The organism is Pseudomonas sp. URIL14HWK12:I12 (assembly GCF_003097135.1).
Lineage (GTDB): Bacteria > Pseudomonadota > Gammaproteobacteria > Pseudomonadales > Pseudomonadaceae > Aquipseudomonas.
In genome coordinates, this window is sequence record NZ_QEQL01000005.1 from 1 (window position 1) to 56556 (window position 56556).

The 56556-nt window shown below is 63.4% G+C and carries 49 protein-coding genes, 4 tRNA genes and 2 pseudogenes; 24 read left to right on the forward strand and 31 right to left on the reverse strand.

The window, feature by feature from the left end:
* Both F474_RS15185 and F474_RS15190 read right to left on the reverse strand, forming a co-directional pair.
* A pseudogene (locus tag F474_RS15185) lies at positions 1-456 on the reverse strand (transposase); the annotation flags it as partial.
* 893 nt (positions 457-1349) lie between these two features.
* Positions 1350-2267, reverse strand: a complete 918-nt coding sequence (locus tag F474_RS15190; RefSeq protein ID WP_097089495.1) for a LysR substrate-binding domain-containing protein — start codon at positions 2265-2267, stop codon at positions 1350-1352.
* Positions 2268-2461: 194 nt separating this feature from the next.
* Between F474_RS15190 and F474_RS15195 the strand changes: the two genes are divergently transcribed.
* The 4 genes from F474_RS15195 to F474_RS15210 all read left to right on the forward strand — a co-directional run bounded on the left by F474_RS15195 (position 2462) and on the right by F474_RS15210 (position 6483).
* The gene (locus tag F474_RS15195; RefSeq protein WP_097089493.1) at positions 2462-3211 is read left to right on the forward strand and encodes an SDR family NAD(P)-dependent oxidoreductase; all 750 of its coding nucleotides are present in this window, start codon (positions 2462-2464) and stop codon (positions 3209-3211) included.
* A gap of 102 nt (positions 3212-3313) precedes the next feature.
* Complete coding sequence (locus F474_RS15200) at positions 3314-4612, forward strand: MFS transporter (RefSeq protein ID WP_097089491.1); 1299 nt, start codon at positions 3314-3316, stop codon at positions 4610-4612.
* Between the two features lie 18 nt (positions 4613-4630).
* Positions 4631-5479, forward strand: coding sequence for a transketolase (locus F474_RS15205; RefSeq protein WP_097089487.1), 849 nt, complete (start codon positions 4631-4633; stop codon positions 5477-5479).
* Complete coding sequence (locus tag F474_RS15210) at positions 5476-6483, forward strand: transketolase family protein (protein ID WP_097089484.1); 1008 nt, start codon at positions 5476-5478, stop codon at positions 6481-6483. Before F474_RS15205 ends, F474_RS15210 begins: the two co-directional genes overlap by 4 nt.
* Before the next feature lie 190 nt (positions 6484-6673).
* Here F474_RS15210 and F474_RS15215 read toward each other — a convergent pair whose 3' ends face one another.
* Positions 6674-7453, reverse strand: coding sequence for a response regulator transcription factor (locus F474_RS15215; RefSeq protein ID WP_097089482.1), 780 nt, complete (start codon positions 7451-7453; stop codon positions 6674-6676).
* Positions 7454-7637: 184 nt separating this feature from the next.
* Between F474_RS15215 and F474_RS15220 the strand changes: the two genes are divergently transcribed.
* The 3 genes from F474_RS15220 to F474_RS15230 all read left to right on the forward strand — a co-directional run bounded on the left by F474_RS15220 (position 7638) and on the right by F474_RS15230 (position 11156).
* Positions 7638-8462, forward strand: a complete 825-nt coding sequence (locus F474_RS15220) for a carbon-nitrogen hydrolase family protein (RefSeq protein ID WP_097089479.1) — start codon at positions 7638-7640, stop codon at positions 8460-8462.
* 93 nt (positions 8463-8555) lie between these two features.
* The gene (locus tag F474_RS15225) at positions 8556-9878 is read left to right on the forward strand and encodes an APC family permease (protein WP_097089477.1); all 1323 of its coding nucleotides are present in this window, start codon (positions 8556-8558) and stop codon (positions 9876-9878) included.
* Positions 9879-10259: 381 nt separating this feature from the next.
* Complete coding sequence (locus F474_RS15230) at positions 10260-11156, forward strand: hypothetical protein (RefSeq protein ID WP_256577859.1); 897 nt, start codon at positions 10260-10262, stop codon at positions 11154-11156.
* Positions 11157-11308: 152 nt separating this feature from the next.
* Here the strand turns inward: F474_RS15230 and F474_RS15235 are convergent, their stop codons facing one another.
* Positions 11309-12190 carry a LysR family transcriptional regulator gene (locus F474_RS15235; RefSeq protein WP_097089474.1) on the reverse strand — a complete coding sequence of 294 codons (882 nt, stop codon included), beginning with the start codon at positions 12188-12190 and terminating at the stop codon, positions 11309-11311.
* A 354-nt stretch (positions 12191-12544) separates the two neighbouring features.
* Between F474_RS15235 and F474_RS23300 the strand changes: the two are divergent.
* Positions 12545-13513: pseudogene (locus F474_RS23300) on the forward strand (methyl-accepting chemotaxis protein); the annotation flags it as partial.
* Between the two features lie 144 nt (positions 13514-13657).
* The gene (locus F474_RS23305) at positions 13658-14371 is read left to right on the forward strand and encodes a methyl-accepting chemotaxis protein (protein ID WP_371919432.1); all 714 of its coding nucleotides are present in this window, start codon (positions 13658-13660) and stop codon (positions 14369-14371) included.
* Between the two features lie 67 nt (positions 14372-14438).
* Here F474_RS23305 and F474_RS15245 read toward each other — a convergent pair whose 3' ends face one another.
* Entirely contained in the window at positions 14439-15311 is an 873-nt protein-coding gene (locus F474_RS15245) for a LysR family transcriptional regulator (protein ID WP_097089471.1), read from the reverse strand.
* A gap of 102 nt (positions 15312-15413) precedes the next feature.
* On the opposite strand from F474_RS15245, the gene F474_RS15250 reads away from it, so the two are divergent.
* The 3 genes from F474_RS15250 to F474_RS15260 are packed head-to-tail and all read left to right on the forward strand — an operon-like array spanning position 15414 to position 18366.
* On the forward strand, positions 15414-16703 hold the full coding sequence (locus F474_RS15250) for a CitMHS family transporter (RefSeq protein ID WP_097089469.1): 1290 nt from the start codon (positions 15414-15416) through the stop codon (positions 16701-16703).
* Positions 16704-16705: 2 nt separating this feature from the next.
* Positions 16706-18052 (forward strand): acyclic terpene utilization AtuA family protein, encoded by a 1347-nt coding sequence (locus F474_RS15255; protein WP_097089466.1) that lies wholly within the window; start codon positions 16706-16708, stop codon positions 18050-18052.
* Positions 18049-18366 carry a hypothetical protein gene (locus tag F474_RS15260; RefSeq protein ID WP_097089464.1) on the forward strand — a complete coding sequence of 106 codons (318 nt, stop codon included), beginning with the start codon at positions 18049-18051 and terminating at the stop codon, positions 18364-18366. Before F474_RS15255 ends, F474_RS15260 begins: the two co-directional genes overlap by 4 nt.
* 22 nt (positions 18367-18388) lie before the next feature.
* Here the strand turns inward: F474_RS15260 and F474_RS15265 are convergent, their stop codons facing one another.
* Complete coding sequence (locus F474_RS15265; RefSeq protein WP_256577858.1) at positions 18389-19297, reverse strand: LysR substrate-binding domain-containing protein; 909 nt, start codon at positions 19295-19297, stop codon at positions 18389-18391.
* 127 nt (positions 19298-19424) lie between these two features.
* Between F474_RS15265 and F474_RS15270 the strand changes: the two genes are divergently transcribed.
* The 4 genes from F474_RS15270 (at position 19425) to F474_RS15285 (ending at position 23575) form a co-directional block, all read left to right on the forward strand.
* Positions 19425-20300 carry a transketolase gene (locus tag F474_RS15270; RefSeq protein WP_097089462.1) on the forward strand — a complete coding sequence of 292 codons (876 nt, stop codon included), beginning with the start codon at positions 19425-19427 and terminating at the stop codon, positions 20298-20300.
* A 1-nt stretch (position 20301) separates the two neighbouring features.
* The gene (locus F474_RS15275; protein WP_097089460.1) at positions 20302-21303 is read left to right on the forward strand and encodes a transketolase family protein; all 1002 of its coding nucleotides are present in this window, start codon (positions 20302-20304) and stop codon (positions 21301-21303) included.
* A gap of 11 nt (positions 21304-21314) precedes the next feature.
* Positions 21315-22172, forward strand: coding sequence for an NAD(P)-dependent oxidoreductase (locus tag F474_RS15280; protein WP_097089458.1), 858 nt, complete (start codon positions 21315-21317; stop codon positions 22170-22172).
* A 65-nt stretch (positions 22173-22237) separates the two neighbouring features.
* Positions 22238-23575, forward strand: a complete 1338-nt coding sequence (locus F474_RS15285; RefSeq protein ID WP_097089456.1) for an MFS transporter — start codon at positions 22238-22240, stop codon at positions 23573-23575.
* 159 nt (positions 23576-23734) lie between these two features.
* Here the strand turns inward: F474_RS15285 and F474_RS15290 are convergent, their stop codons facing one another.
* Positions 23735-24868: a cysteine desulfurase family protein gene (locus tag F474_RS15290; protein WP_097089454.1), complete on the reverse strand. Its 1134-nt coding sequence runs from the start codon at positions 24866-24868 to the stop codon at positions 23735-23737.
* Between the two features lie 305 nt (positions 24869-25173).
* On the opposite strand from F474_RS15290, the gene F474_RS15295 reads away from it, so the two are divergent.
* Entirely contained in the window at positions 25174-28563 is a 3390-nt protein-coding gene (locus F474_RS15295; RefSeq protein ID WP_097089451.1) for a type III effector HrpK domain-containing protein, read from the forward strand.
* A gap of 146 nt (positions 28564-28709) precedes the next feature.
* Here F474_RS15295 and F474_RS15300 read toward each other — a convergent pair.
* The 15 genes from F474_RS15300 to F474_RS15370 all read right to left on the reverse strand — a co-directional run bounded on the left by F474_RS15300 (position 28710) and on the right by F474_RS15370 (position 39730).
* Positions 28710-28786, reverse strand: a tRNA-Asp gene (locus tag F474_RS15300).
* A gap of 85 nt (positions 28787-28871) precedes the next feature.
* Positions 28872-28948, reverse strand: a tRNA-Asp gene (locus F474_RS15305).
* Between the two features lie 43 nt (positions 28949-28991).
* Positions 28992-29067 (reverse strand) — tRNA-Val (locus tag F474_RS15310).
* Positions 29068-29192: 125 nt separating this feature from the next.
* Entirely contained in the window at positions 29193-30269 is a 1077-nt protein-coding gene (locus F474_RS15315) for a polyamine ABC transporter substrate-binding protein (RefSeq protein WP_097089449.1), read from the reverse strand.
* Positions 30270-30308: 39 nt separating this feature from the next.
* Entirely contained in the window at positions 30309-30650 is a 342-nt protein-coding gene (locus F474_RS15320) for a cupin domain-containing protein (protein WP_097089447.1), read from the reverse strand.
* The gene (locus F474_RS15325) at positions 30647-32071 is read right to left on the reverse strand and encodes an FAD-binding oxidoreductase (protein WP_097089444.1); all 1425 of its coding nucleotides are present in this window, start codon (positions 32069-32071) and stop codon (positions 30647-30649) included. Before F474_RS15325 ends, F474_RS15320 begins: the two co-directional genes overlap by 4 nt.
* A 60-nt stretch (positions 32072-32131) precedes the next feature.
* Positions 32132-32932 carry an AraC family transcriptional regulator gene (locus F474_RS15330; RefSeq protein WP_097089441.1) on the reverse strand — a complete coding sequence of 267 codons (801 nt, stop codon included), beginning with the start codon at positions 32930-32932 and terminating at the stop codon, positions 32132-32134.
* An 8-nt stretch (positions 32933-32940) separates the two neighbouring features.
* The gene (murB, locus tag F474_RS15335) at positions 32941-33948 is read right to left on the reverse strand and encodes a UDP-N-acetylmuramate dehydrogenase (RefSeq protein WP_097089439.1); all 1008 of its coding nucleotides are present in this window, start codon (positions 33946-33948) and stop codon (positions 32941-32943) included.
* A complete protein-coding gene (locus tag F474_RS15340; RefSeq protein WP_097089436.1) occupies positions 33945-34409 on the reverse strand; it encodes a low molecular weight protein-tyrosine-phosphatase in 465 nt (154 codons plus the stop codon). The genes murB and F474_RS15340 overlap by 4 nt, the downstream gene beginning before the upstream one ends.
* A complete protein-coding gene (kdsB, locus tag F474_RS15345; protein ID WP_097089434.1) occupies positions 34409-35173 on the reverse strand; it encodes a 3-deoxy-manno-octulosonate cytidylyltransferase in 765 nt (254 codons plus the stop codon). Before kdsB ends, F474_RS15340 begins: the two co-directional genes overlap by 1 nt.
* Positions 35170-35355 carry a Trm112 family protein gene (locus F474_RS15350; protein WP_097089432.1) on the reverse strand — a complete coding sequence of 62 codons (186 nt, stop codon included), beginning with the start codon at positions 35353-35355 and terminating at the stop codon, positions 35170-35172. Before F474_RS15350 ends, kdsB begins: the two co-directional genes overlap by 4 nt.
* Before the next feature lie 26 nt (positions 35356-35381).
* A complete protein-coding gene (gene lpxK, locus F474_RS15355; protein WP_097089429.1) occupies positions 35382-36389 on the reverse strand; it encodes a tetraacyldisaccharide 4'-kinase in 1008 nt (335 codons plus the stop codon).
* Positions 36389-36814, reverse strand: a complete 426-nt coding sequence (locus F474_RS15360; protein WP_097089425.1) for a biopolymer transporter ExbD — start codon at positions 36812-36814, stop codon at positions 36389-36391. Before F474_RS15360 ends, lpxK begins: the two co-directional genes overlap by 1 nt.
* The gene (locus F474_RS15365) at positions 36811-37446 is read right to left on the reverse strand and encodes a MotA/TolQ/ExbB proton channel family protein (protein ID WP_097089424.1); all 636 of its coding nucleotides are present in this window, start codon (positions 37444-37446) and stop codon (positions 36811-36813) included. The genes F474_RS15360 and F474_RS15365 overlap by 4 nt, the downstream gene beginning before the upstream one ends.
* A 76-nt stretch (positions 37447-37522) precedes the next feature.
* Entirely contained in the window at positions 37523-39730 is a 2208-nt protein-coding gene (locus F474_RS15370; protein WP_097089422.1) for a DNA internalization-related competence protein ComEC/Rec2, read from the reverse strand.
* A gap of 156 nt (positions 39731-39886) precedes the next feature.
* Here F474_RS15370 and F474_RS15375 point away from each other — a divergent pair, with 156 nt between their 5' ends.
* Positions 39887-40396 (forward strand): DUF2062 domain-containing protein, encoded by a 510-nt coding sequence (locus tag F474_RS15375; RefSeq protein ID WP_097089420.1) that lies wholly within the window; start codon positions 39887-39889, stop codon positions 40394-40396.
* A 16-nt stretch (positions 40397-40412) separates the two neighbouring features.
* Here F474_RS15375 and F474_RS15380 read toward each other — a convergent pair whose 3' ends face one another.
* The 3 genes from F474_RS15380 to F474_RS15390 form a co-directional block, all read right to left on the reverse strand.
* On the reverse strand, positions 40413-41189 hold the full coding sequence (locus F474_RS15380; protein ID WP_097089418.1) for an ABC transporter permease: 777 nt from the start codon (positions 41187-41189) through the stop codon (positions 40413-40415).
* Positions 41186-42118: an ABC transporter ATP-binding protein gene (locus tag F474_RS15385; protein ID WP_097089416.1), complete on the reverse strand. Its 933-nt coding sequence runs from the start codon at positions 42116-42118 to the stop codon at positions 41186-41188. Before F474_RS15385 ends, F474_RS15380 begins: the two co-directional genes overlap by 4 nt.
* 125 nt (positions 42119-42243) lie before the next feature.
* Complete coding sequence (locus F474_RS15390) at positions 42244-42867, reverse strand: glutathione S-transferase (protein ID WP_097089415.1); 624 nt, start codon at positions 42865-42867, stop codon at positions 42244-42246.
* 165 nt (positions 42868-43032) lie between these two features.
* Between F474_RS15390 and F474_RS15395 the strand changes: the two genes are divergently transcribed.
* Positions 43033-45468, forward strand: coding sequence for an acyl-CoA dehydrogenase (locus F474_RS15395; RefSeq protein WP_097089413.1), 2436 nt, complete (start codon positions 43033-43035; stop codon positions 45466-45468).
* 63 nt (positions 45469-45531) lie between these two features.
* Positions 45532-45945 carry a PA2817 family protein gene (locus tag F474_RS15400; RefSeq protein WP_097089411.1) on the forward strand — a complete coding sequence of 138 codons (414 nt, stop codon included), beginning with the start codon at positions 45532-45534 and terminating at the stop codon, positions 45943-45945.
* A 53-nt stretch (positions 45946-45998) separates the two neighbouring features.
* Here F474_RS15400 and F474_RS15405 read toward each other — a convergent pair whose 3' ends face one another.
* The 3 genes from F474_RS15405 to F474_RS15415 form a co-directional block, all read right to left on the reverse strand.
* Entirely contained in the window at positions 45999-46763 is a 765-nt protein-coding gene (locus tag F474_RS15405; RefSeq protein ID WP_097089408.1) for a hypothetical protein, read from the reverse strand.
* An 83-nt stretch (positions 46764-46846) separates the two neighbouring features.
* On the reverse strand, positions 46847-47176 hold the full coding sequence (locus tag F474_RS15410) for a DUF6482 family protein (protein WP_097089406.1): 330 nt from the start codon (positions 47174-47176) through the stop codon (positions 46847-46849).
* Between the two features lie 55 nt (positions 47177-47231).
* Entirely contained in the window at positions 47232-48023 is a 792-nt protein-coding gene (locus F474_RS15415) for an AraC family transcriptional regulator (protein WP_097089404.1), read from the reverse strand.
* 220 nt (positions 48024-48243) lie between these two features.
* Here F474_RS15415 and F474_RS15420 point away from each other — a divergent pair, with 220 nt between their 5' ends.
* The 4 genes from F474_RS15420 to F474_RS15435 all read left to right on the forward strand — a co-directional run bounded on the left by F474_RS15420 (position 48244) and on the right by F474_RS15435 (position 53110).
* Positions 48244-49860 (forward strand): APC family permease, encoded by a 1617-nt coding sequence (locus tag F474_RS15420; RefSeq protein ID WP_176510739.1) that lies wholly within the window; start codon positions 48244-48246, stop codon positions 49858-49860.
* Between the two features lie 10 nt (positions 49861-49870).
* Positions 49871-50809, forward strand: coding sequence for a 4-hydroxyproline epimerase (locus F474_RS15425; RefSeq protein ID WP_097089400.1), 939 nt, complete (start codon positions 49871-49873; stop codon positions 50807-50809).
* Between the two features lie 32 nt (positions 50810-50841).
* A complete protein-coding gene (locus F474_RS15430) occupies positions 50842-51789 on the forward strand; it encodes a dihydrodipicolinate synthase family protein (protein WP_097089398.1) in 948 nt (315 codons plus the stop codon).
* Between the two features lie 85 nt (positions 51790-51874).
* Positions 51875-53110, forward strand: a complete 1236-nt coding sequence (locus tag F474_RS15435; RefSeq protein ID WP_097089396.1) for an FAD-binding oxidoreductase — start codon at positions 51875-51877, stop codon at positions 53108-53110.
* On the opposite strand, the gene F474_RS15440 is transcribed toward F474_RS15435, so the two are convergent.
* From F474_RS15440 to F474_RS15450, 3 genes are all read right to left on the reverse strand, one after another.
* The gene (locus F474_RS15440; protein ID WP_097089394.1) at positions 53091-54464 is read right to left on the reverse strand and encodes an amino acid permease; all 1374 of its coding nucleotides are present in this window, start codon (positions 54462-54464) and stop codon (positions 53091-53093) included. The two genes, F474_RS15435 and F474_RS15440, sit on opposite strands and share 20 nt — an antisense overlap.
* Before the next feature lie 71 nt (positions 54465-54535).
* On the reverse strand, positions 54536-56068 hold the full coding sequence (gene hutH, locus F474_RS15445) for a histidine ammonia-lyase (protein WP_097089392.1): 1533 nt from the start codon (positions 56066-56068) through the stop codon (positions 54536-54538).
* Positions 56069-56476: 408 nt separating this feature from the next.
* A tRNA-Gly gene (locus F474_RS15450) sits at positions 56477-56552 on the reverse strand.
* Positions 56553-56556: the final 4 nt, after the last annotated feature.

Below are 56556 nucleotides of genomic sequence, written 5' to 3' on the forward strand. Positions count from 1 at the left end.
ACATCTCCGCTTTCTAGCCAGGCGTGTTTGATCAAGCCAAGCAGACGTTGATCTTCTTTTGCTCGGGCAGATTGAGGCTCGGGCAGCCAGGCGTAGTAGCCGATAGGGTGCACCTTGAGGGTTTGGCAAAGGCGCCGAACCGGGTAATCAGTCGAGTGCTTCTTGATGAAGGCGTACTTCAGCCGCACTCCTTGGCAAAGTACGCGGCGGCCTTTTCAAGATGTCTCGCTCTTCCGTCACGCGCTTGAGCTCAGCGCGCAGCTTGCGCAGTTCGGCCTGCTGATCGCCGTCTTGCTGACGCTGCTCTTGGGGCTTGCTGTAGACCTTGATCCAGGCGTAAAGGCTGTGCACGGACATGCCCAGGCGCTGGGCGACATCGGCGACGGGTTTGCCTTTTTCGGTCACTTGCTTGACCGCTTCGATCTTGAATTCTTCGGGGTAACGCTGACGACTCATGGCACCTCTTATTTGGGCCTCATTATGAGGCTTGGAGGTGTCTATGAAACCAGGGGCGATTCATGGTGCCAAACGTTCTTCGAGAGTGTTGATATCCATTTTATTACTTCCTAGTCCATGAGGTCGGCTAGAGTACGCTGAGGGCAAACTTGCTTATGCGGCAGTGAGACCAAAGCCGCTGGGAGGGGCTCACGCTACCACAGATTCAGACGCCATTTGTAGCCATTGGCCATCTCCTGATCGCGCTGCTTCCGTGCCCCTGCCAGCTCTGATTTGGGGGGACAATTTACATCGAATTCTCCGGTTGGAGACGCCGAGCAAAAACCGCGACAGGAGCTGCGGATCGAACAGACCTGGGCGATGGTTGCGCTGCAATTCGCTCCGGGGATACTGTGGTATGAGGGTGCACCGTGGTGCACGGTGGAAAAAACGGCTATACCCCATGGAAAGGGGGCTCAGAGACGAGCCGATCACTACACGGATACACGCTTTGAGCCGAAAATGTCCAATAAGGGTTCGATTCCCTCTACCCGCTCCATCTTTCAGCCCGTGGTTTCGCGGCCCAAGCACGGTTTAACAAAACCTGAAGCGCCCTCGAAGTGCCCCCACCCCCAGCTTCCAGATTCTTAGCACCCAACGATCGAACGGCCTACGTTTCTTCAGCGTATTCACGGTATCGCACCCGCTGATCACCGGCAGGCTGCCCGGTGCACTGGTGGATTACATCGCGCCGGTCGCGGGTTGCTGGATATCAAGTATCGCTGTGTGCCTTCTGGGTGCTAGCCGCCATAGGGTTGTGTGGGAATCACCTGGAAGTTAGTAGAAGCCTCCACTTCTGGAAAGAGGAGGCCAGGAGAAACGCGACCACCGATTCTTGCGCAATGGCCATGAGGTCAAAAGGCAAAGCCGTGGCCAAGCTCACCCTCCATCCATTCCAGAAAGCGGCGCACTCGGGGAAAGCTTGAGTGGGCGCGCGGAAAGACTAGGTGATGTGCGGCCACCGGTACACGCAAGGTATCTGGCGCCACTTCAATGAGCGTTCCAGACGCTAGGTATTTATGCGCAAGGATCGAGCTTTCGAGCGCAAACCCCAGGCCGTGACTCGCTGCTTCCAGCGTCATGTATGATCGATCGAAGCTTAGCGCATAAGGCTTCTCTGGGCGCTCCAAGCCGTGCTGGGCGAACCATTGGGGCCATTTGAGCAGCGTCGCTTCCGACAGGATCAGATCTTCTCTCAACAGGTCTCTGGGCTCGGCGACTGGCCGCTTCGCCACCAGATTGGGAGAGGCCAACACCGTGAACGTCTCATCACGAATGGTACGGACTTCATAACTCGGCCAATTCGGCATTCCATGACGGATGTCGACATCAATCTTGTCTCGGCTGAAGTGCAGGGACTCGTACGAACAGGACAAATTGATCTGGATATCGGGATGTGCCAAGCGGAATGCCTCCAGCCTCGGCATGAGCCACAGAAGCCCAAAACTGGGAGACGAGTGCAGGCGTAGGCAGTCAAGGCTGACGTCACTGGCCGCTCGCTCGGTTGCAATGGCCAAGCTATGAAGCAGCCCAGATATCTCCTTCAGATACTGCTCTCCCACTGGAGTGAGCCTTACCCCACGCGCCTCTCGTATAAAGAGTTGGCGACCGATCATTGCTTCAAGGTTGGCCAGTTGGTGGCTTACCGCTGAGGGCGTCAGCTCGAGTGTCTCAGCCGCCCTGGCAACGTTGCCGAAGCGCGCTGTTTGTTCGAAGCACTGAATTGCCCTCAAGGGTGGAACGACGGGGACGGCATCGGCAGTGACTTTCATGGATCAGTCTCGGTTCTGTTCATAGGGCCTGCGCGGCATGTGTATTCAACCACCGACCACTAAGCAGTGCGAGCCGTGAATTTTTCTCAGCAAGAAATGACTTTTACGTTATTGCTCGGCTAATTGCCTGGGAACAAGCTTCACCCACTGATTCATCTGATTCGACCCAAGAACAATAATCCGAGGTTTCGCTCATGCTTCTTCAAGGCAAAGTCGCAGTTATCACAGGCGCCGCATCTGCTCGCGGTATTGGCCGTGCAACCGCCTCCACATTCGCCCAACATGGCGCGACCGTTATTATCGTGGACCTGGACGAGTCTGCCGCTCGCGATGCAGCGACAGCGCTAGGTGAGGGGCATCTTGGGCTCGCGGCCAATGTTGCCGATGAAGCTCAAGTCTCCAAGGCCGTCGCTAAGGTCATTGAGCACTACGGTCGTATTGACGTTCTCGTCAACAACGCCGGGATTACCCAACCCCTGAAAATCATGGATATCAAGCACAGCGACTACGACAAAGTGCTGGACGTTAGCCTGCGCGGTACGTTGCTGATGTCCCAGGCAGTCATTCCGCACATGCGCAAGCAGGCGTCAGGCAGCATAGTCTGCATGTCGTCCGTGTCTGCACAACGCGGTGGTGGCATTTTTGGTGGCCCTCACTACAGCGCAGCCAAGGCCGGTGTTCTCGGGCTTGGTAAAGCCATGGCCCGCGAACTCGGCCCAGACAACGTCAGGGTCAACTCGATTGCCCCAGGCCTGATCCACACAGACATCACCGGCGGCTTGATGCAGGACGAGCGCCGCCACGCGATCATCGAGGGTATCCCGCTGGGCCGTTTGGGTGAGGCGCAGGACGTCGCCAATGCTGCGCTGTTCCTGGCTAGCGATCTGTCGTCTTACCTCACCGGGATCACCCTGGATGTAAATGGCGGCATGCTTATTCACTGATGCCCCATGCCTGATGTCACTGCGCCAGTCTTGATAATGGCGTTGTTCTGAATCGACTTAGCAGCAAGTGGCTGCCAATAAAAACAACGAGATCAGACCACCATGACAACTCTATCCTTGGATGCGGTAGTGACTACCCGCGCCAACGCTTACCGCAAAACCGCCTGGCGCCTCATGCCATTCCTGATGCTGTGCTACCTGTGCGCCTATCTGGATCGCGTCAACGTCGGTTTTGCCAAACTACAAATGATGAACGACCTGGCTCTGAGTGAAACGGTCTACGGCCTCGGGGCGGGAGTGTTTTTCCTAGGTTATTTTCTCTGTGAAGTGCCCAGCAACCTGATTCTCCATCGGGTCGGTGCCCGGCGCTGGATCGCAAGGATCATGATTTCGTGGGGCATCATCTCTGCCCTCTTCGCCTTTGTAGAGACCGCTTGGCAGTTCTACGCATTGCGCTTTTTGCTGGGGATTGCTGAGGCAGGGCTCGCTCCGGGTCTGCTGCTCTACCTTACCTTCTGGTTTCCATCTTACCGCCGCGCAAAGATGACGGTGCTCTGGTTCGTGGCCATCCCGCTATCGGGAATGATTGGCGGCCCTCTATCCGGTTGGATCATGGCGAGCTTTGCAGGCTGGCACGGCTGGGCCGGGTGGCAGTGGATGTTCGTGCTGGAGGCCATCCCCACCGTCATTGTCGGTTTAATGGTGTTGGCATACCTGAAAGATGGAGTGCATCAGGCAACTTGGCTGACTGATGAAGAGAAAGAGCTGATTGGCAAAGAACTCCAAGAAGACGACAGCCGCAAGGTCACCCACGCGTCTGCCCGGGAGTTCATCGGTGATCACAGGCTATGGCTGCTGGCGGGCATCTACTTCTGTGTCGTGATGGGCCAGTACGCAATTACGTTCTGGCTGCCGACTATGATTCGCAATGCGGGTGTATCTGAGCCGCTGCACATTGGTTTACTCACCAGCCTGCCCTACATGTGCGCAATTGGTGCCATGTTGGCGATGGGGCGAAGCGGGGATAAACACCGCGAACGGCGCTGGCACTTGGTAGGCCCGATGATCGCCGGTGCAATTGGCCTGGCCGGCGCTGCGTTCATGGGCGGCAACCTCCTACTGTCGATATTGAGCCTGTGCTTGGCGGCGGCAGGCGTGCTATCGGCCTCTTCACTGTTCTGGATGCTTCCTACCACCCTATTGGGCGGTGTATCAGCGGCGGCGGGCATCGCTGGTATCAATAGCTTTGCCAACCTTGCGGGCTTCTGCTCCCCGTACTTGATCGGTTGGATCACCACCACTACCGGATCTAACTCGATCGGCATGTACCTCATCACCGGCGTGCTGCTGTTCGGCGCAACGTTGGTATTGCGCATACCCGCCGCTTCGGTAAATCGCTGAGTTAATGGAGCTTTGAAAATGACGGTTCATACCTTAAACAGCGCGCAGCCTTCGCTGGCAGAACGGGCCTACAACATTCGACGCCATGCATTGCGCATGGGCCAGGTGCAAGGCCAAGGTTATGTTGGCCAAGCGCTCGGCGCCGCTGACTTGTTGGCAGTGGCGTACTTCCACTCGATGCACTATCAGCCAGAAAACCCAAAATGGGAGCAACGCGATCGCTTCTACCTGTCCATTGGTCATTACGCGATCGCACTGTACGCGGCATTGATCGAAGCCGGGGTGATCCCGCTCAACGAGCTTGAAACGTACGGGGCCGATGACAGCCGCCTTCCAATGTCCGGCATGGCTGCCTATACGCCAGGCATGGAAATTACCGGCGGGTCTCTGGGCCATGGGCTAGGAATTGCCGTGGGCGCTTGCCTTGGTCTCAAACGCAAGAAGTCTGGCGCTTTCATCTTCAACCTCTTGTCCGATGGCGAGCTGAATGAAGGGTCGACTTGGGAAGCAGCAATGTCTGCCTCGCACTGGAGGCTCGACAACCTGATCGCGATCATCGACGTCAACAACCAACAAGCGGATGGCCACTCCAGCGAAGTGTTAGCGTTCGAGCCGATCGTCGATCGCTGGCAAGCATTCGGCTGGTTCACTCAACGGGTGGACGGCAACGATATCGATGCATTGGTCAAAGCGTTCGATGCAGCACGCGACCACACCGGTGACCAACCTCGCGTAATCATTTGCGATACCAAAATGGGCAAAGGTGTGGACTTCCTTGAGACCCGTGAAAAAACCCACTTCATCCGTGTCGACGAAAACGAGTGGGATCTGGCACTGGAAAACCTTCAAGGCGGGAGCAGCAAATGAGCGGTGTAAACTCTTCAGCAAGCGGCAAGAAACGTCTCACAACATCGGCCATGATCGCGTCCATCGCCGCCGAAGGACAGGCCACCCGCCCTGCCCCGTTTGGCCATGCGTTGGCAGCATTGGCAGAGCAACGCCAGGACATCGTTGGGCTTTCTGCAGATCTTTCCAAATACACCGACCTGCATATCTTCGCCAAGGCCCACCCCGACCGTTTCTATCAAATGGGCATGGCCGAACAGTTATTGATGAGTGCCGCAGCCGGGATGGCCCGAGAGGGCTTCACTCCCTTTGCGACCACCTATGCAGTGTTTGCCTCTCGACGGGCTTATGACTTCATCTGCATGGCAATCGCTGAGGAAAACCTCAACGTTAAAATTGTTTGCGGCTTGCCTGGGCTGACCACCGGGTACGGCCCAAGCCATCAGGCGACCGACGACTTGGCGATTTTCCGTGCTATGCCCAACCTCATGATCGTAGACCCATGCGACGCACTGGAGATCGAACAGGCAGTACCGGCAATCGCAGCGCATCAGGGCCCAGTGTATATGCGCTTGCTGCGCGGAAACGTGCCGCTTGTACTCGATGAGTACGGCTACAAATTCGAGATCGGCAAAGCCAAGACACTGCGCACCGGCAACGATGTGCTGATCATCTCCACTGGGCTTATGACGATGCGTGCACTGGAAGTAGCTGAAAAGTTGAGGGCCGACGGTGTCGATGTGGCGGTACTGCATGTCCCAACAGTCAAACCGCTAGACGAACAAACAATTCTTGCCGAAGCCCGAAAGCCTGGCCGCCTGGTGGTCACGGCTGAAAACGCTTCAATCATAGGAGGGCTTGGAGAGGCAGTAGCCGGGTTGTTGATGCGCAACGGCGTTACACCAACGTTCCGGCAGATTGCACTGCCCGATGCCTTTCTGGATGCCGGTGCATTGCCGACCCTGCATGACCGCTATGGCATCTCTACTGCCGCAGTCAGCGATCAAATCAAGGCGTGGCTCTGATATCTCTTACAGATAGAGCTGCACGGTCGAAATCCAAAACCCAAAGCCGAGGCCTTCGAAGCCTCGGTTTTTTGCTTCTGCCGCACAAGCAATTGATCTTGTAGCCAAGTAAATTTCCAGCCGGCCCCGCCCGCCCTCGCAGCCCCTAACCCCCTGCATCAACCACAATCCGCCTGAACCACCCTGCGCCTCAATCCTGCGCCCTCAAAAACAGCGCAAACAGCTCAGACTGCGACTTGATATTCAGCTTGCTGTAGATGTGCTTGCGATGAACCCTGACGGTTTCAGAAGAGATGGCCAGCTTCCTGGCTATCTCCTTGCTCGAGTAACCGCTGAGCAGCATCCGCCCGACCTCCAGCTCACGCGCCGTGAGCGGCGTTTCGAGCTTTTCCACCGCTTCTTCCAAGCGGTTTTGCCATTTCGGTTCCGGCACGGCCTGGTCGGTGATGCTTTCGAAGTTCAGGCGCTGGCGCATGACAGCGGTCACCCAGGGCTGTACGAGTTCCAAAAGCGCTATCTGAGTGACGCTGTAGCGCGTGCGGCACCCCAGGGAAAGGCACAGGGTGCGCTCGGCATCCAGCTGGACGTTGTACTGGATCTCGTCGGCGACGACGTTGAGGCGAAAATAGCGCCGGTAGTAGTCGGTCTGCTCGAAGCACTCGGGCGCTACGAATGCCAGCTGCTGGAGCCCGGTAGCAGGGGCCTCGCGGCTGGCGATGTAAAAAGGATCGAGCAGGTACAACCCTTTGAGGTAGTCCTCGAACAGCGGGTCTGGGCCGCCGTCCTCACCGGGGCTCGCTGCGAACACCTGTGGGCGGCCGTTGCTGAAGAGCAGCGCAACCCAGCTGTCGAACTCGACGTACTGCTCAAGCAAGCGGACCAGGCGAAGCCAGAAGTGGGGTTGGTCGAGCGTTTCGATCAGCTGCCCGACCGACCGATGCCAAGCGAGATCCTGCAACGTTAGGTTCATGTCTACCCCATTTGGGTTACCTCAAGGGCGTGATTACCCCCGCCCTTACAGCAACGGCATACTCGCAAGCGCCTGGTCGAGCCGCCCTGTATCTTGGCGAGTTTACCTCACATGGCCACATGATCTTTCGCTAGACCTCATCGTTGTCAGGCGTTCGGCCATCGCCGCGTCGTCAGGAGCCTAAATGAAAGTAGAACTGATCCAACTGGCCGGTCGCGATGGTGACACAGCCTATAACCTCGAGCGCACCCTCGAGGCGATTCACACCTGTGCACCTGATGCTGACCTGATGGTGTTTCCCGAAACGCAATTGATGGGGTTCCCGACAGAGCAAAACATCTCGCGCCTGGCTGAACCGCTTGATGGCCCTACCCTCACCGCCGTAGCCCAAGCCGCCAAAGCGAAGGGCCTGGGTGTGGTCGTTGGCCTGGCGGAAGCCGGCGACGATGGGCGGTTCTACAACACAACCGTGCTGGTCACGCCCGAGGGCATCGCCCTGAAGTACCGCAAAACCCACCTGTGGTCATCCGACAAGGGCATCTTTACCCCCGGTGATCGATACGCGACAGCGCTTTTCAAAGGCGTGCGAATTGGTCTCTTGATCTGTTTCGATATCGAATTTCCGGAAACCGCGCGGGCGTTGGGCCAATTGGGCGTGGACCTGATTCTGGTCACCAACGGCAACATGGACCCCTACGGGCCCACGCACCGAACGGCGATCAGCGGGCGGGCGATGGAAAACCAGGCTTATGCGGTGATGGTCAATCGCGTCGGTGCCGGCGATGGGGACCTGGTATTCGCAGGCGGCAGCGCGGTTGTCGACCCCTATGGCCAACTGTTGTGCGAAGCAGGCCGCGAGCCGTGCCGTATCCAAATGGACATCGATCTGTCTCGCGTGTCGGCAGCGCAGAAGGATTACAGCTACCTCGCAGAGCGGCGTTTCGAGCTGCCCGGCCAGAGGGTCGAGCACCCGTGCGGGTTGCGTGAACTGCTTATCCCAGCACACTGAGCCGCCCAGCCAGCCTCATTTTTGTGCATGCGATGGCCCTGGCTGGGCCATGGCAGATCCACTCCATAAAAAACACAAACCGGAGTAAAGAACATGGCCCAATTGAAGCGAACCCTTTCGCTGGGTGCGGTTACGCTGTTCGGTATCGCCTACATGACGCCCATCATCGTGTTGGGCACCTTCGGTATTCTTGCCGACACCACTGGCGGGGCGGTACCTTCCGCCTACCTGGCCGCCTCCATCGCCATGCTCTTCACCGCCCTGAGCTACGGGAAAATGGCGAAGGCGTTCCCGGTCGCAGGCTCGGCCTACACCTACGTTCGCAAATCGATCAGCCCCAAGCTGGGTTTCCTGGCGGGTTGGGCAGTGTTGCTCGATTACCTGTTCCTTCCCATGGCCATCTGGCTGATCGGTGCGGCCTATCTGAGCTCGGCCTTCCCGAGCGTGCCTCAGCCGGTGTGGGTGCTCGCCTTCATCGGCATCACCACGGTGATCAACATCGTGGGCTTGCAGTTGGCGAAAACGATCAACGGCGTTCTGATGCTGCTGCAGTTTCTGGTGTTGGCCGCCTTCGTCGGCCTGGCGGCGCACTACGCCACCGGGAGTTTGAACCAGCCGTTCTGGTCACTGGCGCCCTTCTACCACGAGAGCTTTCAATTGCCGTTGGTCATGAGCGGCGCGGCCATCGCGTGCTATTCCTTCCTGGGCTTCGATGCGGTCAGTACCTTGACCGAGGAAACCCATGAACCGCGCAAAACCATTCCTCGCGCCATTCTTCTGATCACCGTGCTGGGCGGCGTCATCTTCATCGCAGCCAGCTACCTTGTGCAGCTGGCGCATCCTTCCACCGACTTTGCGAACGCAGATTCGGCAGCTTACGAAATCGCCAGAACCATCGGCGGCGATGTTTTCGTGAGCTTTTTCCTGATCGGCTTGATCGTCGGCCAGTTCACCTCCGGCCTGTCGGCCCAGGCGAGCGCCTCCCGGCTGCTGTTTGCAATGGGCCGGGACGGCGTGCTGCCCAAGCGCCTGTTCGGCCGCCTGAGCGAGCGTTTCGGCACTCCGGTCATCAGCATTGTGTTGTGCGGGGTCGTTGCCCTGCTGGCCCTGCGAATGGACGTCACCACCTCGACGTCTTTCATTAACTTCGGAGCCTTCCTGGCGTTCAGCCTGGTGAACCTGTCAGTGATCTTTCACTACTGGCTTGGCGAGGGAAAACGTGGCATTGCAGCGGTGGTGTTTTATCTGCTCTTCCCTCTGATTGGCATGTCTGCGGACCTCTGGCTCATGATGAGCCTGGATCATCTGGCGATTTACCTGGGCCTTGCCTGGCTCGCCCTCGGGATGATCTATCTGGCAATGATCACCGGGGGGTTGCGCCGGCAACCGCCGGAAATGCATTTCGAAGAAGCATGAGTCAATGAGGCCTATCGATACGCGTTGGTGGCTGCCGCCCTCGCGTATCGCACGCCGGCATGCGCCACTTCGAACCGCTTTTTTTATGGCAGCCCACAAAAACTTTGATTTGCCCACCTCTGCACTTGCGCGTAACTTCGTTCCGGCATAACGCCCTGAACTTCTGCACCCCGGGGCTCCTCGTCAGTACACTTTCAAGCGAGATGACCCATGCCGCCTCCCCACCGCAGCCGTGCAGTTTCAGTTCGGTTCGCACTTTCAATTGTTCTGTCAATTGGCGCGCTGCCTCTGGCTGCTCAATCGCAACAAAGCGATAACAGCCGCACGTTGCCTATTCCCCCCAGGCTGCAGTGGTATGCCAACTTCGGGTACTGTGGCGAAGTGTCTTTCATCAGTGCCGGCCTGTATTACGGGCAATACATTTCTCAATACGAAGCCAGGCGCATAGCCAGCAATAACGCCCCTCAGGCCAAGGAAAAAAGCCAGTTGCTACTGGGCGTCAATGACGCAAGGGCCGCCCGGCTCATGCACCTGAACGCCGTGCAGTGGGATACCTCGCGCACCGAAAACCCGCGTTTGTTTCTCGCCTGGGTAAAGCGCAATATTGCCGCAGGTTACCCCGCGGTCATCGGTGTGTACATGAATCAGCATCTCGCTGAAAACAACCAAGACCCCGATGCAGGCCAGGCCGAATATGACCATATCGTGCCGGTGCGCGGCTTTACTTCCAGCCACCCCATCACCACCACTTCCGGCTATTACGAAGACGACACATTGCTGCTCTCCGATAATGGGCTATGGAACCCTGGCCGCCGGCCAAAGTACAACTACCGGTATACACTTTCAGACTTCCTGGCCTCTCGCCGCGACGCCAATAGCCCCGAGGGGGAAATCTATTCACTTGCCAAAAGCGGCGGCAATTACGGCATCGCCATCACCGGGATCGTCGATCGCGACCATCAAGCCTTACCGGTGCGCGTGGCCACCGATGTGAACGATGAACGGCCCTCCATGACCCAGGGGAGTTCCCAGCGGCCGCCGTCGCAAATCATCCACCTCACCGTCACCGTCTCAGGGTTGCGGCCGGGCGTGGCCTATCGTTTGTACCGCTACGACCAGCTGGCCTCGGTACCCGACGCACACTTCAACGCCAAGGCCGCAGACGCCGCGCAGTCATGGAACATCCCGGGCGGGTCGCAATCGACCTATGTGCTCAACCAAACCATCGACTCTGACGAGGTTGCGGTCTACAGGGCAGTGCCGGCCACGGCGCCCTAGGCCTTGGGTGAAAAGCCTGAAGACGCATCCCAGGAAGCCGCCAAACTCGCGTTCGACTTTGCGGGTGCCAAACGAGCACGCCGAGGCTGCCTACAGCGGGGCATCACCCAGCCTCAAGGCTCCTCACACAGAGCCCAGGAGCATCGAGCCACTCACTCGGGCCCCAGGGCCGTGGCCATGCCGACAAAATCCGCGACCACCTTCCTCACCGGCCCTTGGGCCACTGCCACCGCCGTTTTGATCGTCACCTCAAGGCCTGCCACGGGCCTGAAGCAAAGATGCCGATGCGCCGCCGGTGCCAACGACTGTGGCACCAGCGCTACGCCCAGCTGGGCAGCGGCCTGGTCCAGCATCGAATGCCAGCGGTGCTGCTCCTGGCGTATGCGCGGTGTGAAGCGCGCCTGTTCACAGGCGTTGAGGACCGAGTAGTACAGGAAGGGCCCGATCGATTCAGCACAGGCGATCAGCACCTCATGGCGCAGGTCGGCCAGCTCGATGCTGTTCTGCAGCAACAGCGGGTGCTGGGAATGCAACGCTGCCACGATCGGCTCTTCGCCCACTGGGTAGAGATCGAACCCTGGCAGATGAATGGGTGGGTGGATGAAAGCCACGTCGATCAGGCCCCTGGCCAACGCCTCGGGCTGCTCCACGGTCATGATGTTGATCAATTCCAGCTCAACGTTCGGATACGCCGCCCGGTACCGGCGCAGCGAGGAAATCATGTTCCCCGAGTCCGGCAACTCACAGTAGCCGATCACCAGTTTTCCTGTTGCCCCCTGCGCTGTATCCCGGGCGATCTGGGCTGCCCGCCTCATGCGCTCCAACGACGTGCTGAACTCCGCGGCAAGCACAGCCCCAGCCTCGGTGAGCGCCACCCCGCGCGAGGAGCGCTTGAACAACTCGACCCCGAGCGTTTCTTCGAGTTTTTTTATCTGGTAGGACAGGGCCGGTTGAGTAATTTTCAGCCGCGCTGCCGCCGCTCCGAAATTCAACTCCTCGGCAACGGTAATGAAGCTTTCTGCGTACCGAATCATGCACCTGAGCCTGTGGCCTGAAGAAGCCAGACCCTAACCGACCCCACCCCAGTTAGCCAAGCGCTGAGCTCCACAGCCCGTGCAGCACCGCATAGGCCGCCACCCTGCCCCTCTTGATCGATCCTCGACCGCGCCGGTTCAGCGACGTTCGCCGATTTTAAAAAAATATATTTAGCGCACAAGCTATCAGGGAATGCTAAAAAAGCGCCATGAAGGCAAAGCGCCACTACTGGCGCAATGCTCGAGCACTCACCTTCCCCTTGGTACTTCGTCATGCAGCAAACTCTTCGGAATGGTTTCAACAACCTGAGCGTACGGACCAAACTTTCACTGGGGTTTTCCCTGCTGGTCGCCATGATCCTGCTCGTCGCCTACACCGGCTGGCAGGCAGCGCTGAACCTGGCAGAGCGCAGTGATCGCCTGCGCGACATCGCCGGGGTCAGCACGATGATCCGGGATATGCGCATTGAGCGGCTGGTCTATTACGTTACGCCTTCGGACGAGCAAGCCGTGAAATGGGGCGCAGCGCTGGATAAGATCGAGGCCCATGCCCAGTCGATCAGCCCTCACTTCGATTCCCCGCAAAACATGGCGTTGATCGGCGAGGTCAACGACCTGCTCAAACGTTATCGCCCCCTTTACCAGCAGGCCGTGGCTTCCACGCGTGAGCGGGAGACGGCTCGCAAGGCGGCGTTGGTGTCGGCGCAAAACCTCAACACCCTGCTGCAGAAGCTCTCCGGGGAGGCCGAAGCAGGTGGCGCCCAGGAGCGCCAGCAGATCAATGCGCTGGCGTTCGACGTGCAGAAAACGCAGATGACCTTGCGCGACTACATTGCCGCACCGACCAAGGACGCCGCCACTGCCGCCAGCGCTGCCGTGGCGAACGTATCGACCGCCATCGCCGCGCTCAAACCAGGCGCCTGGGCCGGGGCAACGGCCCAACAACTGGTCGCCGAGGCTGCCCATTACAAAGAGTCGGTGGGGCAGGCCATACAGGCGCAGACGAGTGTAGAGGCCGCACAAAGCAACGTGACCGCCACGATCACCCGCTTGCTGGCATTGACCATCGAACTGACCGATATCCAGGCCAGCCTGCAGAAGGTCGACATCAGCGACGCGATCCAGGCACTGTTGATCTGGCTGACGGTCGCTATCGGCATCGGCCTGGTGGCCGCCTGGATGATCACACGCTCGATCGTGGTGCCGCTCAAACAGACCGTGGAGATGGCAGAAACCGTTGCCAAGGGCGACTTTACCCACCGCCAGGAGGTTACCCGCACCGACGAACTGGGCGCCCTGCAATCGAGCATGCAGCGCATGACGGTCAACTTGCATGGGCTGGTCAGCCAGCTCAAGGACGGCGTCGTGCAGGTGGCCAGCGCCGCTGAGCAGCTCTCGGCCGTCACCGAGCAAACCAGCGCTGGCGTGCAGTCGCAGAAAGTCGAGACCGACCAGATCGCCACCGCGATGCAGGAAATGGCCGCCACCACCCACGAGGTCGCCCGTAACGCTGGCCAGGCCGCGACCTGCGCGCTGGACGCCAGCCGGCGCGCCGGTGAGGGTGACCAGGCAGTGAACAAGGCCGTGAGCCAGATCGAACAGCTGGCCGAAGAGATGGCGGCTGCAAAGGCAGTGATGACCACACTGCGAGGCCATGCTGACAGCATTGGCGGCGTGGTCGATGTCATCAAATCGGTCTCCGAGCAGACCAACTTGCTGGCGCTCAACGCCGCCATCGAAGCGGCGCGGGCGGGCGACGCGGGCCGTGGGTTTGCGGTGGTGGCCGATGAGGTGCGTGGCTTGGCCCAACGTACCCGCACCTCCACCGAGGAGATTGGCCAGCTCATCGCGAGGCTCAACCAGAGCACAGACCACATGGCCACGGTGCTGGAGCAGAACGCAGCGCTGACCGACAGCAGTGTCGAACGCTCACGGGAGGTCGGCCAGATGCTCAAGCAGATCGCAGGTTCGGTGAAGGATATCGAGTCGATGAACGAGCAGATCGCCTGCGCTGCCGAGCAGCAAAGCGCAGCCGGCGAGCAGATCACGCGCAGTGTGACCAATGTGCGTGACATTTCGGACCAGACGGCCGCGGCCAGTGAAGAGACGGCCAGCTCCAGCGCCGAACTGGCCCGTATCGGGGTGCAGCTTCAAGCCTTGGCAGGCCAGTTCAAAGTGTAAGCGAACCAGAGCCACGCACACTCAGACGGCCCTGCGGCTCAGGCAGGGCCTGCGTGGCAGGGCGGCATCAGGCTGCCCGCAGGCACTGGATCAACCGCTGCGCAGCCGGCGACAGGCTACCCCCGCTGCGCGTAATCACCCCCAGCTCCCGGGCCAGCCCCGGGTCATCCAGCCCCCGCCGCACCCATCGCTCGCCCCCTTCATCGGCTGACTCTGGCAGCAGCGCCACCCCCAGCCCGTTGCGCACCAACGCCAGCACTGTCGACATGTAGTTGGCCTCCATCACCCTTCTCAAACGCAGCCCACGCTCGTGAAACACCTGCTCGGTCTGCGCGCGCACGCTGCTGTCGCGGCCGGTGAGAATCATCGGTTGATCGTCGAGGTCTTCGAGGGCGAGCGGGCCGGCGGCGAAACGGTGGCCCACGGGCATGAACAGGCAGAGCCTGTCCTGCATCAAGGGGGCGAATTCCAGGCCATGGCTGAGCTTGGCCATCACGCCCAGGCCGAAGTCGACATCGGCATCGCGCACACGGTCGCAGATACGTTCGGCTACCAGGTCGCGCAGGCGCACTTCGATGCCGGGGTAATCCCTCGCAAAAACCGCCAGCCGTTCCGGCAGCATCCCGGCGCACAGCGATGGCAAAGCCGCCACGCTCACCACTCCGCGCCGCACGGCAGCAAGGCCTTGGCCGGCACTGACGATATTGCCCAGGTCGAGCAACAGCTTCTCCATGGCCGGGAGGGCTTCGCGGCCGGCGGCGGTCAGGGCGACATGGCGTGGGCTGCGCTCGAGCAGAGCCACCCCCAGCCAGCGCTCCAGCTGGCGGATCTGCACAGTCAGCGCCGACGGCGACAGGTGCAAATCGTCGGCCGCCCGCGCGAAGTTGGCGCGGTGCGCCACGGTCACGAAGGCGCGAATGTGCTGCAAAGCATTCTTCATTTTGTTTTTTCGAATGTGGGCTGCTTTAAATTGCAATTTACACGCGGCGAGTGCTTTCTCGATACTCGGGCCAACAATAAAAACAAGCTGGAGCCCTCCCCTATGCTCGCCCTCTATGGCGTCATCACCATCCTTGCGCTGTTGATCGCAGTGATGAGCAAACGCCTCTCGCCCCTGGTGGCGCTGATCGCTTTCCCCGTTCTCGCTGCGCTCGTCGCCGGCTTCGGCCTGCAGACCAGTAGTTTCATCCTTACGGGTATCAAGAACGTCGCCCCAGTGGTGGGGATGTTCATCTTCGCCATCCTGTTCTTCGGTGTGATGACCGATGCCGGCATGCTCGATCCGATCATCGACCGCATCCTGCGCGCGGTGGGCACACGGCCCACACGCATCGTGTGCGGCACCGCGCTGCTGGCCCTGCTGGTGCACCTGGACGGTTCGGGGGCGGTGACGTTTCTGGTAACGGTGCCGGCGATGTTGCCGCTGTATACGCGCCTGGGCATCGACCGGCGCGTGCTGGCGTGCGTAGCATCGATGGCCGCCGGGGTGAATTTTCTACCTTGGACCGGCCCGGTGCTGCGTTCGTCTGCAGCCCTGCACGTGCCGGTAGCCGAGCTGTTCCAGCCGTTGATTCCGGTACAGCTGGTGGGCCTGGCGTTCGTGTTCGGCTGCGCTTGGTGGCTGGGCCGCCGCGAAGAGAAACGCCTGGGCCTGCTGGGCGCAGGTCAGGTGCAGGCGCCGCAGCGAGTGCTCACACCTGAAGAGCAGAACCTGCGCCGCCCGCGCCTGTTCTGGGCCAACCTGATGATTACCCTGGTCGTCATGGCGGTGATGATCGCCGGTTGGGTCGACCCGGTGGTGATGTTCATGCTCGGCACGGTCACGGCGCTGTGCCTGAACTATCCGCAGGTCGACCAGCAGCGGCTGCGCATCGATGCCCACGCCAAGACGGCACTGACCATGGCCAGCATCCTGCTGGCTGCCGGGGTGTTCACCGGGATCATGCAAGGCACCGGCATGCTCAAGGCCATGGCCGAAGTGGCCGTGCAGCAGATCCCGCCAGGGCACGGCACGTTGATTCCGATGCTGGTGGGTTTTGTGTCGATGCCGTTGAGCCTGTTGTTCGACCCCGACTCGTTCTACTTCGGGGTGATGCCGGTGATTGCCGAGGTCGGCCGCTCGCTGGGCGTGGACCCGGTGCAGGTGGCCCAGGCCTCGCTGCTGGGCGTGCACACCACCGGTTTCCCGGTCAGCCCGTTGACGCCGGCGACCTTCCTGCTGGTGGGTCTGTGCAAGCTTGACCTTGCTGACCACCAGCGTTTCACCCTGCCGTTTCTGTTCGCCGCGTCGGTGCTGATGACCCTGGCCGCGCTCGCGTTGGGAGTGTTTTGACCATGAATACCTTGCGAATCGGCGCCGGTGCTGGCTATTCCGGCGACCGCCTGGAGCCTGCGATTGAACTGGCCCGTGAAGGCCAACTGGATTATCTGATCTTCGAATGCCTGGCCGAGCGCACCATTGCGCTGGCACAGCAGGCGCGCCTGGCCGACCCGCAAGCCGGTTTCGACCCGCTGCTGGCGGCGCGGATGCGCGCCGTGCTGCCGTTCGTTCGCCAAGGGGGCCGGCGGCTGCGCATCATCAGCAATATGGGCGCAGCCAACCCCCGCGCCGCTGCCCGCTGCGTGCTGGCGATCGGTGCCGAGCTGGGCCTGCAGGGCCTGAAAGTGGCCGCTGTCGAAGGCGATGATGTGCTGGCGGTGCTGCGCACTCACCCAGAGTGGGGGTTGGACAATGGCTGCAGCGTGGGCGAGCTGAGCGAGCGGCTAGTGTCGGCCAATGCTTATCTTGGGGTGGAGGGCATTGTCGAGGCGTTGGCCATGGACGCCGATGTGGTGATCACCGGCCGTGTCGCCGACCCTTCGCTGTTCCTCGCACCGCAGGTGCATACCTTCGGCTGGGCCGCGAACGACTGGCTGCGGCGCGGTCGGGGCACCCTGACCGGGCATTTGCTGGAGTGCGCCGGGCAGGTCAGCGGCGGCTACTTCGGCGACCCAGGGGTGAAGGACGTGCCAGGCCTGGCCCGTTTGGGGTTTCCGCTGGCCCAGGTCGATGCCGATGGCCATGCGCAGATCACCAAGGTCGCCGGCAGCGGTGGGCGTATCGATGTGGCGACCTGCACCGAGCAACTGTTGTATGAAGTGCATGACCCCAGCTGCTACCTCACCCCGGATGTCACCGCAGACTTCTCTTCGGTGCAGTTCGAGGCCATTGGCCCTGATCGGGTGCAAGCCCGCGGGGCAAGCGGCAGCGCCCGGCCGAACTTGCTGAAGGTCACGGTGGGCTATCGCGATGGCTGGATCGGCGAGGGCCAGATCTCCTATGGGGGCCCCAACGCCGTGGCCCGAGCACGCCTGGCAGGGCAGATCGTCGAGCAACGCCTGGCCCTGACCGGGGTGCCGGTGGAGGAGTTGCGTTGTGAGCTGATGGGTGTCGATTCGCTACATGGCAGCACGTTTGGCCAGGCCGGCGAGCCCTGGGAAGTGCGCCTGCGGGTAGCCGGGCGCTGCGCAACGCGCGAGAGCGCACAGGCGCTGGCCAATGAAGTGGAAACCCTTTACACCAACGGCCCGGCCGGTGGCGGTGGCGCCACTCGCCAGGTGCGCGAGGTGTTGGCCGTGGCCAGCCTGTACCTGCCGCGGGAACTGGCCCCCGCGCGCGTTCACCTGGAGGTTTGCCCATGAGCCGTTCCTTGCATCAACTTGCCCACGCCCGCACCGGGGACAAGGGCGATACGTCCAATATCTCGGTGATTGCCTACAAGGCCGAGGACTACCCAATGCTGGCAACCGTGCTTACCGCCGAGCGGGTCGAAGCGTGGTTCGCGCACCTGCGCGACGCCAGCGCCGGGCCTGTGCAGCGGTATGAGCTGCCGCAGTTGAATGCACTTAACTTCGTGCTGCCGGGTTTGTTGCGCGGCGGGGTCACACGCTCGCTGGCACTGGATGCCCATGGCAAATGCCTGGGGGCTTCGCTGCTGCAGATGGAGGTGGAATAACGCGCGCGCCGCCCGCTGGTGCTCAACGTGCGACGCTCAGCTCCTCCAGCAACCATTTCTTGAACACCTCCACCGCCGGATGGCGGGTACGGCGCTTGGGGTATACCAGGTAGTGCCCCACGTACTGGATATCGTGTGTCATGCCCCTAAACGGCGCCACCAGCGCACCGCTTTCAAGCTCGTGCTGCGCCAGCAGGCTGGATTCGAGCACAACGCCCATGCCATTGACGGCCGCTGCGATGGCCATGCTGCTGCGATCGAAGCGCAGGGCGTAGTGCCGTGGCGCGACCAGCCGGTTGGCTTCGAACCAGCCCTTCCATTGCAGCATCTGCACATCGCACTGGATCAGCCGCTGCTGGTAAAGGTCCTGCGGCGTACGCAAGGTGCCGGCCAGCGCCGGGCTGCACAGGGGGCTCAGGTGCTCCATCGCCAACGGCACTTTCTCATGCAGCGCCGAGCGCGGCTCGCCGTAGACCACGTCCAGATCGAAGTCGTCGTTGTCGAACTGCGCGTAGTCGGTGCTGGCAGAAAAGCGCAAGTCCACATCCGGGTGGGCCGCCACGAAACGCGCCAGGCGCGGCATCAACCACTGCATGCCGAAACTGGGCGCCGTGTGCAGGCGCAACGGGCGCGGCTCATCACTTTTGATCAGCGCCAGGCCCCTGTGCATCTCATCCAGGCCACGTTGCACATATTCGAGCAACAGGCGGCCGGGTGCGGTGAGGTTGATCTCGCGCGTGGTGCGTTCGAACAACTGAAGCTCGATCAGGTCTTCGAGCTTTTTGATCGAGTGGCTGATGGCGCTGGCCGACACACCGATCTCCTGGGCCGCGTGCACGAACGAGCCGGTGCGCCCGGCCGCCTCGAACACGCGAAGCGAAGCCAGGGGCACTCGTCGCAGCTGTGCAATTAGTGAATCTGGCTCAGCCATGGCTGCAAAAATATCCTTTGTGAGCGGAAAAGCACGGGTGCTAGCTTGAATGCAGGTTGTACGCGGCTCTTTGATGAATTTGCAACATCAATGCAGCCACTACGCTCATAAAAAGCAGGAACCCATAATGACAAGAATCGCTCAAGGCGCCGAAGCGGCTAGCTCCCCGCTTCAACGCATCGCTCACCATGCCTGGCGCATCCGCCGCTTTGCCCTGCGCATGGGTGAAGTCCAGGGCCAGGGTTATGTGGGCCAGGCACTGGGCTGGGCCGACGTGCTCGCCACCGCCTGGTGCCACGCCATGAATGTGCGCCCCCATGACCCGGAGTGGGAGGGCCGCGACCGTTTCCTGCTCTCCCACGGCCACTACGCCATCGCCCTGTATGCCGCACTGCTTGAAGCCGGCGTGCTGCCGGAAAGCGAGCTGGAGACCTACGGCGCCGATGACAGCCGCCTGCCCATGTCGGGCATGGCCAGCTACACCCCTGGCATGGAAATCTCCGGCGGCTCGCTCGGCCAGGGCCTGCCGATCGGTGTGGGCATGGCGCTGGCACTGAAATTCAAGAAAAACCCGGCCTGGGTGTTCAACTCGATGTCGGACGGCGAGCTGGATGAAGGCTCCACCTGGGAAGCGGCGTTGTCGGCTGCCCACCATAAGCTCGATAACCTCATCACGCTGGTGGACCTGAACCGGCAGCAGGCTGACGGCAATTCCCATGACGTTCTTGAGTTCGAGCCCTTGGTAGACAAATGGCAGGCGTTCGGCTGGCACGTGCAGCGGGTCGATGGGAACGACCTGCCGGCCGTGGTTGCCGCCTTCGACGCTGCCATGGCTCACCCGGTGAAGCAGCCCCGGGTGATCCTGTTCGACACCTTGATGGGCAAGGGCGTGGACTTTCTCGAAGCTCGGGAGAAAAACCATTTCATCCGCGTGGAGCCCCACGAATGGCAGGCGGCGATCCAGGCCCTGGATGCCGACTACAAGAAAAACGGAAGCCTGTGACATGAGCGTCGAAGCCCTGAAAAAACCTCGCCTGACCACCTCGGCGATGATTGCCTCCATTGCCAGCGACGGCCAGCGCACCGAAGCGGCGCCCTTTGGCCATGCACTGGTGCAGGCGGCGCAGCACAACCCGCGCATCGTCGGCCTGACCGCGGACCTGTCCAAATACACCGACCTGCATATCTTCGGCCAAGCCTTCCCTGAACGGCATTTCCAGATGGGCATGGCCGAACAGCTGCTGATGGCAGCAGCCGGCGGCATGGCCAAAGAGGGCCTGGCGCCCTTCGCCACCACCTACGCGGTGTTCGCCACCCGCCGGGCCTATGACTTCATTCATCAGGTGATCGCCGAGGAGAATCTCAACGTCAAGATCTGTGCGGCGCTACCGGGGCTGACTACCGGCTACGGCCCCAGCCATCAGGCCACCGATGACCTGGCCCTGATGCGCGCCGTGCCCAACATGACCGTGATCGACCCCTGCGATGCGCTCGACACCACCCAGGCGGTAGCGGCGATGGCTGAGCACCAGGGCCCGGTGTACATGCGGCTGCTACGCGGCAAGGTGCCACTGTTGCTGGATGAGTACGGCTATCGCTTCGAGCTGGGCAAGGCCAAGCTTCTGCGCGATGGCAAGGACGTGCTGATCATTTCCAGCGGCATCATGACCATGCGGGCCCTGGAAGTGGCCGAACGGATGCAGGGTGGCGCCGCAGACGTGGCCGTGCTGCACGTGCCCACGCTCAAGCCGCTCGATGAAACGAGCATTATCGAGCAATGCCGGCGCAGCGGCCGCCTGGTGGTGGTCGCGGAAAACCACAGCACCGTGGGGGGCTTGGGCGAAGCGGTGGCACTGGCCTTGCTCAAGGCGAGGGTGAGCCCAGCCTTCCAGCAGATCGCCCTGCCCGACGCCTTTCTCGATGCCGGCGCCCTGCCGACCTTGCACGACCGCTACGGCATTTCCACCGACACCATGGTGGCTCGCATCCAACAATGGCTGGCCTGAGGAGTACGTTCATGAATGTTGCATTCATCGGCCTGGGCGCCATCGGCTTGCCCATGGCATTGCAGATCCAGCGTGCCGGCCATTCGGTAGTAGGTGTGGAGTTGAGCGAAGCCGGCCGCCAGGCCGCGCAGGCTCAGCGGCTGGAGAGCAGCGGCGACTGGCGCGCCGCCCTGGAAGCCGAGGTGGTGGTGGTGATGGTCGCCACCCCGGCACAGTTGGCAGCCCTGGTGGACCAGTTCGACCAGGCCACCCCCGGCCAGCATTGGGTGATCATGAGCACCGTCGGCCCGGCGGCTGTGCGTGAACAAGGCGCGCGGTTGGCCAGCCGCGGCATCGTGGTCGTGGACGCCCCCGTGACCGGCGGCGTTGCGCGTGCGCAAACCGGTAGCCTGCTGATCTTCGCCTCCGGCACCCCCGAGGCGCTCGACCACGTAGGGCCGGTGTTGCGGGCGATGGGTAACGTCAAGCCCGTAGGCGCCCAGGTAGGCGACGGCCAGGCAATCAAAGTGGTCAACCAGCACCTGTGCTCGGTGCACCTGGTGGCCGCGGCCGAGGCACTGAACCTGGCACGTTCCCTCGCGCTGGACCCGGCCCAGGTACTGGCACTGATCGAACAGGGCGCCGGGGGCTCCTGGATGCTCTCCGACCGCGGCCCGCGCATGCTCGAAGGCACTGACACGCGCGTGACGAGCATGGTGGACATTTTCGTCAAGGACAGCGGCCTGGTGGCCGAGGCGGCTCGGGCCTGCAATGCACAAGTGCCGTTGCTCGACATCGCCCACGCACGCTTCACCCAGGCCGCAGACGCAGGCCTGGGCAAGCGTGACGACAGCCGTGTGATCGAAACCTGGGCGCCTGCCGGCGCCTGAAGCGCTTGCGATACCGAAGGGCGGCCCACCGCCCGCTACAACAACAATAATGTTCGGAGTCAGCCATGAGCGATACTCAATCGGCTTCAACCCAGCCCGGCGGCAACGCCGCCAAGGTCTCCTTCGCCTCGATGATCGGGTCGGCGGTGGAGAGCTACGACTTTTTCATCTACGGCACCGCTGCCGCCGGGTGGTTTGGCAAGGTGTTCTTCCACACCACCGAACCCCTCGTGGGTATTCTCGCGGCCTTCGCCACCATGGCGGTGGGTTTTTTCATGCGCCCGCTGGGCGGGTATCTGGCCGGCCACTTCGGCGACCGGGTCGGCCGCAAGGCCGTATTACTGTGGTCGTTGCTGGCGATGGGCGGGGCCACTGTGCTGATTGGCGCCCTGCCCACCTACGAACAAGCCGGGGTGATTGCGCCGTTGCTGCTGATTTTCCTGCGCATGCTTCAGGGCATCGGCTTCGGTGCCGAGTGGGGAGGCGCGGTGCTGATGGCCTGCGAGCACGCCCCGGCCCATCGCCGGGGCTTCTTTGGCGCGGTGCCGCAGATCGGCATTCCCATGGGCCTGCTGATGGCCAACGGTGCGTTCCTGTTGTCCTCGGCCTTTCTGGAAGGCGACTGGGTATGGCGCGCGCCGTTCCTGTTCTCGGTGGTGATGGTGGCAGTAGGCATGTACATCCGCCTGGGAGTGAGCGAGTCGCCGGCTTTCGAGCAGGCCAAGGCGCAGAACGCACTGGTCAAGCAACCGGCGCTGCATGCTCTGCGCAATGACTGGCGCAAGATCCTGCAACTGGCCGGCGCGCGCCTGGCCGAAACCGGCGGTTATTACATCGCCACCAGCTTCATGCTCTCCTATGTGCTGCTGGCCAACGTGGCGGCCAAGGAGAACGTGCTCTGGGGCACCATGATCGGCTCGGGCCTTGGGCTGGTCAGCCACCTGCTGTTCGGCGCGCTCAGCGACCGGATCGGCCGTAAGCCGGTGTTCCTGCTAGGCTCGATCTTCACCATCGCCTTCGGCATTCCGATGTTCCTGATGATCAACAGCGGCATCACGGTGATGATCGTCGCTGCCGTGGCGGTGTCACTGTTGCTTAGCCACGATCCGATCTTCGCGGTGGAGTCGAGCTGGTTCTCCGAACAGTTCCCGCCCAATGTGCGCTCCTCCGGCATCTCGCTGGGCTACAACTGCGCTTCGCTGATCGCCGGCGCCCTGCCCTTCATCGCAACGGCCATCTACTCGCAGGTGGGCTGGATGGGCCCGGCGCTGCTGTTCAGCTCGTTGGGTGTGATTTCGACCCTGTGCGCGTTGAAGATGCGCGAGACGGCGCCTGCGGTGGCGGAGAGGGTCGAAAGCAGCAACCCGGCGGGGCTAGTGGTGAGCACGCCAGCGCATCGTTGAAATTGGCTGATTCGGCGACCTTTGCACGTCGCGCGGCAAGCCGCCCTCCCACTACTTGAGCTGGCCGCAGACTTTTTGTTGGGAGGCCGGCTTGCCGGGCGACGTGCAACGGGCGACGTGCAACGTGCGGCTTGTCTTTCTGATTGCCGGCCCTGCCCATCAGGCACCGGGCAAACAGCGCTTGATGATCTGCACCAGCGCCTCAACATCCTGCTCAGTGGTGTAGCGGCCGAGGCTCAGGCGCATGCTGCCAGAGGCTTGGGCATCACTGAGCCCCAGTGCCCGCAACACGTGGGAAGGCCCGCTGCTGGCGGAGTTGCACGCTGAGGTCGAAGAAAACGCCACCTGCTCGGCGAACTGGCGCATGTTGAAGAACGGGTGGTCGATGCACAGGTTCACCGTGTGCGGCACACGCTGGGTGGGGTGGCCGTTGAGCGACACACCCGGCAAAGCCAGCAGGCGCTCGCGCAGAGCCTGGCTCAGGGCGCCCAGGCGCCCCCACTCGGCTTCAAGCTGCGTGCCTGCAAGCCGGAAGGCGCTGCCCATGCCCACGATCTGGTGCGTGGCCAAGGTACCGGACCGCAACCCCTGCTCATGCCCGCCGCCGTGGATCTGCGCGGCCAGGCACGGCAGCGCACGGTCACCCACGAACAAGGCGCCGATACCCTTGGGGCCATAGCTTTTATGCGCCGAGAACGACATCAGGTCCACGGCCAGGCTGGCCAGGTCGATGGCAACTTTCCCGGCAGCCTGGGCCGCATCGACATGAAGCAAGGCACCGTGTTCACGCACCAGCGTGCCGATCGCCTGAATATCCGTCAGCGTGCCCAGCTCGTTGTTGACCAGCATCAGCGATACGGCAAGCGTGTCGCTTCGCAGCGCATCGGCGACCGCCTGTGGCTGGATGAGGCCGTTCGCGTCCGGGGCGAGCCAGGTAACGTCGAAGCCCTCGTTCTGCAGTTGCAGCACGGTGTCGAGCACCGCCTTGTGCTCGATCGTGCTGGTGATCAGGTGCCGGCGCTTACCCGCCTTGGCCGCCAGCCCCTTGAGCGCCAGGTTGTTCGACTCGGTTGCACCGGACGTCCAGATGATGTTGCCAGCCTCTGTGCCTACCAGGCTGGCCACTTGATCGCGCGCGGTTTCCACTGCCAACCGGGCGCGTTGGCCAAAGCCATGGGACGTCGAGGCCGGGTTGCCGAAGGTAGCAGCGCGCCCCATGCAGCTGAGCATGTCGGTAATCACGGCGTCATCGATGGGCGTCGTCGCGGCGTAGTCGAAATAAAGCTGTTGCATGGGCTGGCCACCGGGATCTGTGAGGGAGGGACCACCCCATGCTAGCCGATAACGCCAGGCGGGTGCGCACTGCGCGCAGGCCCTTGCAGTGCTTGTTTAACAACATTTCACAACAAACCCGCCGCCTTGACTCACAAGGGCTGCAGCGGCATTCAAAAGCACCGGGTAGGCATTGCCACATGGCTGTCACCTTCGATTCATATACCGCACCTATAAGAGGCACAGCCTTGCCGAGCGAAGCAGTGCGTCTATTCAGGCGTTCGCAGTCACTGCCTTTGGCATCCATTACCCAAGGAGGACGGTCAATGTCTGTGTCAGTCGAGAAAGTCGCCAGCAACGAGCGCAGCGGCAGCAGCAACCAATGGGGCGATGCGGTCGATCGTGCCAAAGCCAAAGACGCCGGCATCGAATGGGAGCGCCCCCACGGTGATGACCGCAGCGCCCAGGAAATCATCGATTCCAGCCCGCTGCTGAAAAACCTCGGTAACCAGAGCGGCGTGAAAGACAAGCTCAGGGACCGGGTTGGCGATTTCGAGAAAGACCCCGACGCGGCCTACCGCGCCGTGCAGGTGCTCGACCATGTGGAGCAATTCGACGAAGGCGGCAAGCGCCTGGTGGGCGGTGACATCGGCAACAGCCGTGTCGACGGTTTCACCAAGGGCGGCGACGCCAAGCACGGCACCGAGGCCGGGCGCTTGCAGGACTTTGGCAAGTACGGTTTCGAAAACCTCAAGGGCGAGCTCAAGCACATCGATGCGGCCAGCGAAAACAAGGAAAACCGCGAAAAAGCCGAAGCACTGGGCATTCAGTGGGAGCGCCCGGAGAACGACAAGCGCTCGGCCCAGGACATCATCGACTCAAGCCCCCTGCTGAAAAACCTCGGCAACCAGAGCCACGTCAAGGACATGCTCAAGGAGCAGGTCGGCGACTTCGAGCGCGACCCGGACGCCGCCTTTCGCGCCACCCAAGTACTGGACCACGTGGTGCGTTTCGATGAAAACGGCCAGCGCATGGCGGGAACCGACGTGAACAACAGCCGCATCGATGGCTTCACCAAAGGGGGCGAGGCCAAGCACGGCACCGAAGCCGGCCGCCTGCAGGATTTCGGCAAGGGCGGCTTCGACAGCCTCAAGGGCACCCTCACCCACGCCTCAAGCGTTGGTGGCGACACGCAAGCCCGCAAGGACGCCGAAGCCGCCGGTATTGTCTGGGAGCTGCCCGAAGGCGACAAGCGCAGCGCCCAGGACATCATCGACGCCAACCCCCTGCTGAAAAACCTGGGTAACCAGAGCGGCGTGAAGGATGCGCTCAAGGAACGCGTGGGGGACTTCGACACCGACGCCAACGCGGCCTTCCGGGCAAGCCAGGTGCTTGACCGCGTGGTGGGCTACAACGAAAAAGGTGACGTACTGAGCGGTGCAGATGTCGCCAACAGCAGCGTCGACGGCTTCACCAAGGGTGGGGAGGCCAAGCACGGCACCGAGGCCGGCCGCCTGCAAGACTTCGGCAAGCACGGCTTCTCGCAATTGGCCAAACCCCAGGCCAGCAACGACATTGCCAGCTACAAGGACTACCTCAAGGCCAACCCCGACGCGGACGCAGGCTCCAAGCAGGTGGCCCAGTACGCGGCCATCCTGGAGCAGAAATACGATTCGATCCGCGGCAAGACCGGCGCCGGCGACGCACTGACCGCGCAGAACCTCAAGGATTACAAGAACGCCAACCCCCAGCTGAGCCAGCAAGAGAAGGAAGCGTTGGACTTCTTCTCCCAGCCAGGCGCCTTCAGGCAGCTGGACACCGCCTCGGCAAGCCTTGGCGGCGGCGCGGACGGCAAGGCGAACAAGGCCGACATCAGCGCTTGGCTCAGCAAGCAGGCGCCCAAGGATGCCACAGGCCTGACCACGCTGATGCAGAGCGTGGTCTCGGGCAATATTACCGGCCAGGTGGACACCAGCAAGCTGGGCGAGGACGTGTTCGTCCACCCGGAAAAATACAGCGCCGAGCAAAAGGCTGCCGTGCTGCTGGACCTTCAGAATGCCCAGAAGCTGGTGGTCGACGGCGCCAACGCCGGCATGTGGAGCACCGACTACGGCAAGGTCGCCATCGCCAACCGCTCTGGCGCGTACTGGGAACCGGAAAAGCTCCTTCAGGACATCAACACGCACATCAGTCAGCTGCAAAACGACCCAGACACCGCCACATTCATCAAGGACAAGGGCGACGAAGGCCTCAAGAACCTGTTCGAGGCCAACCCTGGCTTGAAAGAGGCCGTGGGCAAGACCTACGACGACGAAATCAAGTCGGGCAAGGCCCTGGACAAAGCCTGGGATGCGGCCACAAAGGACGGCAAGACCGACCAGACCGCCGCGCTGACCAGCTACTACGCTACCGCCCAGAGCATGCAGACCATGCTCGGCACGCACGACGCTGCGCAAATCCAGGGCGGCGTGGGCAAATCCAAGCACGCCGAAGCGCTCAAGACCTTCTACAAGGATCAGCTGGCGACCGGTGATCGCATGCGTGAGCTGCTTAAAACCCAGACGCCAGAGCAGGCGGCGGCCAGCTACAGCATGGAAATCGCACTCTACAACGCAACACTGGACCCGACCTTCACCGCCCCGTTCGACAAGCAGGTCAACGACAACTTCTCTACCGTCACCCAGGAGAACCTGTTCAAGGGCTCAAGCTTCGAAGACATTAAAAAGGCCTACGGCAAGGACGGCGGCGACCAGCTGGATGAGGACAAGATCCGCAAGCTCATCGACCAGATGCGCACCGAGTCGCCCGAGCTGCTGATGAACGCTGATGGCACCATGGCTACCACCGATCAGGTGCTTTCGGGTTTTCGCGGCAACTGGGATCTGCTACGCCAGGGCACCAAGGCCCTGGACAAATTCGGCCACTTGTCGGACTTCGACCCCAGCGGCGATGCCAAGGGCGCCTACGGCAGCGGGGCACTCCACGCCGTCAGCGGGTTGTTCCTGGCCGGGGTGACCATTTCCCGCGGCGCGCAGAGCGGGGGCAAGCTTACCGACCGCAACATCGTCGACATCGCCACCGGCTCGGTACAAACCGCCACGGTGCTGACCGAAGGCGGCGCCAAGGGCTACCAGACCTACATGGCCGATGCCTTGAAAAAGGGCAAAGACCTGATCAAGGACATGAACAACGCGGGCCTTGCTGGCGATTTGCTCAACAAGGTCGAAGCCAACGTCAACAAAGGTGAGAACTACGTCAAGGTCTCGAAAAACTTCGAGGAGGCCGCCAAGGGTATCGGTGGCCTGGCCGGGATTGCTGCGGGCGCCTACGGCATTTTCGATGGTGTGCAGGCCATACGCCGGGGCGATAACCTCAGTGGCGGTTTCAGCATCACGGCCGGCTCGCTCGGCGTGCTGGCTGGCACTGCGTCGGCAGCCGAGGGCACCCTGGGGCTGCTCGGCGCGCAGCTGCCGCGATTTCTACCGGCATTGGCAGGCACTGCCGGGGTGCTGGGTTTTCTCGGCGCAGGCGTGGCCGTATTGGGCGCGCTCATACCCGGGTTGGTCAAGGAAGGTCAGCAACAGGCGCAGCAGGATTCGTTCGGTTCAGTGCTCGGGGATGCGATCGAGCGCTACGGGATCGATGGGGTCAAGGATGGGACGATTGCGGACATTGCGACCAAGGACTGGCCGGGTGGTGAGCAGTGGACTTCCTGAAGCCGTAGCAGCCTTGCCCGATACGTGTGGGGGCCGGCTGGCCGGCCTCCCACAGTGCCCTACGGCCCTGGCTGAGAAAGCAAAAAAGCGACCCTAGGGTCGCTTTTTTGGGTGTGCCGAGCTGTTCAGGGGCTCATGCACGAATATGGCGCAGCGGACGGGACTCGAACCCGCGACCCCCGGCGTGACAGGCCGGTATTCTAACCGACTGAACTACCGCTGCGTTTCGTTTGACGCTGGCTGACCGATGCGGGGTGAGGCGTCGGTCTCAACCAGAGCACGGTGAGGTGCAAAGGCTGGAAGTAAAATGGCGCAGCGGACGGGACTCGAACCCGCGACCCCCGGCGTGACAGGCCGGTATTCTAACCGACTGAACTACCGCTGCGCGTCGGCCGGGCTAACGCCCGATTTGAAACATTCTCACGAAGTGGTGGGTGATGACGGGATCGAACCGCCGACCCTCTGCTTGTAAGGCAGATGCTCTCCCGGCTGAGCTAATCACCCTTTGCTTCGCTGAGGTGGCGCATTCTGGGCATCCATCGAATCTAAGTCAATACCCCGCTTGAAGTTTTTTCCAAAAAAACCTGGAAGGCGCCGTGAGCCGCAGGCGCCCTCCTGTGCTTGAGGCATCACTCGCCGTTCTTCACCCGGCTCCAGATCCGTGTGCGCATACGGTCGGTGGCCAGCGGCATTGCTTGCAGCACGAACAGTTTCTGCATCACTTGCTCGGGCGGGTAAACCATTGGATCGTTGCGCACCGCGGGGTCGACCATCGCATCGGCCGCCCTGTTGCCATTGGCGTAGTGAACCGCATTGCTGATGTTGGCCATCACCGCCGGCTCCAGCAGATAGTTCAGGTAGGCGTAGCCGGCGGCTTCGTCCGGGGCGTCGGCCGGCATGGCGACCATGTCGAACCACATCGGCGAGCCCTCCTTGGGAATGACATAGGCGATCTTCTGCCCGTTGTTCGCTTCGCTGGCACGCGAGGCGGCCTGCATCACATCCCCGGAGAAGCCCACCACCAGGCACACGTCACCGTTGGCCAGGTCGCTGGTGTACTTGGAATTGTGGAAATAGCGCACGTAGGGCCGCACGCTCATCAGTAGCGCCTGGGCCTTGTCGTAATCGGCCTTGTTCTGGCTGTGGTGCGGCAGGCCCAGGTAATTCAGCGCAATCGGCAGGATTTCAGGGCCGTTGTCCAGGAAGGCCACGCCACACTGGGCGAGCTTTTTCATGTTTTCAGGCTTGAACACCACATCCCAGGAATCGATCGGGGTGTCGCCCAGCACCGCCTTGACCTTGTCGATGTTGTAGCCGATGCCCGTGCTGCCCCACAGATAAGGGAAGCCATAGCGGTTGCCCGGGTCGTTGGCCTCCAGCGCCTTCATCAGCGTCGGGTTGAGGTTGTGCCAATTGGGCAGTTTGCCGCGATCCAGCGGCTTGAGCGCGCCGGCGGTGATCTGCCGGGCCATGAAGTGGTTGGAGGGAAACACCACGTCGTAGCCGGAATGGCCCGCCGAGAGCTTGGCGTCGAGCACCTCGTTGCTGTCGTAGAGGTCGTACTGGGTGGGGTAGCCGGTGCGCTCCGTGAACACCTTCAGGGTGTCGGGGGCGATGTAGCTGCTCCAGTTGTAGATGCGTACCGTCTCGGCCGCATGGGCGGTGGACACAGCCAACAGCAAGGGAACCGCGAAAGTCTTGAACATGACGCCAACCTCTGTGGTTTTAGATGTTGTGGGGGGCAGTCAGAAAATCAGTACGTAACTCTTGCGAACGGTTTCTTGTACGTCCCAGATACCCGTGGTGTTCGCAGGGAACATCAGCGCGTCGCCGGCCTGGATCTCGATGGGCTCACCCTCGTCCGGGATGAAAATGCAGCGGCCCTGCACGAAATGGCAGAACTCCTGCTGCACGATCTGCCGGCGCCATCGCCCGGGCGTGCATTCCCACACACCCGCCTCTACGCCGTCGCTGCGCTCGATGCCATGGCTGGCCACCTGCGCCAGCGGCTCGCCCAGCGGCACGGCGACCGGCGCAGGTTCGCCCAGGGCGAGGGCATGGGTGTTCTTGAAATGATTGATAGTCATGCGAAGGGCTCCGGTGAGTGCATCAGGCGCTCCATGGTCGCGGCCAGCCCTTGGGCCATCGAGCGCCGCCAGCGTGGCGCCTGAGGGTTGGCCAGCACACGGTCTTCATGGACGAAACTCTGGATGATCGCGTTGTAGCCCAGCCAGCGCAGTGGCTCAGGCTCCCAACGCGGCAGCGCTGCCAGTGGGCGGTCGTTCCACACCCAGGGCTGCTCGGTCAGCGCGTTACGCTGGCCAAGGATCAGCGCCGCCAGGGTTCGCCCGCCCAGGTTGCTGGCGCCCACGCCCTCCCCGCCATAGCCACCGGCCAGCGCCACTTGCTGGCGGCGGTCGATAAGCATGTGCGGCTGGAAGCGCCGGGCTACGCCCAGGTTGCCACCCCAGGCGTGGGTCAAGCGCACATTGCGCAGCATTGGGAACAGGTCGCTGAACAGGGCCTGGCGCAACGCGCGCTCGGCCTGGCTGAGGTTGAAGTCTTCACGCAAGCGGCCGCCGAAGCGGTAGCCACCCCGGGCGCCGAACACCAGGCGATCATCGCGGGTACGCTGGCCGTAGGTCACCTGGCGGCTGTTTTCGCTGAAGGCCTGCCCACGGTCCAGGCCGATCTGCGCCCACACCTGCGGCGACAACGGTTCAGTCGCCACGATCAGGCTTTGCGCGGCCACATGATGGCGATCCAACGGCGGTAGCTGGCTCGAATACCCTTCCACCGCAGGCACCACCCACTGGGCGCGCACCTCACCTTCGGCGGTGCGCACGCGGCCTGGCTGCCAGCCCAACACCGCGCTTTGTTCGAAGATGCGCACCCCTGCGCGTTCTACCGCCTCGGCCAGGCCACGCGCGAGCTTGGCGGGCTGGATGGTCGCGCAGTGCGGCGAATACAGCGCCCCGTAGGCGTTGGCCACGTTCAACTGCTCACGCAGTGCCTGCGGGCTCAGCCACTGGTAATCCTCCTCACCCAGGCCTTCGGCACGTGCAGCCTGCAACTGCTCGCGCAGGCGCCGCTCCTGCTCGGGGTAACGTGCCGCGCAATAGAGCACCCCGCCCTTGCGCAGCTCACAGTCGATGCCCTGGGCCTGGCACACGCGCGCCACTTCATCGGGGATGCCGTGCAGCAACGCGAATGATGCCTGGCGCTGCGCAGCACCCAGCGGCGCCAGCAGGCGGTCTTCGCCCAGCAGGTTGCCCATCAGCCAGCCGCCGTTGCGCCCAGACGCACCGAAGCCGGCGATCCGCGCTTCCAGAATCACGATGTTCAGATGCGGCGCCTGCTGTTTGAGGTACCAGGCGGTCCAGAGCCCTGTGTAGCCAGCGCCGATGATCGCCACGTCCGCGTCCAGCCCCTGATTCAGCGCCGGGCGCGGCACCAGAGGCTCTTGCAGTTGGTCCATCCACAGGCTCACCGCCCGCCAATCGTTCATCGCCGCCTCCACCGTTTGCGTGCCGGCGAAGGTTATGCGGCTGGGCCGTTGGCTGTCTTGTCAGCGGGTCCGCGCGCAATGCGCTTTGAGCCAGGCCTTCGGCGTGCTGCCGGTGTGCGTGCGAAAGGCCTTGTAAAAGGCCGAGGTCGAGTTGAAGCCGGCACTGGCAGCCAGCTCATCGACCGCCACCGCCGGCCCTGCTTTACGCAAGCGATCCAATAGCCAGGCCAGGCGGGCCTGGGTCACATAGCGGTAGAAGCTCTGCCCCAGCACTTGGTTGAGCAGGTAGGACATCTGATTGCGGCTGTAGCCGGTGGCCGTAGCCACGCGCGCCAGGTTCAGCTCAGGGTCGCGAAACGGCTGCTGCTGGTTGAAGTAGTCTTCCAGATCGCGCGCCATGAAGCTCAACTGCCGCGCCGACAGGCCCAGTTTGCTGATCGCCGGTGCCGGCCGTTGCTGGCTGCCAGGTAACTGCTCGCGCACCAGCGAAGCGTATTCGTTGACCCGCAGGATCAGCCCGTCGCACACCGTGATCGCTTCGCTGGAGCGAAACACCACCCGTTGGCCGCCCCCTTGAAGTGCGGTCTGGTACTGAATGAACGCCGTGCTGCCATCCACACGGATACGGTCGTTATGCTCCAGGTATTCGTCCGCGTGGCGCGGCAGCGTGCCGCTGACGTACTCGCGCAGCTCTTCCAGGCTCATGCTGCGAGCCTGGAAGAAGTCGTTGTACTGAACATCAGGGTGGTAAAGCGCGAGAATCGCGTCCAGATCGCGCTTTTTCCATGCCAGGTGATAACGCATCACCACCTCGCGAGTGGTTGCGGTCTGGGCATCGGTGTCGAGCGGGATCGGGGGCATGCTGAGGCTCAGAGCACGTTGGGTTCCATCTCCAGCGCGACCCCGAAGCGCTCGCGCACATCGGCCTGGATCCGCTCGGCCAACCCCAGCACTTGCGCCCCGGTGGCGCCGCCATGATTGACCAGCACCAGCGCCTGCTGCGCGTGCACACCCACCGCGCCGTCCCGGTAACCACGCCATCCGGCCTTGTCGATCAGCCAGCCAGCGGCAAGCTTGGCCTGGCCCTCGGGCAATGGGTAGCTCACCAGGCCGGGGTAACGCTCACGCAGCTCGTCGGCCTGGGCCTGCGGGATCACAGGGTTCTTGAAGAAGCTGCCGGCATTGCCCAGTACCGCAGGGTCGGGGAGCTTCTCCTGGCGGATCGAGCAGATGGCGCGGCTCACGTCCGAGGCAGTCGGCGCGCTGATGCCTTGCTCTATCAGGCGCTGGCGTACCGGGCCGTAGTCCAGGTGCAGCGGTGCATCGGCGCTGAGTTGAAAGCGCACCCGCAGGATCACCCAGCGGCCCGCCTCGCGCTTGAAGCGGCTGTCGCGGTAGCCGAACTCACACTCGCTCAGAGAAAATTCCCGCAGCGCGCCGGTGTGACGATCAAGCGCGGTGAGGCCGGCGAAAACGTCCTTCACCTCCACCCCATAGGCACCTACGTTCTGCATGGGGGCAGCGCCGGCAGTGCCAGGGATGAGGCTGAGGTTCTCAAGGCCCGCCAGGCCCTGGGCCAGCGTCCATTGCACCAGCGGGTGCCAAGGCTCGCCGGCCTCGGCCTCGACCACACCACCGCCGAGCAACCGAATGCCGCGGCTGGCCATGCGAATCACCAGGCCCGGCACGTCACGCGCCAGCACCAGGTTGCTGCCACCGCCGATCACCCGCACCGGCCAGCCGTTGTGCTCGGCCAGCGCAAGCGCCTGGCGCAGCTCGTCATCGTTGTGTACCTGCACGAAGTGCTCGGCGTGCGCCTCCACGCCGAAGGTGTTCCAAGGCTGGAGGGAGGCGCCCTGCTCGACCGCCAGGCTCAACGCCGGCCTCCGTATTCGGCAATCAGCGCGTCGCAGCCGGCTTCGACCAGGTCGAGCACCTCGTCGAAGCCCGCTTCGCCGCCGTAATACGGGTCAGGCACTTCGGCCACGGCTGCGCCGGTGTAATCCAGGAACAACGCCAGTTGCGCCGGGCTGCCCTCGGGGCGCATGCGCTCCAGGTGAGCCAGGTTGGCCCGGTCCATGGCCAGGATCAGGTCGCGCGAGAAGAAATCTTCAGGGTCGACCTGCTGCGCCCGTTGCGCGCTCAGACCATAACCACGCTTGCGCGCCGCGGCCTGGGTGCGGGCATCGGGAGCCTTGCCCACGTGCCAGTCTCCGGTACCGGCCGAAGCCACCTCGAAGCGCTGTGCAAGCCCGGCCTTGGCGAGCTTCGTGCGCAGCACACCTTCGGCGGTGGGCGAACGGCAGATATTGCCCAGGCACACGAACAGGATGCGCATCAGGCCTCCAGCAAGCGCCGAACGCGCTCAAGGTCTTCAGGGGTGTCAACGCCAGTGGGCGGCGCGATCAGGGCATCGGCTACATGAATGCGCACACCGTGCCAGAGCGCTCGCAGTTGCTCCAGTGCCTCGGTTTGCTCCAGCCAGCAAGGGCCCCAGGCAACGAAGTCCTGCAGAAAACCTGCTCGGTAGGCATAGATGCCGATGTGGCGGCGATAGGGCACGCCGGCCGGCAGCACATCCGGGGCCTTGGCCAGGGCGTCACGCGCCCACGGCAGGGTCGCGCGGCTGAAGGTCAGGGCCAGGCCCGACTGGTCGCTGACCACCTTGACGATATTGGGGTTGAACAACGCCTCGACCGCCTCGATCGGCTCGCACAAGGTGGCCATGCCTGCCTCGGTATGCGCGGCGAGGTTGGCTGCGACCTGGTCGATGACTTGCGGCGGAATCAGCGGCTCATCGCCCTGCACATTGACCACGATGGCGTCGGCAGCCAGGTTCAGGGCCTGGGCCACTTCGGCGAGGCGGTCGGTGCCGGACTCATGGTCGGCCCGGGTGAGAACCGCCTGTGCACCGAAGCCTGCACAGGCTTCGAGGATGCGCGCGTCGTCCGTGGCCACCACTACGCGCTCGGCGCCGCTCTTGCACGCCTGCTCCCACACCCATTGCACCATGGGCTTGCCGGCGATCAGTTGCAGCGGCTTGCCGGGCAGGCGGGTAGACGCGTAGCGGGCCGGGATGACGACGGTGAACGCGGGGGTCATTTGTCCAGGCGCTCGTCGTCGGTCAGGGTGCGAGCTTCGGTTTCGAGCATCACCGGGATGCCGTCGCGGATCGGGTAGGCAAGGCCAGCACCCTTGCTGATCAGTTCGAGCTTGTCGTCGCTGAGCTTGAGCGGGCCTTTGGTGATCGGGCAGGCGAGGATATCGAGCAGCTTGGTGTCCATGGGTGTCCTTGGTCTGCAGCGGCCGGTCAGGGCGCGTAGCGGGCCACCAGGGCCTGCACCTGCGCGTCGAACCAGGCCTGGAAGGCTTGGGAAGGTTGTGCGTCCACCGCCAGGTACCACCAGCTGGGCTGGGCGAAGGCCCGGCATTTGACGGCGTCTTTTTCGGTCATCACCAGCGGCAGGGCGGGCTGGAAATCCAGTGCCTGGGCGCTGAAACGCGCATGGTCGGCGAACGCATGGTGCACAGGCCGCCAGTGTAGCGCTTCCAGGGTGTCGAAGAAACGCTGCGGGTTACCGATGCCGGCCACCGCATGCAGCGCCTGGCCGGGGGCGAAATGCTCGAGGCTTTGGCGTTCGCCGCTGGCCAGGTTAACCAGCGCCGAGGGCCGCAACACGAAGCCGAAGCCTTGCGCGGTATCTTGCGCCGCGCCGTTGTAGAGCACGGCATCGGCGCTGCCCAGGCGCTCGGCCGGCTCACGCAATGGGCCGGCGGGCAGGCAGCGGCCGTTGCCCAGCCCACGGGCGGCGTCGATCAGCACCAGCTCCAGGTCGCGGGCCAGGCGGTAGTGCTGCAGGCCGTCGTCGCTCAGCACAAGGTCCAGTGGCTCGGCAGCCAGCAATGCCTCAACGGCACGAGCGCGATCAGGGTCGATCATCATGGGCACACCGCTGCGCTGCACGATCAGCAGCGGCTCGTCGCCTGCCACCTCGGCGGCATCATCGGCACCCACACGCCAGGGCAGGCTGGGCGGCTTGGCCCCGTAGCCCCGGCTGACCACCCCCACTCGCAGGCCAAGCGCGCGGCAGCGTTCGATCATCCACAGGATCATCGGCGTCTTGCCGGTGCCGCCAACGGTGATGTTGCCTACGACCAGCACCGGGCACGGGGCGCGCCAGGCCTTGGCCTGGCCACTGAGGTAGCGTTCCCGTTTGCGATGGGCCACGCGGCGGTAGAGCGCTTCGAGCGGGCCCAGCAGCGCGAGCGCCGGGTGGCCCGTGTACCAGGCCTTGAGCAGCCGACCGCCCAGGCCCATCAATGGCCCTGCGCTTCGACGGTGGTCATCGAAAGCTTGCTGAAGCCCAACTTGCCGGCCGCGTCCATGGCAGTGATCACCGCCTGGTGCGGGGTTTTGCCGTCGGCGCTGATGGACATGGGCAGCGCGGTGTTGTCGCCCGCCTCGCTCTTGATCGCACTCATCAGCGTGTCGAGGTCACTCTTGGGCAGGCGCTTGTCGTTGACGGCGTATTCGCCATCGGCGCTGATAGCGATGTCGATGCGTTTTTCGTCGAGATCATTCGGCGCACCGCTGACCGCCTGAGGCAGCTCGACGCGCAGCTGCGTCTCGCGGGTGAAGGTGGTGGTGACCACGAAAAACAGCAGCAGCACGAACACGATATCGATCAGGGACGCCAGGTTGATGTCGATGTGCTCGCGCTGGCGGCGGCGACGGAATTTCACGCAGCCACCTCGGCCATGTCGACGTCACGATCGCCCTGCACCACTTCCACCAGCTTGATCGCCTCCTGCTCCATGCTCACGACCAGCTCATCGACCCGGCGCAGCAGGAAGCGGTGGAAGAACACGGCTGGGATGCCCACCATCAGGCCTGATGCGGTGGTGATCAGTGCCTTGGAGATGCCGCCGGCGAGCACCGAGGCGTTGGCCGCCATGCCGGTGGCGGTGAAGGCGCTGAAGATATCGATCATGCCCAGCACGGTGCCGAGCAAGCCCAGCAGCGGGGCCATCGCGGCGATGGTGCCGAGGGTGCTGATGTAGCGCTCGAGCTCATGAATGACGCGCGAAGCGGACTCCTCGATGCACTCTTTCATGATCTCGCGGCCATGGCGCGAGTTGGCAAGGCCCGCAGCGAGGATTTCACCCAGAGGCGAGCTGGCGCGCAGCTCTTTGAGGCGCTCCTTGTTCAGCTGTTTGTCTTTGATCCAGCGCCACACCTGGCCCACCAGGTGGTTGGGAGCGACGCGGCTGGCGCGCAGTGTCCAAAGGCGTTCGGCGACGATCGCCAGCGCCACCACCGAGCTCAGAATGATCGGCAGCATCATCCAACCGCCGGCTTTGACCAATTCCCACACAGTAAACGCCCCCTTGAAAAAGGCCGCCACTCTACCACAGCCCGGCCGGGCTGCCGAAAGCGCGGCGACACAAGGGTCAGGGCAAGCGCCAGAAGCGCGGCCGCTCGCGCCAGCGTTCAAGCGGCTCGCCTGCACCCAGGCGCAAGACCAAGGCCCCGTGCAGGGCGGTGTCGTGCACTTCGATGCCGCGTTCGCGGTAACGCGCCAGCACCTGCGCGTGCGGATGCCCGAAGCGGTTGGCGCTGCCGCGCGGGATCATGACCTGGCGCACGCCCAGGCCATCGAGCAGTGCGGCGCTTGAGGAAGTCCTGCTGCCGTGATGAGGTGCCTGCAACCACTGGGCACGCCACTGGGGGCGCTCGCGCAACAGCGCTTGCTCGGCCGCCAGCTCCAGGTCGCCCGGCAACAGCAGGCTCTGCTCACCCGCTTCGATCAGCAATACGCAAGAGGCCAGGTTGCCTTCCTTGGCGGCGTGCCAACGCCATTGGCTGAACCGCACGCCGTTCCACTCCCAGTGCGCGCCACTTTCGCAGGGCCAGTAGCCTTTGGGCAGCGAAGGTGGATCGCCGGCGCGACGCCAGCCGGTAGGCAGCGCCTTGAGCACGCTCGCCGCGCCGCCGGCGTGGTCCAGATGGCCGTGGCTGATCAACAGGCCATCGAGCCGGCGCACGCCCAGCTGCTGGAGGCTGGGCACCACCACCTGCTGGCCGGCGTCGCTGCCGCCCAGAGTGGGGCCGGCGTCATACAGCAGCGCATGGTCGCGGGTGCGCACCACCACGGCCAAACCCTGGCCGACATCCAATTGAGTGACCCATGCCTGGCCATGAGGTGGGGCGGGCCAGGGTGCCCAGAACAACAACGCCATCGGCGGCAGGCCCAACCAGCGCATCGGCACGCCGGCGGGTGCCAGCCACCACAGCACGCCCGCCCCGATCAGCGGCCACGCCCAACCCGGCGGCGCGGGAACGGCCAAGGGGGGTGCAAGCATGGCCAGGTGCTCAAGCACGCCGAACAGCAACGCCAATGCATGGCCCACGCCCATCAGCACCCCCTGCCCCGCCCATTGCCACACCAGCAGCAGCAGGGCCCCGGCCAGGGCCCCTGGCAGCACCACCAGGCTGACCCAGGGCACCGCGAACAGGTTAGCCAGCGGGCCGGTGGTACTCACCGGCAGCCCTAACGCCACCAACCAAGGGGCAAGGCCGATGGCCATCAACCACTGTGGCCGCCACCAGGCCTGCCAGGCAGGCCAGCCGCCCAGGCGCCCCGAAAACCCCAGCAACAACACCCCCACCGCTGCGAACGAGAGCCAGAACCCCTGGCGCAGGCTGGCCAGGGGCTCAGCCAGCAACACCCCGCACAGCGCCCCCAGCAACGGCAGCCCTAAGCCGGGCCGGCGATAGTTGAGCCGCCACAGCAGCACCCAGGCCAGCATCAGGCAGGCACGCTGCACCGGCACGCCGAACCCGGCGAGCGCACCATACCCCACAGCGCCGGCCATGCTCGCTGCGCAGGCGCAGGGCAGCCACGGCCAGCGTGAAGGCCAGAGCCCCAGCCTGGCCAGCCCCGCGATCAGGCCGTAGAGCAGCCCGGCGAACACGCCGATGTGCTGGCCGGAGATCACCAGCAAGTGCACCGTGCCGGTAGCCTGCAGCAGCTGCCACTGTTCAGGCTTCAGACCGCGCGCATCACCCAGTACCAGCGCTGCGATCACCGCCTCGTAGCCCTGCGCCGGTACCGCCAGCAAGCGGTCAGCCAAACGCTCACGCCACTGCCAGGATGTGGCTGCCTGCAAGCGCTGGCCATCCTTGACACTGCCCTGGGCGCCGATGCGTTGTGCCAGCAGCCAGGCCTCCTGATCAAAACCGCCGGGGTTCACCAACCCCCTGGGTTCGCGCAAGGTTACCGCCAGCCGCCAGCGTTCACCGTCGCGCAGCGCTGGGCCACCGAACCAGCTCAGGCGCAGGCGCGTGGGCAGTTCGGCGCGGCCTGCACTGACTTCGCGCAGTTCGAAGCGCACGCTGCGCCCATCGCTGCGGGGCAGGCCCGCTACGCGACCTTCAAGCCAGACCGTCTCACCGTGCAAGGCGGGCGCGAGCCGGTCATCCAGTGCCCATTGCGCCGACAGGCAAGCCCAGCACAATCCCGCCAGAAACAGGCCTGGCAACCAATACCCACGCCACAGGCAAACCGCGCCCAGCAACGCTCCCACGCCCAGCATCCAACCCGTTGGCAACGCCGGCAGCCAGCGCAATGCCAGCAAGCCGGCGGCCAATGCAGCCATCCGTGGCCCCATGTTCACCTCTACGATCCGTGCCTGTGCAGCTATAGCTCAGGCTCGCAGACATGCTCTTCAATATTTGTCACAAAAACTGAGGCGGCGTTTCCCGGGTAGCGGGGCATACTGAGCGGCATCCCTCCCTCCCGCTTCCGAGCACTCATGGCACGCAGATTGTTCCAGCGCTACCTGCCGAGCCCGGCCAGCCTGCGCACTCATTCCTCGTTACGTTTTCTCGGGCCACTGCTCGACCGGCACAGCCTCTGGCAGCTCAACCGCCGCAGCGTGGCGCGGGCGGTGGGCGTCGGCCTGTTCGCGGCGCTCATGCCAATGCCACTGCAAATGCTGCTGGCCGCCGCGCTGGCGCTCCTGGCACGGGCCAGCCTGCCACTGGCGGTCAGCCTCGTCTGGCTGACCAACCCGCTGACAATGCCACCGGTGTTCTATTGCACGTACAAGGTAGGGGCTTGGCTGATGGGGCTGCCCCCACGGCCGTTTCCGGAAGGTTTCAGCTGGGCCTGGGCCACCCAGGAAATGGCTGCCCTGTGGCAGCCTTTTCTGGTGGGGTCGGTCGTGAGTGGGGGCGTGCTGGGCGTGGCAGGTTACTTCACCACCTTGGCCCTCTGGCGCTGGCAGGTGAGCCGCCAGTGGGCCAAGCGGCGCCGGTGGTAGAGGTTCAGTACGCCAACTAGGAGCGCATACCCCGCCCACTCACCAGCAATCGCGCGCAGCAGACGTACAGCACCACGCTCGACACGAGCATGAAGCTGATGGCAACGCCAATGCGGATGTCCGAGACGCCGAGGATGCCGTAGCGGAACGAGTTGACCATGTGCAACACCGGGTTGGCCAGCGAGATGGTCTGCCAGATCGGCGGCAGCAGGTTGATCGAATAGAACACCCCGCCCAGGTAGGTCAGCGGCGTCAGCACGAAGGTCGGGATGATCGAGATGTCGTCGAAGTTGCGCGCAAACACCGCGTTGACGAAGCCCAGCATCGAAAAGATCGTTGCGGTCAGTACCACCACCAGCACGGTGATGCCCAGGTGGTGCACCTGCAGGTCGGTGAAGAACAGCGACAGCAGGGTCACGATCAAACCGACCGCCAGCCCGCGAAGCACCCCGCCCAGTACGTAGCCAACCAGAATGGTGTGGGGCGACACCGGCGAGACCATCAGCTCCTCGATCGAGCGCTGGAACTTGGCCCCGAAGAAACTCGACACCACGTTGCCGTAGGAGTTGGTGATCACCGACATCATGATCAGCCCGGGCACGATGTACTGCATGTAGGTGAACCCGCCCATGCCGCCGATCTGCCGGCCGATGAGGTTCCCGAAGATCACGAAGTACAGCACCATGGTGATTGCAGGCGGCAGCAGCGTCTGCGGCCAGATGCGCATGAAGCGGCGGATTTCGCGGTAGACGATGGTGTTGAGTGCGACCAGGTTCGCAGAGAGCTCGCTCATAGTGCCACCTTCGCCAGGTTACGTTCGACCAGGGACACGAACAACTCCTCAAGGCGGTTGGTCTTGTTGCGCAGGCTGCTGACCGGGATGTTGCGCTCGGCGAGCGCCGCAAACAGCGCGGTGACCCCGGCGGCTTTGTCTACCTGCACTTCGAGGGTGTGGGCATCGACCAGGCGGCAGGGATAGCCGGGCAGCTCCGGGGCCTGATCGAGGTCACGGCCCAGGTCGAGCAGGAAGGTCTCGACCGTCAGCTTGCCCAGCAGGTTACGCATGCTGGTGTTCTGCACGATGGTGCCGTGGTCGATGATGCCGATGTTGCGGCACAGCTGCTCGGCCTCTTCCAGGTAATGGGTGGTGAGGATGATCGTAGTACCCTTGCGGTTCAGCTCGGTGAGGAAGGTCCACATCGAACGGCGCAGCTCGATATCCACCCCCGCGGTGGGCTCATCGAGGATCAGCAGGCGGGGCTCGTGGATGAGGGCGCGGGCGATCATCAACCGCCGCTTCATACCCCCGGACAGCGAACGAGATGGCGTATCGCGCTTGTCCCAGAGGCCCAGCTGGTTCAGGTACTGCTCGGCACGCTCGCGTGCCACCTTGGCAGGGATGCCGTAGTAGCCGGCCTGGGTCACGACGATGTCGAACGTCTTCTCGAACTGGTTGAAGTTGAATTCCTGGGGCACCACGCCAATGGAGCGCTTGAGCTTGGCAGGCTCCCGGTCCAGGTCGTGGCCGAACACGTTCACCGTGCCGGAACTCTTGTTCACCAAGGTCGAAAGCACGCCAATGGTGGTGGATTTGCCCGCCCCGTTGGGGCCAAGCAGGGCGAAGAAGTCACCTTCGGCCACGTCCAGGTCTATCCCCTTGAGGGCCTGGAAGCCGTTGCCGTAGGTTTTTGTCAGCTGTCGAATGGACAGGGCTTGGGTCATGTCGGGCTTCACTTATCGCTTGAGCTTGGGCCAGAAATGGCAATAGGTGCGATGGCACCCTGAACGCCGGCCATATTCACCGACGCCCACGGCATAAGTACAGCAATGCCGATTAATAGTGACTATCAAGTCAGGGCGGTCATTACAGCGCTCCGATAAGCGGGCCGCTCACAAAGGCGTGCATACCAGGCTTCCAGGTGGGGCAGTGGTGGGCGTTCGATGGGCAGGTTGAACCAGCCATAGGCAAAACAGCCCAGCGGTATGTCGCCCATGCCGATCTGCGCCCCGCTTAGGTAAGGCTGGTGCGCCAACAAGGCATCGGCCTGGGCGAGCAACTGCGCGCACGCATCACGGGCCGCGAAGATCGCCGGCCAATCTTGCTGCGCAGGCGGAGTGCGCAATACGCCCCAGAACACGTCCTTGAAGGGGGCTGCCAGGCTCCCGGTGGCCCAGTCCATCCAGAGCTCGGCAAGGGCACGGGCAGCGGGCTGCTCCGGCCACCAGTGGCTGCCGGCAGCGTGGGTGGCCAACAGATAGCGGCAAATGGTGTTGGATTCGTAGAGCGTGAGGTCTGCGTCCTGGAGCACAGGCACCCGGCCATTGGGGTTCATGGCGCGGTACGCGGGTGTGTCGACCACGCCGAAAGCGCCCCCGGCGTCGACCTGCTGATAGCTCAGCCCTAGCTCTTCAGCGCACCACAATACCTTCCGGACATTGGTGGAGTTGATCCGGCCCCAGATTTTCAGCATGGCAAAGCTTCCTTGGCAGTGGCGATGCCCGGCAGTTTAACCCGGCCCAGCGGCCGATACCCCATTGCCTTTGGCCGAACTTCACAGCGCAGCGGCCGGTCTTCCAGTACACACCCGGGCCGCAGCGTCTAGACTGCCGGGGCAAGCCTTGAGAAGGAGTTCCCTATGCTGTTGTTGTGGATCGTGCTGCTGGTGCTGGGCATCGCCTGGCTTGCTCATTGCCGAACGGCGCCGGCCCCTGCTTTGGGGCTGGTGGCTTTGTATTTGCTGGCCATGGGGGTTATCGGCGAAGCACCCGCTGCGCTGATGGTGGTGCTCTGGGTACTGTTGGCCGCTACAGCCGCGTTCATCTTTCTCGGCGAGCTGCGCCTGCGGCTGTTCACCACGCCGCTGTTCAGCTGGTTCAAGCGCACACTGCCGCCCATGTCGGCTACCGAGCGCGATGCCATCGACGCCGGCACCGTGTGGTGGGATGGGCAACTGTTCAGCGGCCGCCCAGACTGGCATACCCTGCTCAATTACCCGCGGGCTCGCCTTACCGATGAAGAACGCGCCTTCATCGATGGCCCCACCGAAGAACTGTGCGCGATGCTCACCGATTGGCAGGTCGGCCAGGCCATGGACTTGCCACCGCAGGCCTGGGCACACATCAAAGCCCATGGTTTCTTTGCGTTGATCATCCCGAAGGCCTACGGGGGCAAGGGCTTCTCAGCCTATGCCCATTCGCAGGTGGCGATGAAGCTCGCCACCCGTTGCGGCGACCTGGCCTCCACCGTGATGGTCCCCAACTCGCTGGGCCCGGCTGAGCTGCTGCTGCACTACGGCACCGATGAGCAACGCGACCATTACCTGCCCCGCCTGGCGCGCGGCGATGAAATCCCCTGCTTCGCGCTGACCGGCCCCCTGGCAGGCTCCGATGCTGGCGCGATGCCCGACGTCGGCATCGTCTGCAAAGGCCAGTGGCAGGGCGAGGAGGTGCTGGGGCTGCGCCTGACCTGGGAGAAGCGCTACATCACTTTGGGCCCGGTGGCCACCCTGCTGGGCTTGGCCTTCAAGGCCTACGACCCCGATCATCTGCTCGGTGACCAGACTGACCTGGGCATCAGCCTGGCGTTGATCCCCACCGACACGCCTGGCGTGAACATCGGCCGGCGCCATGTGCCACTGGGCGCGGCGTTCATGAACGGCCCCAACAGTGGTAAGGATGTATTCGTGCCGCTCTCGGCGCTGATCGGCGGCCAGCCGATGCTGGGCAAGGGCTGGATGATGCTGATGAACTGCCTGTCGGTGGGGCGGTCGATCTCGCTGCCAGCGGTGGGCACTGGCATGGCCAAGTACACGAGCCTGGTGACTGGCCAGTACGCCCAGGTGCGCGAGCAATTCAATGTGCCGTTGAACGCTTTCGAAGGGATTCAGGAATCCCTGGCGCGCATCGCCGGCAATGCGTGGCTGATGGACAGCGCGCGCATTCTTACGGCTAACGCGGTAGACCTGGGCGAGAAGCCTTCGGTGCTCTCGGCGATTCTCAAATACCACCTCACTGAACGTGGCCGTGAATGCATCACCCACGCGATGGACGTGCACGGCGGCAAGGCGATCATCGATGGGCCGCGCAACTACCTGGGCCGCAACTGGCTGGGGGCGCCGATCTTCATTACCGTCGAAGGGGCCAATATCCTTTCGCGCAACCTGATGATCTTCGGCCAGGGTGCGATCCGCTGCCACCCTTTCGTACTCAAAGAAATGGCTGCTGCCCACGATAACGACCTGCGCGGCTTCGACGCTTTGCTGCTGCGCCACCTGGGCTTTGCCTTCGGCAACGCGTGCAGCACGCTGGTGCTGAGCCTGGGGCTGGGGCAGTTGCAACGCCAGCCCGGCGACGCCCTGAGCCGGCGTTATTTCCGCGACCTGGACCGCCTTGCCGCCGCCTTCGCGCTGCTGGCCGACCTGAACATGATGATGCTCGGCGGCGAGCTCAAACGCCGAGAGCGGCTCTCCGCGAGGCTGGGCGATGTGCTCAGCTATCTGTACCTGGGCAGTGCGGCGCTCAAGCGCTACCACGACCAGCAATCGCCCCAGCATCTGCAGCCGCTGCTGCGCTGGGCCATGGATGAAAGCCTGGGGAAGGCCGAAGAGGCCCTGGCCAAGCTGCTCGACAATGCGCCCAACCCTGTACTGGGCGGCCTGCTGCGGCTGGTCATCTTTCCCTTTGGCCGCCGCCATCGCGGGCCGAGCGACCGCACCGACGCCGCGGTGGCGGCCATCCTCGCCCGCGCGCCGGGCGACCTGGCCCTTGAAGACCTGCTTGAAGGCTGCTACCGCCCGACTGATCCGGATGACGCAGTCGGTGCATTGCATGCCGCCTGCAAACGCCTCAGCGCCGTGGCGCCGATTCGTCGCAAATTGCACGCTGCGGTGCGCGCAGGCCAGGTCAAGGCGGGTGCCGGGCAGGATCTGATCGAAGCAGCCGTGGAGCAGGGGGTGCTGCTGGCCAGCGAAGGGCAACAGCTCAAGGCGGCTGAAACGGCACGCCGCGCCGTGATCGACGTGGACGATTTCGCCAAGCAAGAGCTGCTCCCTACCGAAGGCAAGGTCCGCTAAGCGTTACAGCGGCCGGCGCAAGCCTTTATACTGCCCGGCCGTTTTCCCAAGGAGCCTTGTGCCATGACCGTTTCCGCCCTCGAACATCACCTGGCCCTGCTCCGCCACCTGCGCAATATCCTCGGCGCCCTCGGCGAAGCCGAGCAGGTGCCGGAAGAAAGCCATGAACTGTTTCTGGAGCGCTTCGACGAGCTGCTCGAACAACTGCCGCAAGACCCGGTGCAAAGCCAATACCTGGGCCAGGACCTGATCTGCCAGACCATCCAGCGCTACCCTCAGATCGCCCACCTGGTACCACGGGACCTGCTGTGGTTCTTCGCGGGCGACTGCCTGCATTTCATGCCTGACGAAGAGATCGAGCTGTATCAGCAGCTCGATGAGCGGCGCTTCGAGGCCGAGGAGAACGACGAGCCGTTCGACTGGGCTCAGGAGAAGCAGTTGCTGGCCCTGAGAGACGACCAGGCCAGCCGGCACTGACCTTCCCTCGCCGGTGGGCGGCAGTGGCCGGCCCATCAGGCCAGGCGCCGGCCCTAGTGCCGGCGTAACTGCAAAAACCCCACCACGCTGAAGGTGACCAGCATCGACGACGCCACCCCAAGCAGCAATGCCAGCCAGATGCCCACCCAGCTCGCACCCAACCAGATCACCAAGTAAAACGCCACCACCCCCAGTGCGCCGAGCGCGTTGCCACGGATCGTGGAAGCCATCGCCAGCAGGCCCACCTGCAAGTGGCTGAAAACCACCAGCGGCCAGGCGATCACTGGTATCGGCGCCAGCACACCGCTCACCGCCGGCCCCCACCAGGGCGCGCCACCGGTGATCACCAGCAGCAGGGAGGTCGCCGCGATCATGCGTGCCGGAATCTCCCACGGCCGCGACGGGCGCGCACTGGCTGGAAGCACCCGGGCAGGGGCCAGCGGCAGGATGATGCCTATCAGCACCAGGCACACCAGCACCGACAGCCACAGGGAAGCGGCCCATTGCAGCAATGAGCATACCAATGCGAAGCCCAGCACCGCTGCGGCCAAGGCCAGGCCCCAATGCCGGTGTTTGGCCACCTGCAGATAGGCAAGGTAACTGCAGATCACGGCAGCCAGGCCCGCCAGTGCGCTGGGCACTGCGGCCACTGCGAACGCGGGCCCCTGCTCCAGCGCCAGAAAAGCCAGCACCGTCGTGGAGGTGATCGGCAGGCCAGCCAGCAGCCCACCGAGAAACGGCCCCCAGCGCCGCGCAGCCAATGAGATAGCCATCATCAGGCTGGGAGTGATGATCAGTTTGAGAAAAAGAATGTTCATGGCAGGCCAGTTTTCAGACTGGCCTTGAGCCTACTCCATAAGCGAAGCGCTTAGCCATTGCGGCGTGGCGCTTTGCCCGCGCGTCAGAGCGAGTCCGCTTTGGCCGGCCCAGGGCTGGAGCGTAGCTTGATGGGCTCGCGTGCATCGCCGATCGGTACGTCATCGAGCCCGACCATCTCTTCGTGCACCGCAGGCTGCACCAGGAAAAACGGCACCTCCGGCACGCTGGCCAGCACCTTGCGCGCCTCGTCCACCGACGCCACATGCAACGTATCGCCTTTGTCGTTAAGCACCCGTTCCAGCTGCTCGCCGCGCCGCGCGTGCAGGACGTAGGAGCCACCCTCGACGCTGACCAGTTCCAGGGCCTGCACCTCATTGCTGGCGACGAGTTGGGCCAATTGGTGAAGATTCATAGTGATGCCCTCTGTGGCGTGATTTAACTCGGAGGGGCAAAAGGCTGTGCAAGTTTCATTGCCTTCGGGCGATGGGGTCGGCCCCGTTGCCTGGGTGCGCGGCACGGTACTCGCGAGGGGTGAACCCGGTGAGGGCACGAAACTGTCGGCTGAACGCACTGTGGTCGGTATAGCCGCATTGCAGGGCTACCTCGGTGATCGGTAGCGCCGTACACAGCAGGCGGTGCGCGTGCTCGAGCCTGACCTTGTGGATCATCTGCCGCGGTGTGAGATGAAACACCCGCTTGCAGTACCGCTCAAGTTGGGCGACGGAGAGGCCAGCGAGGGCCGTAAGCTCCTTGAGCGTCACCGGCCGCTGGAAATGCTTGCGAATATAGTCATCCACCGCCGCCAGGCGCTGATAGGCAGGGTGGCTGGCTGCAGCGGCTTGCAGGTCGACCGAGGTGCCGGCCAGGCCCATGATGCGCCCGTCTCGGTCGAGCAGCGGGCGTTTATGGGTCAGGCACCAGCCTGGCTCACGGCTGCCGTACAGGTGCAGCTCAAGCTGGTCCTCAAGCACCTCCCCTCGCTCCAGTACACGGCGGTCCTGCTGGGTGTAGCCGGGGCCGAACCGGGCCGGGAACACCTGGGCACTGGTTTTGCCCAGCAGTGGCGCCAGGCTTTTGAGCCCGCAGCGCTCGACCAGCGTGCGGTTAGCCAGCACATAGCGAGCCTGAGTGTCCTTGACGAAAAACACCGCCGTAGGGATGGCATCGAGCAGCGGCAACAGTGCCGCCATGTATGCGGTGAATTGCTGCAGTGACTCGGGGCGCTGCTCGCACAGCGCTTGGAGCGGGCCAAGGGGCATGGCGGGTCTCCGGAACGGGCCTGGGCAGCAGCTTGCACCAGAGCGCCGCGCCCGTCCATCCAGGCCACTGTGCCGATTTCGTCATCTTCAGGGTGCAAAACCCTCAAGCGCTACCGGCCAGGCCGGGTTCATTCTACGCCCCATAACAACTCAGCCAGGCCTGCCTGGCCGCTGCTCACTGCCTATTCCAAGAACCCACAAAAAAGGCATCGCCATGTCAGTGCAAGGCAAGTTCAAGAAGCAATTGTCATTGACCGACCTCACCTTCATCGGCCTGGGCGCGATTTTCGGCTCCGGCTGGCTGTTCGCGGCCAGCCACGTGTCGGCCATCGCGGGCCCGGCGGGCATCCTCTCCTGGCTGCTGGGCGGCTTCGCCGTGCTGCTGCTGGGCATCGTCTATTGCGAGCTGGGTGCTGCTCTGCCGCGTGCCGGCGGTGTGGTGCGCTACCCGTTCTATTCTCATGGCCCTTTGCTGGGGTACCTGATGGGGCTGATCACGCTGATCGCGTTCTCCAGCCTGGTGGCCATCGAGGTGGTTGCCTCCCGCCAGTACGCGGCGGCCTGGTTTCCGGGCTTGACCAAAAGCGGCTCCAGTGACCCGACGCTGCTGGGCTGGCTGATGCAATTGGCATTGCTGTGCCTGTTTTTCTGGCTCAACTACCGCAGCGTGAAAACCTTCGCCAAGGCCAACAACCTGATCAGTGTGTTCAAGTTCGTAGTCCCTTTGCTGGTGATCGTGGTGCTGTTCACCTTCTTTACCCCCGCCAACTTCACCAGCGCAGGCTTCGCGCCATTCGGCCTTTCAGGCGTGGAGATGGCTGTGTCGGCGGGCGGGGTGATCTTCGCCTACCTGGGGCTGACACCGATCATTTCGGTGGCCAGTGAAGTGCATAATCCGCAGCGCACCATTCCGTTGGCGCTGATTCTTTCGGTGTTGTTGTCCACGGCGATCTACGTGCTGCTGCAGGTGGCCTTTCTCGGCGGCATTCCCAGCCAGATGCTTAGCGGTGGCTGGGCCGACATGGGCAAGGCGCTGGCACTGCCCTATCGCGACATAGCCTTGGCACTGGGTGTGGTGTGGTTGGCCTGGCTGGTGGTGGCCGACGCCGTGATCAGCCCCAGCGGCTGCGGCAACATTTACATGAACGCAACCCCCCGCGTGGTCTATGGCTGGGCGCAGACCGGCACCTTCTTCAAGCTGTTCACCCGCATCGATGCCGAATCGGGCATCCCGCGCCCGGCGTTGTGGCTCACCTTTGGCCTGTCGGTGTTCTGGACCTTGCCGTTTCCCTCGTGGGAGGCACTGATCAACGTGGTGTCGGCGGCGCTGATGCTCAGCTACGCCGTGGCCCCGGTGTCGGTGGCGGCGCTGCGCCGCAGTGCTCCGGCCCTGCCGCGGCCGTTTCGGGTACGGGGGCTTTCGCTGATGGGGCCGCTGTCGTTCATCATCGCTGCGCTGATCGTGTACTGGTCGGGCTGGGCGACCGTGTCCTGGCTGTTGAGCCTGCAGATCGTGTTGTTCGTGATTTACCTGATGTGTGGCCGTTGGGTGCCTACCGCACACATCAGCCTTCGCCAGCAGGTGCGCTGCTCGGCCTGGCTGATCGGCTTCTACGCGGTGACCATCCTACTTTCCTGGCTGGGCAGCTTCGGGGGCCTGGGCGTGATCGGGCACCCGCTGGACACCCTCGTCGTCGCGGCCTGCGCCCTGGCCATCTACTACTGGGGTGCGGCGACCGGGGTACCGGCCCATCAACTGCAATTGGACACCGACGAAGACGAGGCCACCGAGGTGGCGCCCGCCGAACATTCACCGTTGCACGCACAGCTGCGTTAAGGCCTTTGCCATGAAGACACTGCACGTTATCGACTCCCACACCGGCGGCGAACCCACGCGTTTGGTGATCGAGGGGTTCCCTGCTTTAACTGGCGCCACGCTGGCGGCCCAGCGTGAGGAGCTGCGCACCCATCATGACCGCTGGCGCAAGGCTTGCCTGCTCGAACCGCGGGGCAATGACGTGTTGGTGGGTGCGCTGCTGTGCCCACCGGTAAGCCCCGGTGCTAGCTGCGGCGTGATCTTCTTCAACAACACCGGGTACCTGGGCATGTGCGGCCACGGCACCATTGGCCTGGTGGCCTCGCTGCACCACCTCGGCCGGTTGGAGCCGGGCGAACACCTGATCGACACGCCCGTGGGCCCAGTGACCGCCACGCTGCATGGCTCCGGTGAGGTCACGCTGGGCAATGTGCCGGCTTGGCGCTATCGCAGCCAGGTCGAGGTCCAGGTGCCTGGCTATGGCCGCTTCATCGGCGACATCGCCTGGGGCGGGAACTGGTTCTTTCTGGTCAACGACCACGGCGAAGACCTTGCTCTGAGCAATGTCGAGCGGCTGACCGACCTCACCTGGAACATGCTCACCGCCCTTCAGGCGCAGGGTATCCACGGTGAAGGCGGCGAACCGATCGACCATATCGAATTGTTTGCCGATGACCCGCAGGCCGACAGCCGCAACTTCGTGATGTGCCCCGGCAAGGCCTACGACCGCTCCCCGTGCGGCACCGGCACTAGCGCCAAGCTGGCGTGCCTGGCCGCCGACGGCAAGCTCGCACCTGGCCAGCCCTGGGTGCAGGCCGGCATCACCGGCAGCCGATTCACTGGGCATTACCAAGCGGGTAACGAGCAGACCGCCCAACGCATCCGCCCGTTCATTACAGGCCAGGCCTGGGTCACCGCTGACGCACGCTTGCTGATCGACGACAGCGACCCCTTTGCCTGGGGCATCTGATTTTCCCACCTATTGGTTTTCGAGGACACACCATGAGCGACACCATTTTTACCGGCTGCATCCCCGCGCTGATGACCCCCTGCACCGCGCAGCGAACCCCTGACTACGACGCGCTGGTCGCCAAGGGCCGTGAGCTGGTGGATATCGGCATGAGCGCGGTGGTGTACTGCGGCTCGATGGGCGACTGGCCGTTGCTGAGCGAGGCACAGCGCCAGGAAGGCGTGGCACGGCTGGTGGCGGCTGGGGTACCCACCATCGTAGGCACCGGCGCGGTGAACAGCCGCGAGGCGGTGGCCCATGCCGCCCATGCTGCCGAGGTCGGCGCACACGGCTTGATGGTGATCCCGCGGGTGCTGTCCCGGGGCTCTTCAGCCAGCGCGCAGAAGGCGCATTTCTCGGCCATTCTGAGCGCCGCGCCGCAACTGCCCGCCGTGATCTACAACAGCCCCTACTATGGCTTCGCCACCCGGGCGGAGCTGTTCTTCGAGCTGCGCCGGCAGCATCCGAACCTGATTGGCTTCAAGGAATTCGGCGGTGCCGCTGACCTGCGCTACGCCGCCGAGCACATCACCTCCGGCGACACGGAAGTGACGCTCATGGTTGGCGTAGACACGCAGGTGGTGCATGGCTTCGTGAACTGCAACGCCACCGGCGCCATCACCGGCATCGGCAATGCACTGCCCCGTGAGGTGCTGCAACTGGTCGCCTTGAGCAAGCAAGCGGCGGCAGGCGATGCTCGGGCGCGGCGCCTGGCCGGTGAACTGGAGCAAGCGCTGGCGGTGTTGTCGTCGTTCGATGAGGGGGCGGACCTGGTGCTGTATTACAAACACCTGATGGTGCTCAACGGAGATGAAGCCTATCGGCTGCATTTCAATGAGAGCGACCGCTTGAGCGCCCCGCAACGGCACTACGCTGAAACCCAGTTCCGGTTGTTCCGCCAGTGGTATGGGCAATGGGCGGCTGAGCAAGGGCTGAGCTGACTCCCCCACGTCGTCGCGCGGGCGTGAAAACACACCGTTCCGCGCGACGCGCCTCCCCTGTTACTAACAGCCCTTACGAGCCGCCATGCCAAACACCTCGGACATCCTCGTCATCGGCGCCGGTATCATCGGCGTCACCTGCGCCCTGGAACTGGCCCGTCAGGGCTTGAAGGTACAGGTGCTCGACCGCCAGGCACCGGGCCGCGGCGCCTCTTTCGGCAATGCCGGGCACCTGGCCACCGAGCAGGTGTTCCCAATCGCCGACCTGTCGATCCTCAAGCGGCTGCCCGCCATGCTGCTCGACCCCATGGGCCCACTGCGCCTGGACTGGCGCTACCTGCCCCGTGCCCTGCCTTGGTTCACCCGGCTGCTACTGAACCTGCGGCCTGCGCCCTTTGCTGGCACTGTCGAAGGCCTGCGCCAGCTCAACCAGGCCAGCCTGCCCGCCTGGCAGCGGATGCTGGCAAGCATAGGCCACAGCGAACTGCTGCATTTGCAAGGCTCGCTGTTGATGTATGAGAAACCCGAATCGCACACAGCCCTGCAAGCGCTACAGCAACGGATGCGCCAGCAGCAGGTGGCGGTCGAGCAATGGCGTGCCGACCAACTGCACCGCGCCGCCCCCGAGCTTGATCGACGCGCCCAGGGCGGGCTGTTCTTTCCTGAGACGGGGCACTTCATCGACCCTTACACCACGCTGCTGGCGGTGGTGGAAGCAGCACGCCAGGCGGGTGTGGGCTTCATCCAGAGCGAGGTGCTCGCAGGCCAGGTGCTTGCCGACAGCGTCACGCTGCAGACCGCTCAAGGCCAACTGAGCAGCCGCCGCGTATTGATCGCCACCGGGGCGCATTCGGCGAGCCTGGTGAAAAGCCTCACGGGCGTGCAGGTGCCGCTGGACACCGAACGCGGCTATCACCTGATGCTGCCAAACGAAACCGGCCGGCTGCCCTTCGCAGTCACTTCGTTCGAACGGCGTTTTATCATGACCCCCATGGCCGGTGGCCTTCGCCTGGCCGGCACTGTGGAATTCGCCGGGCTCGAGCGCCCGCCCAACCATGAGCGCGCCTGGCAATTGCTGCGCTTGAGCCAGGGGTTGTTCGAACAGGCCCTCGACGCAGAGGGCGCCACGCCCTGGATGGGTTTCAGGCCGTCATTGCCCGATTCGTTGCCAGTGATCGACCAGGCCTGCGGGGGGCGCGTGCTACTGGCTTTCGGGCATCAACACCTGGGGCTCACCCAGGCCGCGGCCACGGCAGAACTGGTCGGGGCACTGGCCGCCGGCAGGCCAGCGCCGGAGCGCTTCAGGGTTGATCGCTTCTGACCTGGCGCGGCTTGACCCATTTGTACCAGGCAATGCCTAGCAGGTACATCCACACTACCCCGGCCACCAATGCCGGGCGTGACTCCTCGAAATACCCCAACACGCCGAAGATGAACACCATGAAGGCGATCGCCAGGGCGGGCGCCACCGGCCACAACGGCACCGCGAATTTCAGCGCGGCCACATCCTGCGCATTCATGCGCCGGCGCAAGATGAATTGCGACAACAGAATCATCAACCACACCCAAACGGTGGCGAAGGTGGCCAGTGCCGCGATCAACTCGAAGGCATTCTTGGGGATCAGGTAGTTCAGCACTACACCGACCCCCAGCGCCACGGCCATGACCAGCACGGTGAGCCACGGCACGCCGTTGCGCGACACCTGCGCGAAAGCACGGGGGGCGTGGCCCTTGAGCGCCAGGCTGTAAAGCATGCGCCCGGCGCCGAACACGTCACTGTTGATCGCCGACAAGGCGGCCGTGATCACCACCACATTGAGGATGGCTGCCGCTGAGGTGACCCCCAGCTTGTCGAAAATCAGCACAAAGGGGCTGCCCTGGCTGCCGATCTGCGGCCATGGGAAGATCGCCATCAGCACCAGCAAGGTCAACACGTAGAACAGCAGGATACGCAACGGCACCGCATTGATCGCCCGCGGCAGCGTGCGTTCGGGGTCCTTGGCTTCGCTGGCGGTGACACCGATGATCTCGATACCGCCGAAAGCGAACACCACCACCGCCAGCGATGCGATCAACCCACTGGCGCCGTTGGCGAAGAAGCCGCCGTTTTCCCAGAGATTGACCACCCCCGTTCCCGTTTGCGCCTGGCCCAGGCCGAAGGCCATGATCCACAAGCCGCCCAGGATCATCGCTACGATAGCGCCGACCTTGACGATCGACAGCCAGAATTCCAGCTCACCGAATACCTTGACGGTGCATAGATTCAGCGCGCCGATCAGGCAGATGACCGACAGCACCCAGACCCACTGCGGGACGTCGGGAAACCAGAAGCCCATATAGATGCCGAACGCGGTGACGTCTGCCAGGCAGACGATGACCATTTCGAACGCGTAGGTCCAGCCGGTGGAGAAGCCGGCGAACGGCCCCATGGCCTGGGTGGCGTAATCACCGAAAGACTCAGGTTCTGCGCGGCGCAGGGCCATTTCGCCCAACGCCCGCATGACCATATAAACGGCAGCACCGGCGATCAGGTAGGCCAGCAGCACCGATGGCCCGGCTTTCTGGATGGCCGAGGCCGAACCGTAGAACAGGCCGGTGCCGATGGCCGACCCCAACGCGATGAAACGGATATGACGAGCGCTCAGCCCTCGTTTCAATCCTGGCTGTGTACTCATTGCAGGCAATCTCCTCTTAGTGCTTGTATTTTAAGAGGAAGCCGCTCCTTCACAGAAGCGGCAGATTGCATTTACAGGCTCGGCAGCAGTGCGCCAGGGATCAACGAGTTGAGGCAGCCACTGGCCAACAAGGTACTGGCGGCTTCGATATCTGGCGCGAAAAAACGGTCTTCCTGGTAATACGGCACCTGCGCCCGCAGCAGCGCACGGGCCTGTTCAAGCTTGGGTGAAGCCTTCAGCCCCTGGCGGAAGTCCAGGCCCTGGCAGGCGCCGAGCCATTCGATGGCGACGATCCCCCGCACGTTTTCGGCCATCGCCCAAAGCCGCTTGCCGGCGTTGGGCGCCATCGACACGTGGTCTTCCTGGTTGGCCGAGGTGGGCAGGCTGTCCACGCTGGCCGGGTGGGCCAGGGCCTTGTTGTCGCTGGCCAGCGCTGCAGCGGTGACCTGAGCGATCATGAACCCCGAGTTGACCCCGCCGTTTTCCACCAGAAAAGGCGGCAGTTGCGACATGTGCCGGTCCATCATCAAAGAGATACGCCGCTCCGACAGCGCACCGATCTCCGCAATGGCCAAAGCCAGGTTATCGGCAGCCATGGCCACGGGCTCTGCGTGGAAGTTGCCTCCGGAAATCACATCGCCCTGTTCAGCGAACACCAGCGGGTTGTCGGACACCGCGTTGGCCTCCACCACCAGTACTTCGGCCGCTTGGCGCAACTGGGTGAGGCAGGCGCCCATCACCTGCGGCTGGCAACGCAACGAGTAAGGGTCTTGCACCTTGTCACAGTTGGCATGGGAGTTGGCGACTTCGCTGCCCTCGGTGAGCAGGTCGCGGTAGGCAGCGGCGGCGTCGATCTGACCGCGCTGGCCGCGCGCAGCGTGGATACGCGCATCGAACGGGGCCCGCGAACCCAGCATCGCTTCTACGCTCAGGCCACCGCACACGGTAGCGGCTGCATAGAGGTCTTCGGCCTCGAACAACCCACGCAACGCATAGGCCGTAGAAACCTGGGTGCCATTGAGCAGGGCCAGGCCTTCCTTGGCTGCCAGCGTCAGTGGTGCCAGCCCGGCCACAGCGAGGGCCTCGGTGGCCGCCAGCCATTGCCCTTTGTAGCGGGCCTTGCCCTCGCCCAGCAGCACCAGCGACATGTGCGCCAGTGGCGCCAGGTCGCCCGAGGCACCTACCGACCCCTTGAGTGGTATGTGTGGGTACACACCAGCATTGAGCAAAGCCAGCAACGCGTCGATCACCACGGGGCGGATGCCAGAAAAACCGCGCGCCAGGCTGTTGATTTTCAGCAGCATGATCAACCCGACCATGGCGTCGTCCAGCGGCTCGCCAACCCCGGCGGCATGAGACAACACCAGTGACCGCTGAAGCTTCTCTAGGTCAGCGGCGGCGATGCGCGTGGAAGCCAGCAGGCCGAAGCCGGTGTTGATGCCATAGGCGGTGCGGCCCTCGGCGACGATGGCTTCGACGCAGGCGACGCTGACCGCGATGCCTGAGGCAGCGCTGGAATCCAAGGTGACCGGCGACGGGTTGAGGTAGAACGCGCGCAGCTGGGCAAGGGTTAGCGTTCCGGGGATGAGATTCAGCGCGGTCATGGCTCAGATTCCTTGATCGATCAGGGGGACGTAATGGGTACTGAGCTGCACGCCAGCGCAGCCAATGCACGAACGGGCAGGCACCGTTTGGCCGCGCCTTTTATGAGGGGAAGGCATGAAGAAGACCTTGTTGTTGTTAATGTATATACATTTACAGTCAATAGAGCTTTTGTCAACGGCTCGATGGCCTGCCGCGCGCAGGGCCAAGCGCACCGGTGCACGCGCAGAGGCTTAGCAGGTAGGGCTATAAGCTGGCGAGAAGGGATCAACAGCACGACGGGGTGCAACGCATAGATCAGAAGGTGCGTGGGCATGCGCCGGCTGGCGGAAGGGGCAGGCTTGGAGAGTGAGAGGAGTACTGAAAACGCAGAAACGAAAAAAGAGGCCGAAGCCTCTTTTCTCTTGATTTGGAGCGGGAAACGAGACTCGAACTCGCGACCCCGACCTTGGCAAGGTCGTGCTCTACCAACTGAGCTATTCCCGCAAAA

What these genes read in the sequence shown, in the direction of transcription:
- F474_RS15385 (WP_097089416.1), bottom strand. Translation starts at nt 42,118, where the DNA reads ATGACCCAAGCCCTGTCCATTCGACAGCTGACAAAAACCTACGGCAAC.
- F474_RS15395 (WP_097089413.1), top strand. Translation starts at nt 43,033, where the DNA reads ATGCTGTTGTTGTGGATCGTGCTGCTGGTGCTGGGCATCGCCTGGCTT.
- F474_RS15315 (WP_097089449.1), bottom strand. Translation starts at nt 30,269, where the DNA reads ATGTTCAAGACTTTCGCGGTTCCCTTGCTGTTGGCTGTGTCCACCGCC.
- F474_RS15325 (WP_097089444.1), bottom strand. Translation starts at nt 32,071, where the DNA reads ATGAACGATTGGCGGGCGGTGAGCCTGTGGATGGACCAACTGCAAGAG.
- F474_RS15295 (WP_097089451.1), top strand. Translation starts at nt 25,174, where the DNA reads ATGTCTGTGTCAGTCGAGAAAGTCGCCAGCAACGAGCGCAGCGGCAGC.
- F474_RS15405 (WP_097089408.1), bottom strand. Translation starts at nt 46,763, where the DNA reads ATGAACATTCTTTTTCTCAAACTGATCATCACTCCCAGCCTGATGATG.
- F474_RS15370 (WP_097089422.1), bottom strand. Translation starts at nt 39,730, where the DNA reads ATGGCTGCATTGGCCGCCGGCTTGCTGGCATTGCGCTGGCTGCCGGCG.
- F474_RS15275 (WP_097089460.1), top strand. Translation starts at nt 20,302, where the DNA reads ATGAGCGTCGAAGCCCTGAAAAAACCTCGCCTGACCACCTCGGCGATG.
- F474_RS15425 (WP_097089400.1), top strand. Translation starts at nt 49,871, where the DNA reads ATGAAGACACTGCACGTTATCGACTCCCACACCGGCGGCGAACCCACG.
- F474_RS15250 (WP_097089469.1), top strand. Translation starts at nt 15,414, where the DNA reads ATGCTCGCCCTCTATGGCGTCATCACCATCCTTGCGCTGTTGATCGCA.
- F474_RS15290 (WP_097089454.1), bottom strand. Translation starts at nt 24,868, where the DNA reads ATGCAACAGCTTTATTTCGACTACGCCGCGACGACGCCCATCGATGAC.
- F474_RS15200 (WP_097089491.1), top strand. Translation starts at nt 3,314, where the DNA reads ATGACAACTCTATCCTTGGATGCGGTAGTGACTACCCGCGCCAACGCT.
- F474_RS15265 (WP_256577858.1), bottom strand. Translation starts at nt 19,297, where the DNA reads ATGGCTGAGCCAGATTCACTAATTGCACAGCTGCGACGAGTGCCCCTG.
- F474_RS15350 (WP_097089432.1), bottom strand. Translation starts at nt 35,355, where the DNA reads ATGGACACCAAGCTGCTCGATATCCTCGCCTGCCCGATCACCAAAGGC.
- F474_RS15255 (WP_097089466.1), top strand. Translation starts at nt 16,706, where the DNA reads ATGAATACCTTGCGAATCGGCGCCGGTGCTGGCTATTCCGGCGACCGC.
- F474_RS15320 (WP_097089447.1), bottom strand. Translation starts at nt 30,650, where the DNA reads ATGACTATCAATCATTTCAAGAACACCCATGCCCTCGCCCTGGGCGAA.
- F474_RS15205 (WP_097089487.1), top strand. Translation starts at nt 4,631, where the DNA reads ATGACGGTTCATACCTTAAACAGCGCGCAGCCTTCGCTGGCAGAACGG.
- F474_RS15340 (WP_097089436.1), bottom strand. Translation starts at nt 34,409, where the DNA reads ATGCGCATCCTGTTCGTGTGCCTGGGCAATATCTGCCGTTCGCCCACC.
- F474_RS15375 (WP_097089420.1), top strand. Translation starts at nt 39,887, where the DNA reads ATGGCACGCAGATTGTTCCAGCGCTACCTGCCGAGCCCGGCCAGCCTG.
- F474_RS15410 (WP_097089406.1), bottom strand. Translation starts at nt 47,176, where the DNA reads ATGAATCTTCACCAATTGGCCCAACTCGTCGCCAGCAATGAGGTGCAG.
- F474_RS15280 (WP_097089458.1), top strand. Translation starts at nt 21,315, where the DNA reads ATGAATGTTGCATTCATCGGCCTGGGCGCCATCGGCTTGCCCATGGCA.
- F474_RS15215 (WP_097089482.1), bottom strand. Translation starts at nt 7,453, where the DNA reads ATGAACCTAACGTTGCAGGATCTCGCTTGGCATCGGTCGGTCGGGCAG.
- F474_RS15390 (WP_097089415.1), bottom strand. Translation starts at nt 42,867, where the DNA reads ATGCTGAAAATCTGGGGCCGGATCAACTCCACCAATGTCCGGAAGGTA.
- F474_RS15225 (WP_097089477.1), top strand. Translation starts at nt 8,556, where the DNA reads ATGGCCCAATTGAAGCGAACCCTTTCGCTGGGTGCGGTTACGCTGTTC.
- F474_RS15430 (WP_097089398.1), top strand. Translation starts at nt 50,842, where the DNA reads ATGAGCGACACCATTTTTACCGGCTGCATCCCCGCGCTGATGACCCCC.
- hutH (WP_097089392.1), bottom strand. Translation starts at nt 56,068, where the DNA reads ATGACCGCGCTGAATCTCATCCCCGGAACGCTAACCCTTGCCCAGCTG.
- F474_RS15195 (WP_097089493.1), top strand. Translation starts at nt 2,462, where the DNA reads ATGCTTCTTCAAGGCAAAGTCGCAGTTATCACAGGCGCCGCATCTGCT.
- F474_RS15210 (WP_097089484.1), top strand. Translation starts at nt 5,476, where the DNA reads ATGAGCGGTGTAAACTCTTCAGCAAGCGGCAAGAAACGTCTCACAACA.
- F474_RS15435 (WP_097089396.1), top strand. Translation starts at nt 51,875, where the DNA reads ATGCCAAACACCTCGGACATCCTCGTCATCGGCGCCGGTATCATCGGC.
- F474_RS15245 (WP_097089471.1), bottom strand. Translation starts at nt 15,311, where the DNA reads ATGAAGAATGCTTTGCAGCACATTCGCGCCTTCGTGACCGTGGCGCAC.
- F474_RS15190 (WP_097089495.1), bottom strand. Translation starts at nt 2,267, where the DNA reads ATGAAAGTCACTGCCGATGCCGTCCCCGTCGTTCCACCCTTGAGGGCA.
- F474_RS15330 (WP_097089441.1), bottom strand. Translation starts at nt 32,932, where the DNA reads ATGCCCCCGATCCCGCTCGACACCGATGCCCAGACCGCAACCACTCGC.
- F474_RS23305 (WP_371919432.1), top strand. Translation starts at nt 13,658, where the DNA reads ATGCAGGAAATGGCCGCCACCACCCACGAGGTCGCCCGTAACGCTGGC.
- F474_RS15400 (WP_097089411.1), top strand. Translation starts at nt 45,532, where the DNA reads ATGACCGTTTCCGCCCTCGAACATCACCTGGCCCTGCTCCGCCACCTG.
- F474_RS15260 (WP_097089464.1), top strand. Translation starts at nt 18,049, where the DNA reads ATGAGCCGTTCCTTGCATCAACTTGCCCACGCCCGCACCGGGGACAAG.
- F474_RS15270 (WP_097089462.1), top strand. Translation starts at nt 19,425, where the DNA reads ATGACAAGAATCGCTCAAGGCGCCGAAGCGGCTAGCTCCCCGCTTCAA.
- lpxK (WP_097089429.1), bottom strand. Translation starts at nt 36,389, where the DNA reads ATGGGCCTGGGCGGTCGGCTGCTCAAGGCCTGGTACACGGGCCACCCG.
- F474_RS15380 (WP_097089418.1), bottom strand. Translation starts at nt 41,189, where the DNA reads ATGAGCGAGCTCTCTGCGAACCTGGTCGCACTCAACACCATCGTCTAC.
- F474_RS15235 (WP_097089474.1), bottom strand. Translation starts at nt 12,190, where the DNA reads ATGATTCGGTACGCAGAAAGCTTCATTACCGTTGCCGAGGAGTTGAAT.
- F474_RS15220 (WP_097089479.1), top strand. Translation starts at nt 7,638, where the DNA reads ATGAAAGTAGAACTGATCCAACTGGCCGGTCGCGATGGTGACACAGCC.
- F474_RS15285 (WP_097089456.1), top strand. Translation starts at nt 22,238, where the DNA reads ATGAGCGATACTCAATCGGCTTCAACCCAGCCCGGCGGCAACGCCGCC.
- kdsB (WP_097089434.1), bottom strand. Translation starts at nt 35,173, where the DNA reads ATGACCCCCGCGTTCACCGTCGTCATCCCGGCCCGCTACGCGTCTACC.
- F474_RS15415 (WP_097089404.1), bottom strand. Translation starts at nt 48,023, where the DNA reads ATGCCCCTTGGCCCGCTCCAAGCGCTGTGCGAGCAGCGCCCCGAGTCA.
- F474_RS15440 (WP_097089394.1), bottom strand. Translation starts at nt 54,464, where the DNA reads ATGAGTACACAGCCAGGATTGAAACGAGGGCTGAGCGCTCGTCATATC.